Origin of the sequence: Petrocella sp. FN5 (assembly GCF_029210395.1) — a bacterium.
Taxonomy (GTDB): domain Bacteria; phylum Bacillota; class Clostridia; order Lachnospirales; family Vallitaleaceae; genus Petrocella.
Genome location: NZ_JARGDP010000011.1, coordinates 1 through 57,671, shown reverse-complemented (window position 1 = coordinate 57,671; position 57,671 = coordinate 1). Strand labels below are relative to the sequence as shown.

General features: G+C 37.9%; 59 protein-coding genes (1 of these 59 running past the window's edge). All 59 read left to right on the top strand.

Going from position 1 to position 57,671, the window contains the following annotated elements; all coding sequences use genetic code 11:
* Positions 1 to 1,028: the end of a type I DNA topoisomerase gene (gene topA / locus P0N36_RS05085; protein ID WP_275841756.1), read on the top strand. It extends 1,036 nt beyond the left edge of the window; 1,028 of the gene's 2,064 nt are visible here — the last part of the coding sequence; its start codon lies off the left edge, out of view; the stop codon is at positions 1,026 to 1,028.
* Between the two features lie 84 nt (positions 1,029 to 1,112).
* On the top strand, positions 1,113 to 1,880 hold the full coding sequence (gene codY, locus P0N36_RS05080; protein ID WP_275841755.1) for a GTP-sensing pleiotropic transcriptional regulator CodY: 768 nt from the start codon (positions 1,113 to 1,115) through the stop codon (positions 1,878 to 1,880).
* Positions 1,881 to 2,041: 161 nt separating this feature from the next.
* The gene (flgB, locus tag P0N36_RS05075) at positions 2,042 to 2,416 is read left to right on the top strand and encodes a flagellar basal body rod protein FlgB (RefSeq protein WP_275841754.1); all 375 of its coding nucleotides are present in this window, start codon (positions 2,042 to 2,044) and stop codon (positions 2,414 to 2,416) included.
* A 23-nt stretch (positions 2,417 to 2,439) separates the two neighbouring features.
* A complete protein-coding gene (gene flgC / locus P0N36_RS05070) occupies positions 2,440 to 2,883 on the top strand; it encodes a flagellar basal body rod protein FlgC (RefSeq protein ID WP_275841753.1) in 444 nt (147 codons plus the stop codon).
* Between the two features lie 10 nt (positions 2,884 to 2,893).
* A complete protein-coding gene (fliE, locus tag P0N36_RS05065) occupies positions 2,894 to 3,196 on the top strand; it encodes a flagellar hook-basal body complex protein FliE (protein WP_275841752.1) in 303 nt (100 codons plus the stop codon).
* 46 nt (positions 3,197 to 3,242) lie between these two features.
* Positions 3,243 to 4,844 carry a flagellar basal-body MS-ring/collar protein FliF gene (gene fliF, locus P0N36_RS05060; RefSeq protein ID WP_275841751.1) on the top strand — a complete coding sequence of 534 codons (1,602 nt, stop codon included), beginning with the start codon at positions 3,243 to 3,245 and terminating at the stop codon, positions 4,842 to 4,844.
* Between the two features lie 4 nt (positions 4,845 to 4,848).
* The gene (fliG, locus tag P0N36_RS05055) at positions 4,849 to 5,856 is read left to right on the top strand and encodes a flagellar motor switch protein FliG (protein WP_275841750.1); all 1,008 of its coding nucleotides are present in this window, start codon (positions 4,849 to 4,851) and stop codon (positions 5,854 to 5,856) included.
* Positions 5,840 to 6,643, top strand: a complete 804-nt coding sequence (locus P0N36_RS05050) for a FliH/SctL family protein (protein WP_275841749.1) — start codon at positions 5,840 to 5,842, stop codon at positions 6,641 to 6,643. Before fliG ends, P0N36_RS05050 begins: the two co-directional genes overlap by 17 nt.
* A gap of 11 nt (positions 6,644 to 6,654) precedes the next feature.
* Positions 6,655 to 7,959, top strand: coding sequence for a flagellar protein export ATPase FliI (fliI, locus tag P0N36_RS05045; protein WP_275841748.1), 1,305 nt, complete (start codon positions 6,655 to 6,657; stop codon positions 7,957 to 7,959).
* Between the two features lie 11 nt (positions 7,960 to 7,970).
* The gene (gene fliJ, locus P0N36_RS05040) at positions 7,971 to 8,423 is read left to right on the top strand and encodes a flagellar export protein FliJ (RefSeq protein WP_275841747.1); all 453 of its coding nucleotides are present in this window, start codon (positions 7,971 to 7,973) and stop codon (positions 8,421 to 8,423) included.
* Positions 8,424 to 8,434: 11 nt separating this feature from the next.
* A complete protein-coding gene (locus P0N36_RS05035) occupies positions 8,435 to 9,166 on the top strand; it encodes a MotE family protein (RefSeq protein ID WP_275841746.1) in 732 nt (243 codons plus the stop codon).
* A 36-nt stretch (positions 9,167 to 9,202) separates the two neighbouring features.
* Positions 9,203 to 10,624: a flagellar hook-length control protein FliK gene (locus P0N36_RS05030; RefSeq protein WP_275841745.1), complete on the top strand. Its 1,422-nt coding sequence runs from the start codon at positions 9,203 to 9,205 to the stop codon at positions 10,622 to 10,624.
* A gap of 12 nt (positions 10,625 to 10,636) precedes the next feature.
* Positions 10,637 to 11,188, top strand: coding sequence for a flagellar hook capping FlgD N-terminal domain-containing protein (locus tag P0N36_RS05025; RefSeq protein ID WP_275841744.1), 552 nt, complete (start codon positions 10,637 to 10,639; stop codon positions 11,186 to 11,188).
* A 15-nt stretch (positions 11,189 to 11,203) separates the two neighbouring features.
* Positions 11,204 to 11,593, top strand: a complete 390-nt coding sequence (locus P0N36_RS05020; RefSeq protein ID WP_275841743.1) for a TIGR02530 family flagellar biosynthesis protein — start codon at positions 11,204 to 11,206, stop codon at positions 11,591 to 11,593.
* An 81-nt stretch (positions 11,594 to 11,674) separates the two neighbouring features.
* Positions 11,675 to 12,976: a flagellar hook protein FlgE gene (locus tag P0N36_RS05015; protein ID WP_275841742.1), complete on the top strand. Its 1,302-nt coding sequence runs from the start codon at positions 11,675 to 11,677 to the stop codon at positions 12,974 to 12,976.
* A gap of 75 nt (positions 12,977 to 13,051) precedes the next feature.
* Entirely contained in the window at positions 13,052 to 13,252 is a 201-nt protein-coding gene (locus P0N36_RS05010) for a flagellar FlbD family protein (protein ID WP_275841741.1), read from the top strand.
* Positions 13,253 to 13,274: 22 nt separating this feature from the next.
* Entirely contained in the window at positions 13,275 to 14,066 is a 792-nt protein-coding gene (locus tag P0N36_RS05005; protein ID WP_275841740.1) for a motility protein A, read from the top strand.
* 2 nt (positions 14,067 to 14,068) lie between these two features.
* A complete protein-coding gene (locus P0N36_RS05000) occupies positions 14,069 to 14,908 on the top strand; it encodes an OmpA/MotB family protein (RefSeq protein WP_275841739.1) in 840 nt (279 codons plus the stop codon).
* 36 nt (positions 14,909 to 14,944) lie between these two features.
* Complete coding sequence (locus tag P0N36_RS04995) at positions 14,945 to 15,511, top strand: flagellar basal body-associated FliL family protein (protein ID WP_275841738.1); 567 nt, start codon at positions 14,945 to 14,947, stop codon at positions 15,509 to 15,511.
* Positions 15,512 to 15,550: 39 nt separating this feature from the next.
* Complete coding sequence (gene fliM, locus P0N36_RS04990) at positions 15,551 to 16,534, top strand: flagellar motor switch protein FliM (RefSeq protein WP_275841737.1); 984 nt, start codon at positions 15,551 to 15,553, stop codon at positions 16,532 to 16,534.
* A 3-nt stretch (positions 16,535 to 16,537) separates the two neighbouring features.
* Positions 16,538 to 17,716, top strand: coding sequence for a flagellar motor switch phosphatase FliY (gene fliY / locus P0N36_RS04985; protein ID WP_275841736.1), 1,179 nt, complete (start codon positions 16,538 to 16,540; stop codon positions 17,714 to 17,716).
* A 68-nt stretch (positions 17,717 to 17,784) separates the two neighbouring features.
* Entirely contained in the window at positions 17,785 to 18,150 is a 366-nt protein-coding gene (locus P0N36_RS04980) for a response regulator (protein ID WP_125135841.1), read from the top strand.
* Positions 18,151 to 18,166: 16 nt separating this feature from the next.
* Positions 18,167 to 18,550 (top strand): flagellar biosynthetic protein FliO, encoded by a 384-nt coding sequence (gene fliO / locus P0N36_RS04975; protein WP_275841735.1) that lies wholly within the window; start codon positions 18,167 to 18,169, stop codon positions 18,548 to 18,550.
* The gene (gene fliP, locus P0N36_RS04970) at positions 18,534 to 19,328 is read left to right on the top strand and encodes a flagellar type III secretion system pore protein FliP (protein ID WP_275841734.1); all 795 of its coding nucleotides are present in this window, start codon (positions 18,534 to 18,536) and stop codon (positions 19,326 to 19,328) included. Before fliO ends, fliP begins: the two co-directional genes overlap by 17 nt.
* Before the next feature lie 11 nt (positions 19,329 to 19,339).
* Positions 19,340 to 19,612: a flagellar biosynthesis protein FliQ gene (gene fliQ, locus P0N36_RS04965; protein WP_275841733.1), complete on the top strand. Its 273-nt coding sequence runs from the start codon at positions 19,340 to 19,342 to the stop codon at positions 19,610 to 19,612.
* A gap of 10 nt (positions 19,613 to 19,622) precedes the next feature.
* Positions 19,623 to 20,411 carry a flagellar biosynthetic protein FliR gene (gene fliR / locus P0N36_RS04960; protein WP_275841732.1) on the top strand — a complete coding sequence of 263 codons (789 nt, stop codon included), beginning with the start codon at positions 19,623 to 19,625 and terminating at the stop codon, positions 20,409 to 20,411.
* Positions 20,408 to 21,544 carry a flagellar biosynthesis protein FlhB gene (gene flhB, locus P0N36_RS04955; RefSeq protein ID WP_275841731.1) on the top strand — a complete coding sequence of 379 codons (1,137 nt, stop codon included), beginning with the start codon at positions 20,408 to 20,410 and terminating at the stop codon, positions 21,542 to 21,544. Before fliR ends, flhB begins: the two co-directional genes overlap by 4 nt.
* 2 nt (positions 21,545 to 21,546) lie before the next feature.
* Positions 21,547 to 23,577, top strand: a complete 2,031-nt coding sequence (flhA, locus tag P0N36_RS04950) for a flagellar biosynthesis protein FlhA (RefSeq protein WP_275841765.1) — start codon at positions 21,547 to 21,549, stop codon at positions 23,575 to 23,577.
* Positions 23,577 to 24,749, top strand: a complete 1,173-nt coding sequence (gene flhF, locus P0N36_RS04945; protein ID WP_275841730.1) for a flagellar biosynthesis protein FlhF — start codon at positions 23,577 to 23,579, stop codon at positions 24,747 to 24,749. Before flhA ends, flhF begins: the two co-directional genes overlap by 1 nt.
* Positions 24,742 to 25,632, top strand: a complete 891-nt coding sequence (locus P0N36_RS04940; RefSeq protein WP_275841729.1) for a MinD/ParA family protein — start codon at positions 24,742 to 24,744, stop codon at positions 25,630 to 25,632. The genes flhF and P0N36_RS04940 overlap by 8 nt, the downstream gene beginning before the upstream one ends.
* A gap of 11 nt (positions 25,633 to 25,643) precedes the next feature.
* Positions 25,644 to 26,303 (top strand): flagellar brake protein, encoded by a 660-nt coding sequence (locus P0N36_RS04935; RefSeq protein WP_275841728.1) that lies wholly within the window; start codon positions 25,644 to 25,646, stop codon positions 26,301 to 26,303.
* A gap of 5 nt (positions 26,304 to 26,308) precedes the next feature.
* Complete coding sequence (locus P0N36_RS04930; RefSeq protein ID WP_275841727.1) at positions 26,309 to 27,385, top strand: protein-glutamate methylesterase/protein-glutamine glutaminase; 1,077 nt, start codon at positions 26,309 to 26,311, stop codon at positions 27,383 to 27,385.
* Positions 27,385 to 29,427: a chemotaxis protein CheA gene (locus tag P0N36_RS04925; RefSeq protein WP_275841726.1), complete on the top strand. Its 2,043-nt coding sequence runs from the start codon at positions 27,385 to 27,387 to the stop codon at positions 29,425 to 29,427. Before P0N36_RS04930 ends, P0N36_RS04925 begins: the two co-directional genes overlap by 1 nt.
* A 14-nt stretch (positions 29,428 to 29,441) precedes the next feature.
* A complete protein-coding gene (locus P0N36_RS04920; RefSeq protein ID WP_275841725.1) occupies positions 29,442 to 29,909 on the top strand; it encodes a chemotaxis protein CheW in 468 nt (155 codons plus the stop codon).
* Positions 29,910 to 29,922: 13 nt separating this feature from the next.
* Complete coding sequence (locus P0N36_RS04915) at positions 29,923 to 30,543, top strand: chemotaxis protein CheC (RefSeq protein WP_275841724.1); 621 nt, start codon at positions 29,923 to 29,925, stop codon at positions 30,541 to 30,543.
* Positions 30,543 to 31,031, top strand: coding sequence for a chemotaxis protein CheD (locus P0N36_RS04910; protein ID WP_275841723.1), 489 nt, complete (start codon positions 30,543 to 30,545; stop codon positions 31,029 to 31,031). The genes P0N36_RS04915 and P0N36_RS04910 overlap by 1 nt, the downstream gene beginning before the upstream one ends.
* A gap of 10 nt (positions 31,032 to 31,041) precedes the next feature.
* A complete protein-coding gene (locus P0N36_RS04905) occupies positions 31,042 to 31,326 on the top strand; it encodes a hypothetical protein (RefSeq protein WP_275841722.1) in 285 nt (94 codons plus the stop codon).
* Positions 31,327 to 31,409: 83 nt separating this feature from the next.
* A complete protein-coding gene (locus P0N36_RS04900; protein ID WP_275841721.1) occupies positions 31,410 to 32,177 on the top strand; it encodes a FliA/WhiG family RNA polymerase sigma factor in 768 nt (255 codons plus the stop codon).
* A 12-nt stretch (positions 32,178 to 32,189) separates the two neighbouring features.
* Complete coding sequence (locus P0N36_RS04895) at positions 32,190 to 33,797, top strand: DUF342 domain-containing protein (RefSeq protein ID WP_275841720.1); 1,608 nt, start codon at positions 32,190 to 32,192, stop codon at positions 33,795 to 33,797.
* A gap of 58 nt (positions 33,798 to 33,855) precedes the next feature.
* A complete protein-coding gene (locus tag P0N36_RS04890) occupies positions 33,856 to 34,167 on the top strand; it encodes a hypothetical protein (protein ID WP_275841719.1) in 312 nt (103 codons plus the stop codon).
* Positions 34,168 to 34,176: 9 nt separating this feature from the next.
* Positions 34,177 to 34,692: a DUF6115 domain-containing protein gene (locus P0N36_RS04885; RefSeq protein ID WP_275841718.1), complete on the top strand. Its 516-nt coding sequence runs from the start codon at positions 34,177 to 34,179 to the stop codon at positions 34,690 to 34,692.
* A gap of 7 nt (positions 34,693 to 34,699) precedes the next feature.
* Complete coding sequence (locus tag P0N36_RS04880) at positions 34,700 to 34,966, top strand: hypothetical protein (RefSeq protein ID WP_275841717.1); 267 nt, start codon at positions 34,700 to 34,702, stop codon at positions 34,964 to 34,966.
* 167 nt (positions 34,967 to 35,133) lie between these two features.
* The gene (gene rpsB, locus P0N36_RS04875; RefSeq protein ID WP_275841764.1) at positions 35,134 to 35,853 is read left to right on the top strand and encodes a 30S ribosomal protein S2; all 720 of its coding nucleotides are present in this window, start codon (positions 35,134 to 35,136) and stop codon (positions 35,851 to 35,853) included.
* Between the two features lie 83 nt (positions 35,854 to 35,936).
* Positions 35,937 to 36,857, top strand: a complete 921-nt coding sequence (gene tsf / locus P0N36_RS04870; RefSeq protein ID WP_275841716.1) for a translation elongation factor Ts — start codon at positions 35,937 to 35,939, stop codon at positions 36,855 to 36,857.
* A gap of 91 nt (positions 36,858 to 36,948) precedes the next feature.
* The gene (gene pyrH / locus P0N36_RS04865) at positions 36,949 to 37,653 is read left to right on the top strand and encodes a UMP kinase (RefSeq protein WP_275841715.1); all 705 of its coding nucleotides are present in this window, start codon (positions 36,949 to 36,951) and stop codon (positions 37,651 to 37,653) included.
* 11 nt (positions 37,654 to 37,664) lie between these two features.
* Positions 37,665 to 38,219, top strand: a complete 555-nt coding sequence (frr, locus tag P0N36_RS04860) for a ribosome recycling factor (protein ID WP_275841714.1) — start codon at positions 37,665 to 37,667, stop codon at positions 38,217 to 38,219.
* A gap of 100 nt (positions 38,220 to 38,319) precedes the next feature.
* Complete coding sequence (locus P0N36_RS04855; protein WP_275841713.1) at positions 38,320 to 39,042, top strand: isoprenyl transferase; 723 nt, start codon at positions 38,320 to 38,322, stop codon at positions 39,040 to 39,042.
* Positions 39,032 to 39,835, top strand: a complete 804-nt coding sequence (locus tag P0N36_RS04850; RefSeq protein ID WP_275841712.1) for a phosphatidate cytidylyltransferase — start codon at positions 39,032 to 39,034, stop codon at positions 39,833 to 39,835. Before P0N36_RS04855 ends, P0N36_RS04850 begins: the two co-directional genes overlap by 11 nt.
* Before the next feature lie 19 nt (positions 39,836 to 39,854).
* Positions 39,855 to 40,991 carry a 1-deoxy-D-xylulose-5-phosphate reductoisomerase gene (locus P0N36_RS04845; protein WP_275841711.1) on the top strand — a complete coding sequence of 379 codons (1,137 nt, stop codon included), beginning with the start codon at positions 39,855 to 39,857 and terminating at the stop codon, positions 40,989 to 40,991.
* 5 nt (positions 40,992 to 40,996) lie between these two features.
* On the top strand, positions 40,997 to 42,031 hold the full coding sequence (locus P0N36_RS04840; RefSeq protein WP_275841710.1) for a M50 family metallopeptidase: 1,035 nt from the start codon (positions 40,997 to 40,999) through the stop codon (positions 42,029 to 42,031).
* A 37-nt stretch (positions 42,032 to 42,068) separates the two neighbouring features.
* Entirely contained in the window at positions 42,069 to 43,238 is a 1,170-nt protein-coding gene (locus P0N36_RS04835) for an iron-containing alcohol dehydrogenase (protein WP_275841709.1), read from the top strand.
* A 160-nt stretch (positions 43,239 to 43,398) separates the two neighbouring features.
* On the top strand, positions 43,399 to 43,854 hold the full coding sequence (locus tag P0N36_RS04830; protein ID WP_275841708.1) for a ferritin-like domain-containing protein: 456 nt from the start codon (positions 43,399 to 43,401) through the stop codon (positions 43,852 to 43,854).
* Positions 43,855 to 44,136: 282 nt separating this feature from the next.
* A complete protein-coding gene (gene ispG / locus P0N36_RS04825; RefSeq protein WP_275841707.1) occupies positions 44,137 to 45,204 on the top strand; it encodes a flavodoxin-dependent (E)-4-hydroxy-3-methylbut-2-enyl-diphosphate synthase in 1,068 nt (355 codons plus the stop codon).
* Positions 45,201 to 49,589, top strand: coding sequence for a PolC-type DNA polymerase III (locus P0N36_RS04820; RefSeq protein WP_275841706.1), 4,389 nt, complete (start codon positions 45,201 to 45,203; stop codon positions 49,587 to 49,589). Before ispG ends, P0N36_RS04820 begins: the two co-directional genes overlap by 4 nt.
* A 413-nt stretch (positions 49,590 to 50,002) precedes the next feature.
* Complete coding sequence (gene nifJ / locus P0N36_RS04815; protein WP_275841705.1) at positions 50,003 to 53,536, top strand: pyruvate:ferredoxin (flavodoxin) oxidoreductase; 3,534 nt, start codon at positions 50,003 to 50,005, stop codon at positions 53,534 to 53,536.
* Between the two features lie 748 nt (positions 53,537 to 54,284).
* Positions 54,285 to 55,157 (top strand): leucyl/phenylalanyl-tRNA--protein transferase, encoded by an 873-nt coding sequence (locus P0N36_RS04810; protein ID WP_275841704.1) that lies wholly within the window; start codon positions 54,285 to 54,287, stop codon positions 55,155 to 55,157.
* A gap of 366 nt (positions 55,158 to 55,523) precedes the next feature.
* Positions 55,524 to 56,027 carry a CPBP family intramembrane glutamic endopeptidase gene (locus P0N36_RS04805; protein WP_275841703.1) on the top strand — a complete coding sequence of 168 codons (504 nt, stop codon included), beginning with the start codon at positions 55,524 to 55,526 and terminating at the stop codon, positions 56,025 to 56,027.
* A 24-nt stretch (positions 56,028 to 56,051) separates the two neighbouring features.
* A complete protein-coding gene (locus tag P0N36_RS04800) occupies positions 56,052 to 56,204 on the top strand; it encodes a hypothetical protein (protein ID WP_275841702.1) in 153 nt (50 codons plus the stop codon).
* 281 nt (positions 56,205 to 56,485) lie between these two features.
* Positions 56,486 to 56,992, top strand: coding sequence for a CPBP family intramembrane glutamic endopeptidase (locus P0N36_RS04795; protein WP_275841701.1), 507 nt, complete (start codon positions 56,486 to 56,488; stop codon positions 56,990 to 56,992).
* The last annotated feature ends 679 nt before the right edge of the window (positions 56,993 to 57,671 follow it).

Genomic DNA, 57,671 nt, shown 5'->3' with positions numbered 1-57,671 from the left:
ATGAAGCCATCAGACCTTCCTATGTACACCTTAGCCCGGACGAGATAAAAGGATCATTAAGCCGTGATCAGTATAAGTTGTATAATCTCATTTGGAGACGATTTGTGTCCAGTAGAATGATGCCGGCCATCAATATTGTCAAGTCTGTAAAAATTGATGCAGGCAATTACAGATTTACAACAGCATTGACAACTCAATTATTTGACGGATTCTTGAAAGTATACAAAGAAGATGAAGAAAAAGAAGATAAGCAGTCCATATCTAAATTAAATGATACATCCAAATTGAAAAAAATGGAGATGTTAGACGAGCAACACTTTACTCAACATCCGCCTAGATATACAGAAGCAAGTCTTGTTAAAACCTTGGAGGAAAATGGTGTTGGAAGACCCAGTACATATGCACCGACAATAGCGACAGTTATGGCAAGAGGTTATGTTTCAAAAGAGAACAAACAGCTATTTCCAACAGAATTAGGTGAGATTGTTAATGAAATGATCAGCAGTTACTTTGATGGTGTTATAGATGTGACCTTTACAGCAAGTATGGAAAAACAGCTGGACGATGTAGAAATTGGGGCTATGGAATGGAAAGACGTACTTAGAAACTTTTTCCCTAATTTTGAAAAAAAGGTAAAAATTGCAGAAGAAGAAATTGAGAAAATTGAACTGAAAGATGAAGAAACAGATATAATATGTGAAAAATGTGGACGCAATATGGTCATAAAAATGGGTCGCTATGGCAAGTTTTTAGCCTGCCCCGGATTTCCCGACTGTAGAAACGCCAAACCAATCCTTGAAAAAGTTGAAGGTGTAGAATGCCACAAGTGCGGTGGTGAAGTCCTGGTCAAAAAGACCAAAAAAGGTCGACGTTATTATGGCTGTGAACATAATCCGGAGTGTGACTTTATGACATGGAACCTTCCAACGTCAGTTAAATGTGATAAATGTAATGCAATAATGGTTGATAAAGGCAAAAAATTAATGTGTAGCAACGATGAATGTAAGAATGTTGTGTCAAAGGAATAAAGTGTTGAAATAGTTAAATAAGACCTTGAATTTGTGTGCAATTTGTACTATAATTTATACAGGCTATAATCAGGAGGTAGAACTTTGAGCGTTCAATTGTTAGATAAAACAAGAAAGATTAACAAGCTACTGCAGAAAACTGGGACACAAAGGGTCATATTCACAGATATTTGTGAAGTGATGAGCGATATACTAAATGCAAACGGTCTAGTTCTTAGTAAGAAAGGTAAGTTATTGGCATCTTATTCCAAAGATGGTATCCATGATATAGAAGAGCTTCTTACAGACGAACTTGGAGAACTGGTGGATGAACAGTTAAACGAACGTTTGTTGAATATTTTGTCTACCAAAGAAAATGTAAACATGGCAACCCTTGGATTCAGTGAACGCATTAGTGCATCCAAATTTGTTGGCATGATTGTACCTATTGATATTGCTGGGGAACGGCTTGGCACATTTTTTATCTATAGGAATGAAGAAATGTTTGACATCGAAGACATAATACTAGGTGAATATGGTGCTACAGTAGTAGGGCTGGAAATAATGCGGTCTGTCAATGATGAAAACTCTGAAGCCATTCGAAAAACCAGTATTGTCAAATCGGCTATAGGTACCTTATCCTTTTCAGAACAAGAAGCCATCAAACATATATTTAATGAGCTTGAAGGCAATGAAGGCATTCTGGTGGCAAGTAAAATAGCAGATCGCGTTGGAATTACCAGATCAGTCATCGTAAACGCACTAAGAAAGTTTGAAAGTGCCGGTGTGATTGAATCCAGATCCCTTGGAATGAAGGGTACATATATAAAAGTATTAAACGACTTATTATTAGACGAAATCGGAAAAATATAAGCGATAACGAGTGGGAGGTTGCGTGCAGCCTCCTTTTTTGAGGAATCAGATAACTATGGATTGTATATTTGACTATAAACTGATACAATATATTGTGTGTGCCGATAATATATATGACATTAAAACCAATCATAGATTAAAATGGATTTGGAGATGAAACGATGATTAATAATCGACTTTTTCAAACAACCGATATTATTAATAAAGCGATGCAAGGCACTTGGGCTAGAAATGAAACAATATCAGCCAATATTGCCAATGTGGATACACCAGGCTATAAAAGGCAGGATGTGGTTTTTGAGACGTACTTAAGAGATGCTATGCGAGGAAACAGAAAAATCAGTCAAGAAGATTTATCGAGAATAACACCGAAAAAAATTCAAGATATGAGTGCTGCAAGTTTTAGACTTGATGGCAACACAGTCGATATTGACACAGAGATGGGGTATCTCGCGGAAAATCAACTGCGTTATAATGCCCTTATAAGTCAAGTTAACTATAACTTCAGTCGAATAAAAAGCGTTTTGAATAGCTAGGCAAATATTAAGGAGGAGATTACATGTCATTTTTTGGTTCAATGAATGTTAGCGCTTCAGGGATGACCGCTCAAAGACTTCGTATGGATACGATTTCACAGAATATTGCCAATGTAAACACAACCAGAGGTGAAGATGGTCAGCCTTATCGTCGTAAAACCGTTGTATTTGAAGAAATCCAAAGTCGAAACAACTTTAAAGGCATGTTAAATGAATACTTAAATGAATACTCGGTTAACGGAGGCGTAAAAGTCACAAGGATCATAGAAGACAATAAACCCCCAATTAGAGCCTATGATCCATCTCATCCAGATGCAGATGAAGAAGGTTATGTTTCTATGCCAAATGTCAATACCATAGAGGAAATGACCAACTTGATATCAGCCAATCGGTCATATGAAGCGAATATAACAGCATTTAATGCATCTAAGTCCATGATATCCAGTGCCCTTAATATTGGAAGGTAAGGTGAGATAGATGAATATCCAGCCGGTAAATCAAATTCAATCCTTGTTAGCATCAGGCAAAGAAGAAGTAGACTTTAAGGAGCAATCGCCATTTAAAGCATTATTTCAAGCAGCTATGAATAATATTGAAGGTACAAACAACTTAACCAAAAAAGCGGATCAGATGAGTCTGGATTTTGCAGTTGGCAAGATAGATAATATAGCAGATGTTATGGTTGCCCAAGAAAAAGCAAGTATAGCACTTCAATATACGGTTCAATTGCGAAACAAGCTTTTAGATGCCTATAATGAAATTATGAGGATTCAAATATAAGTTTACAGTGTAAAGTTAAAGATGTTTTAAGATAAGGAGTGGCACGATGCCTGAATTTATAACAAATTTTTCCAATCAGATTACAGAGTATTGGAATAAATTTACACGGACTCAAAAATTACAGATTATCGGTATTTTTTTAGCAAGTGTAGCTGCTTTAGTCGTTTTAACAGTTATTTTAAGTCGACCGAACATGATAATTTATGCTGAAAACGTGACACCGGATCAAATGACGGCAATGGTGGAAATACTAAAAGCCAATAACATTGACCATAGATATGAAGATAATGCATCGACCTTATATGTGGATAGTCGTAAGTTCCAAGATGCCAAGTTATTATTATTTGAGCAAGGCATATTGTCAGCTACGACCTTTCGGTGGAAGGAAGCTTTCGATACTTCTTTGACCACAAGCAGTGACGATCGAGCCATGATGCAACAACTAGCCTTCGAAAATGAGCTTGGTGGTTTAATTGAGCTGATTGACAAAGTTAAATCGGCAAGGGTTAAGATTGTTTTGCCGGATACCCAACGTTTTGTGCTTCAACAAGAAAAAGAAGCATCAGCATCGGTTATATTAACAACCAACGGGGAACTAACTGAAGATCAGGTTTTTGGGATAGCTTCTTTTGTAGAAACCGCTGTTGACAATTTATCCATTAATAAAATAAAAATATTGGATTCCAATGCGAAGCTACTATTTAACGGCAGCAATGATAGCAGTATATTTGGAAGTCTGAATTCACATATGGATTACAGAAATGCATATGAAGCCAAGTATGAAAGCACCATAGAAAGTCTATTGCTGGCCCGTGGCGAATACGATGACGCGGTTGTAGGGGTGAATCTAAAGATAGACTTTGATAGTGTCAGTAGTCAATCAGAAGTGTATACGATTGCTGAAGGGGCTACAGAGCCTTACCCAACAAGAGTATATATATATGAATCGACAGGTACCTCAACGGATGCAGGGGGCATACCGGGGACAGATACCAATGCGGACACCCCAGCGTATCCTATTGACGGTGGAGGTGGTTCTGAAAGTGAAGTCTTTATCTCGGATAAAGACCTTGTACCGAACTCAACTGTGACCAATACGGTAAGAAGCATTGGTAATATTATACCGGAGGATTCGACGGTAACGGTAACATTAAACAAATATATTTATCATAGGCAGGCATTATTGGAAGAACAAGGCTTGTTAGAAGACACCACTTGGGAACAGTACCAAGAAGATAATAGTATTAGAAATGCAGTAGAAGTAGACCCCAACATTGTACAGTTGATTGCCAATGCTTCTAATATTGACGAAGTATTTGTAATGGCTTATGAAGTACCTGTATTCGTTGATACACCTATTGAAGAAAGTAGGGTGGCAGATTATATACCGGTTATCATAATTATACTTATGATTGCATTACTAGGCTATGCGGTCTATAAAGGAACAGAACCGGTGGAGATTACGGAAGTGGAACCGGAATTGTCGGTTGAAGATATGTTAACGACAACAAAAGTAGGTGACGAGTTAGAAGCCATAGAATATGATGGAAAATCAGAAGCAAGGGTTCAAATCGAAAAATTCGTAGATGAAAATCCGGATGCAGTGGCTCAGCTTTTAAGAAATTGGCTAAATGAGGATTGGGAGTGATAAGATGGCAAGTCAACAGCAACGTGGCATTGAAAAAGCAGCAATTTTGCTCATAGCTCTTGGTCCTGAAAAATCATCTATGATTTTCAAGCATTTAAAAGAAGAAGAAATCGAAGAACTAACCTTACAGATTGCAAATACAAGAGCAATATCACCTAAGGACAAAGAAAATATTATTAATGAGTTTTATCAGATTTGTTTAGCACAGTCCTATATTGCAGAAGGTGGTATCGGTTATGCAAAAGAACTTCTTGAAAAAGCTCTTGGATCAGATCGGGCGATGGAAGTTATTGGAAGACTTACTTCATCTCTTCAAGTCAGACCATTTGAGTTTGTCAGAAAAACAGACCCGGGACAATTGCTTAACTACATTCAAGATGAGCATAATCAGACAATAGCATTGATTCTATCCTATCTGAATCCTCAGCAGGCATCCATGGTTTTGGCAGCATTACCACAGGAAAAACAGGCTGATGTAGCTAGGAGAATTGCACAGATGGATAGAACATCACCGGATGTTATCAAAGATGTGGAAGATGTACTAGAGAGAAAACTATCCTCACTGATGACACAAGACTTTACAATCGTTGGTGGCGTAGATGCCATCGTACAGATATTAAACTCCGTGGATCGAAGTACTGAAAAGCATATCATGGAAACCCTTGAGATTGAAGACACAGAGTTGGCAGAAGAGATTCGTAAAAAGATGTTTGTCTTTGAAGACATCCTCTCCTTGGATGACCGTTCGATTCAAAGAATCTTACGTGAAGTCGACAATAATGAACTTGGCATAGCCTTAAAAGGTTCAGGAGAAGAAGTACAAAAAGTTATATTCAATAATCTATCCAAGCGTTTAGCAGCGATGATTAAAGAAGAAATGGAATTTATGGGACCCATTCGTTTAAAAGATGTTGAGGAAGCCCAACAGAAGATTGTTAATATTATTCGTAAACTAGAAGATGCAGGCGAAATCGTAATATCACGTGGTGGAGGGGATGAGATCATTGTCTAAGATTATTAAAGCACCCTTTGTATCCATGTCGGAAATACGTAAGGAAATTCAAACCATAGATCCCCATAATCCTAAAATCATACATCCGGTCAATATGGAAGTAGGAGAGCATGAATATGGGGTGGAAGATGAATCACAACATAGCGAATATGAAGGAGAAGCCATTGATGACGAAGTGATTGATGGCTCTCATACTATTGCTGTAGAGGAAACAGAGGTTCTGATACAAGAAATGTTGGATGAAGCGCAAAGTATGGGGGAACAAATTAAAGAACAAGCAAGAGAAGAAGGTTTTGAAGCGGGTTATGAAGAAGGCATCCTAGCAGCCAAGTCAGCCATAGATCAAAAAATGGATCAACTTGACCAAGAACGAGAGGCCATGTTGGCTCAGAATAAGGCTTATATTCGAGATCTAGAACCCAAAGTGGCGGAAGTTATCAGCCACCTGCTTCACAAAATGATTGGACGTTATGCAGATGATCCAGATATTATTCTATATTTGGTGCGGCTAGCATTTGAAGAAATCAACATTTACGGCAGCATTGTCATAAAATGCTCTCCAGAGGATTTTGATCATTTAGTGGCTCATAAAGATGCTTTAAGTGAGAATTTAAGTGAAAAAGTGAACCTTGAAATACTTAAAGAAATCACTTTAGAGAAAAACCAGTGTTTTATAGAAACAGATATGGGAAACATTGATTGCAGCTTACAAGTTAGGCTTGATAGTTTGCAAAAAGAGCTAAAATTAATTAAAGAAAGTCTGGGAATTATGACTTCAGGCCATTAGAGAGGGTACATATGATCAACATGGACAAGTATAAGGCCTTGGTCGAAAAATCATATATTAAACACTTGGGTAGAGTCAGTAAGATTATTGGATTAACCATTGAATCTTTGGGTCCCAGTGTTAATTTAGGGGAGCTATGTACCATAAGCTCTCCTACGAGTGGTGCAAAAGTTCTTGCGGAGGTCGTCGGTTTTAAAGAAAACAAAATACTACTAATGCCTTTAGATGACTTAGCAGGAATTGGTCCCGGATGTATTGTGGAAGCCATTGGTCATGAACTCAGAATATCCGTAGGTAGTCGATTATTGGGCCGTATTGTAGATGGCCTTGGCAAACCCATTGATGAATTGGAACCGGTCTACTCAAAAGAAATGTACCCAATAGAACAAGGTGCACCGGACCCATTGAAGAGAACCAGAATAACCGAGGTCTTGCCCATGGGTGTCAAAGCAATAGATGGCATATTAACCATAGGAAAAGGTCAGAGAGTGGGTATATTTGCAGGTAGTGGGGTTGGAAAAAGTACGCTATTAGGTATGATAGCAAGAAATACCCACGCAGATGTAAACGTCATAGCTCTAATTGGAGAGCGTGGGCGTGAGGTGCGTGAGTTCATAGAAAAAGACCTGGGAGAAGAAGGCTTGAAACGTTCGGTTGTTGTTGTCGCAACATCAGACAAACCGGCACTCATTAGACAGAAGGCTGCAAAAACAGCAACTGCAATAGCAGAGTATTTTAGAGATCAAGGCAAAGACGTGATGTTGATGATGGATTCCTTAACCCGGTTCTCAATGGCCCAGCGAGAAATTGGGCTGGCCATAGGTGAACCACCTGTTAGTAGAGGTTATACGCCGTCGGTTTTTGCAGTCATGCCAAAATTATTGGAACGCGCAGGTAATTCAGATATAGGCTCAATAACAGCCCTCTATACTGTGCTGGTAGATGGAGACGATATGAATGAGCCCATTACAGATGCAGCAAGGGGGATACTGGATGGTCATATCGTATTATCTAGAAAAATGGCCAATAGAAACCATTATCCGGCAATTGACATATTACAAAGTATTTCAAGGGTTATGACGGACATTGCAACGAATGAACATCTTGAGTTGGCCAATAAACTCAAATCCAGCTTGTCCGTCTACAACGACGCAGAGGACTTAATTAACATAGGTGCCTATGCCAAAGGCAGCAATCCGGAGATAGACGATGCCATAAAAAAATACCAGCAAATAAAAGCATTTTTAACACAATATACCCATGAAAACTATGATTTTGATGAAGTGGTTGACAAATTAGGAAAAATATATGAATAAGGTTGATGCATATGGCGAAGTTTCATTATTCCATGGAAAACATATTGAATGTAAAAACAAAAATTGAAGAACAAAAAAAAATGGAACTGGCAAAAGCCATGATGGCTCATAAGGTGGAGATTAAGAAGCAAGAAGCAATCAAGGCAGAGCTTGATACCACCATAGAGGATTTTAGGGAACGTCAAAAGCAGTCTCATTCGGTTTCTGAGTTTAAACGTCTTAGTCATAACGTCAATTATTATGAAAAAGCCTATAAAGCTCAAAAGGAAGTGGTTGTAAAAGCTAAAGAAAAAGTAGAAGCAAAAAGAAAGGCCTTACAAAATGCTTTAGAAGAGAAAAAGATACAAGAAAAATTAAAAGAAAAGGCTCTAGACGTTTTCATAGAAGAAGAAAAATATAAAGAAATAAAGATGTTGGACGAAATCGTAGGCTTTCGTTATTCAACTAAAACCGATGAAGAATAAAGGAGGCAAAAATGGCAAGAGATCACTCGGAAAATAAGCAAAACAATATAATAAAAATAGTGGGAGGCATTCTAGTAGGGTTATTGATATTGGCCATAGCATTTGCCGCTTTGATAAAATTTGATGTCGGAGGGTTAGGAACGACGGTCATAGGACCGCTCATTATTGACGTACCTGTACTTAACATGATTCTACCTGAAATGCCGGAAGAAACAATAAGTGAGGAAGACAGAGAAGCTTATAATTTTGCGACGGTGGATGAAGCTGTAGAAATATTGAGAATAACAGAAAAAATGCTAATGGAAAAGAGCGAAGAAGCCGAAAATATAGGTGAGCAATTAACTGCTTTGACAGCCGAAGTAGAACGTCTAAGGATATTCGAAGCCAACCAGGTTCAGTTTCAAGAAGACAAAGCCCAGTTTGACGAATTACTAGCGACGACACCGGAAGCCATTGTCTATACAGAGTGGTTCGAGAAAATGTATCCGGAAAATGCTGTAGCACTTTACGAAAGCATGATTGGTTCAGTTATTTTCGACGAAACGCTTAAAGAAACAGTGGACATCTATCAAAACATGAAACCAGCTCAAGCAGCACCGGTTTTAGAGAGCATGAGTATTACCCAGATGGATCAGGTGGCTGCCATCATTACAGGTGTATCACCGGATCAAGCAGCAAAGATTATGGGGCTGATGGAACCTAGAACCGCAGCAAGAATCACATCTTATATTTATCCAGAATAAGGAACAAAACTTTCCCGAAGTAGAAAGGAGACAACTATGAATTCAGTTGCAAATCAAAACGTTGCAACATTGATGAATTCGAATTTTGGAACTCACAAAAGTAACACCAACTTAAACCATTTCTCAAAAAAAGAGTTCTCAAAGGTTTATAACCATGAAAAAAACATTCAGCAACTTGATAAAAAGCAATTTGAAGCACTTAGGAATGAAAAAATGGGAAAACCTTCAAATGCCCAGGCTGATAAAGGTGCCGTCAATAAAGACCGCGACCTATCTGTCGATCAAAGAGAAAAAATCAAGCCAATGAATGAAACGGTTAAGAAAGCAAGCAATTCGACAACCAAAGAGGAATCAATTGAGGAAACTTCAGAACTTGAGACTGTTACAAAAGACATGATTATGGTGGATTATAGTGCACTAGAGCAGATGGCTTTAACCATCGTTAGTGAATTATTAGGTATACCGGAGGCATCTTTGCAGATGAATCTGGAGACCATGGATATGAATGTTTTTGATTTATTAAACATGAACAGTCTGTCAGAACTTCTTGGCAATGTATTTCAGTTAGAAGAAACCACCTTATTAACCCATGGAGAGGCTTTTGAAAGTTTTAAGGCTATACAGACGGAACTCAAAGCATTACTTGAATCCGTTAACATGAGTGAAGAAGAGGTTTTGGATGCAATGAATCATCTAATGGAAGGCAAAACACTTGTAGCAGAAAACCAAGTGGTAGCAGATAACCAATTGGTAGCCGCAAACGGAGAAATACCTTCAAGCACGATTGCCAAAGAATTAGATGATGGCCAAGGCGACAAACAAGAGGTTAAGTTGGAAGTCCATGATTTGAGAAGCCAAAAAGTCACAACACAATACGATCAAAAGGAAACAAGTAAGCAAAAAGGTGATCAATCTTTTAGTACATTGTTTTCTCAGAACACAACAGATCTAAAAGAAGTGGTTGTGGTGAATAAGGCCGGTGAAGTCAAGTATCAACAAGTGAGTACAAACGATATCATCAATCAGATTGTAACAAAAGCCATTGTTAACCTATCGGATACAAGAACATCCATGAATCTGCAATTAAACCCTGGAAACTTAGGAAAAATAGCTATTTCGGTAGTAGCCGAGCAAGGCTTGGTAAAAGGGCAGTTTGTGGCAGAAAATGAAGTGGTAAAACAAATGATTGAGAGTAACATTGGACAGCTAAAAAGTCAGCTAGAGCAACAAGGTATCAAAGTAGACAAGATTGAAGTGACGCTTGGCAATGCCAATTTGCATTATCATCAAAAAGAACAAAGCGATCAGCGTCAGTCATACAATAAAACCAGACAAGACAGAATCAACCGTTTGAATAGACTTCATAATATTGAAGTGGTCCAACCGGAAATCAAGTCAACAGAGATCTCCAAAGATATGGATGGCAATATGGAACATACAGTGGAGTACTCAGCGTAAGGTGGTGACAAAATGTCAACAGTGGATTCAATACAAGATATTATGGCCAAATATGGTATGGATGCAACTAAGGATAAAGGCAAGTCAGATAATCTAAATAAAGATGCTTTTCTTCAGTTACTCGTAACACAAATGCGTTATCAAGATCCTTTGGAACCGGCAAAAAATGAAGATTTTCTAGCACAGATGGCACAATTTTCATCCTTAGAACAGATGCAAAACTTAAACACAAGTTCGACCATGCAACAAGCGTACAGCTTAATTGGGAAAACCGTATTGGGTTTGTCATACAATGAAGTTTCAGGTGAAAGTAAGTATGTAGAAGGCGTTGTACAGAGTGTAACACTAAAAGGCGGAGAAGCATTTTTAAATGTGGATGGTGTAGATGTAGCACTAGCAAAAGTAGAAGCCGTACTTAATGATCACGCAACAAGTAACGAAGCGATGATCGGTGCAATCAATCAGATTAATGAAGCTTTGGTAGCCATCAATGAAAAAATTGACCGTATAGCAGCAGGTGAAACAGTAGAAGAACCGGTTGAAAATGTAGACGAAGGACAGTAAGGAGGCGGACTAAAAATGATCATACAAAATAGACCTATACCGCCGATCAGACAAGTTCAAGGAGAACAACAAAGAACCAAATCCATAGAAAAAAAGAACATCGACACCAATAAGTTTGCTAATATTTTGCAGCAGCAGATTCAAAGTCAAGACAAGCTGAAATTCTCAAAACATGCCAGCATGCGTTTGGATGTTAGACAGATTGAATTATCAGATGACCAAATAACCAGACTTGAGGCAGGTGTTAGCAAAGCAGAAGCAAAAGGGATTAAAGAATCACTCGTCTTAATGGACAACGTAGCGTTAGTGGTCAACATTGAGAATAAAACAGTTGTAACCGCTCTAGATCAATCAGAAGCTAGAGAACATGTATTTACAAACATAGATGGTGCTGTATTGATATAGCCGGACCTCATGAAGGAAGCTATGAAACTTTAAATGACAGAGAAGTTTCGATACAGTATAGACATAAGGAGGTTGTACATTATGATGCGTTCAATGTACTCAGGTGTTTCAGGTCTTAGGATACACCAAACAAAAATGGATGTTATAGGTAATAACATCGCAAACGTTAACACAGTTGGTTTTAAAAGCAGCCGTGTTACCTTTAGTGAAGTATTTAGTCAAACCATACAAGGTGCCAGTGGTGCCAGTGAAAATACCGGTGGTAGAAACCCGATGCAAATAGGACTGGGTTCATCCATATCTTCAGTAGATATTGATATGGGAGAAGGTGCGGCACAACGTACGGATAATCCCCTAGACCTTAAAATCGAAGGCGATGGCTTCTTTGTGGTCAGTGATATCACAGGTAATAAATTCACAAGAGCCGGTGCATTTAGAATCGATGAAGCAGGCAATCTGGTTAACCCTGAAGGCCTCAACGTGATGGGCTGGAAAGCCGATCCTGCTACAGGCGAGGTGCAAAAAGGTCAGGTTCAACCGATACAGATCCTAAACCCGGTCAATCTTTATTCCGAGCCAACAGCAACCAGCAACATAACTTTATCAGGAAATATCAACATTAATGATACCCAGTTATCAGACCCTAATGGTGTGCCTTTTACAGCCAACTTTTATGACAGCTTAGGTTATAGATATACTGCAGAGTATCGTATTACTAATTTACCAGTTGCAAATGCAAACCAGTTTACAATCACCTTAACAGATGCCGGCATCACTGATGCTAACGGCAATGTGGGTGTTGCTACAGGCTTGGCACCCATAGCTCAAATTATAGAATTTGACCCCGCTACAGGTAAGATTATTGCGGGTCCTGATACATTTGACATGACCAACTTGGTAACACCATTTTCAACTTTTAATAACATGGAGGTTGATTTTGGAGACTTAACCTTGTTTGCCGGTAACACAACCCTTGAAGCAATCTCAGGTGATATCAACGGGATTGGCTCAGGTAATCAAGCCGGTAGTATATCCGGATTTGAAGTGGGCGGCGACGGAAAAGTTATAGGTAGATATACCAATGGACAGACGAAGCTACTCGGACAGATTGTGGTTGCAGCCTTCCAAAACCCTGCCGGACTTCAAAAAGTAGGTAGCAATCTTTTCATAGCAACAACCAACTCAGGAGACTTTGATGGCTTAGGTCAAGACATCACATCAAGAGGCGGTAGCTTCAATTCTGGTGTTCTTGAGATGTCCAATGTAGACTTATCAAGAGAGTTCACCGAAATGATTACAACCCAAAGAGGTTTCCAAGCGAACTCTAGAATTATAACTTCTTCAGATGAACTCTTACAAGAACTTGTAAATCTTAAGAGATAATGGTAAAATTTAATAAATTGTGGCGCTTGTTCGGTTGCAGATAGCAACCGAACAACCGCTTAGAGGTGTGATGATATGATTTTTGTGACAAGATTGAACGGTCAAAGCTATTTGTTAAACAGTCGACTCATTGAATCGGCTGAAGAAAAGCCGGATACAACTTTGGTTCTAACCAATGGCAAAATAATTATTATCAGTGAAAGTCTTGAAGAGCTTCAAAGGAGAATCATTGATTTTGAAGCAAAAATACTCAATTATAAGACCGACAAGAGTTAAGGAATAAGATAGAGGTGGACATATGGATATTGCAACGATTATAGGTTTGGTGGCAGGTGTTTTCTTTTTTGCCATGTCAATAATACTGGATAAAGGACTTACAGGTCTGTTGGCATTTTGGAATGCACCTTCTGTTATGATTACCTTTGGTGGCGCTTTTTCCTCTGTTTTAATTATCCATCCCTTAGACAAATTCATCAATGCAATAAAATCAGTAAGTAAAGCATTTAAAAATACAATCATGGATGAAGCCGGCGTTATTAGAAACATCATTGAATTGTCAAATGTTGCGCGTAAAGAAGGGCTTCTGGCTCTTGAAGAGGCGGCTGATAATATTGATGATGATTTTTTGAAAAAAGGCATCATGTTGGTCGTTGACGGAACAGATCCAGAACTTGTAAGGAATATTCTAGAAACAGAGTTAATTTTTATCGGAGGTCGGCATAAAGAAGTCGCCACATTTTGGGAAAAAGTAGCAGAAATGGGACCGGCTTGGGGTATGATTGGTACCCTTATCGGACTGATCAATATGCTTGGAAGTTTGGACGATCCATCAGCAATTGGCCCTGCAATGGCCGTAGCCTTGTTAACGACGATGTATGGTTCTCTTCTGGCCAATCTGGTAGCAACCCCTTTTTCAGAAAAACTCAAAATCAAAAGCGGACAAGAAATGTTATTGAAAGAGGTTATGATTGAAGGATTATTATCCATTCAAGCTGGAGAAAATCCAAGGGTTATTGAAGAAAAGTTAAAAGCTTTCTTAGCACCGGTACTTAGAGCTTCACTCAATCCTAACGAAAAAGAGGGTGAGTAAAGATGAAGAAAAGAGAAGAAGAAGCAAAAAAAGGGGCGCCAGCATGGATGGCAACATATGGTGATATGGTAACGCTCTTACTTTGCTTTTTTGTACTATTGTTTTCCATGTCCAGTGTGGATATTCGTAAATTCAAGGAAGCCATAGCCTCCTTTAATGATCAGATTGATATTATGCCCGGCGGGGAGGCCCTTGTTGAGGCAGATTTAATTACCAATGGTGTAGATCAGCTCAGTGACATTCAGATTATTGTTGAAAATAACCTTTCTCAAGGGTCAGAAGGTACAACACAGTCGGATGAAGAACTGTCCGATGAACAAAAAAGGGCTATTGCCTTAGACGAAGCAAGGGAAGTCTATGAACGGGTCAACGAGTACCTAACAGACCAAGGTGTAAGAGAAGAAGTGGATGTAAGTTATGCCCTTAATTTCGTTAAAATCACCATACCGGGTGAAGCCTTATTTGACAGTGGCCAAGCGGTTATAAAACCAGAGGCGTTAAATGTAATATCGATACTTGGAGAAATGATACAAGGACAAAACTTCGAAACCTATAACGTTCAAATTGAAGGTCATACAGATAATGTACCAATAAGTACCGTTTTTTTTCCCAGCAATTGGGAACTGTCAGCGAGTAGAGCCATAGCGGTTGGCAAATATTTAATTGACAATATGGGCTTTAGTGAAGAGAAAATTGCATGTACCGGTTATGGTGAATATCGACCGATTGTGAGCAATGACAGCAGTGCAAATCGAGCTAAAAACAGAAGGGTCGAGATGAAGATTGTACTTCAAAGCGAAGAAGTAAGGGTTGAAGAATATAATACAATCAATGCAGAGTAAAAAGTCCAAAGACATTGATGGAATAAAGGAGTAATTATGGCTAAGAAGAAACAAGTAGAAGTTGACGAGGATGGCGTTGAAAAGGTAGCAAAAAAACCACAAGATAAGAGCAAGATTGTCATGATGATTGGTGTCGTATTGATAATTGTATCCCTAATCTTTTCAATGATATCTTTGATTACGATTATAGGTATTAGTAAGGCACTAAGAGGAGAAGAAGAAGCAGCTATATTAGAGGAAAACGGTCCTCCGCAGATATCGGTCAATGATATTGAACCCTTCACTTTTTCAGAGAAGTTCATTTTTATCTATAACGATACGGGGAACTCAGGTAGAACCCATAATGTGGTTGTGGAAATAGGTGTTGGTATCTTAAAAACAGAAAGAGATGCAGGCAAAGTCCTAGAAAGCATGACAACAAGGGAGACCATTTTGAGAGACGGCATCGAAACCCTGATGAAATCCAAAAGCCATGAGGATTTTGTTAGTGTAGAATCGACAAATGCTTTAAAAAATGAGATTCTTCTATATTTACAAAGTCGTCTGGAATCAGAGTCCATCGTAGATGTTTACTTCAACAATTTATTAACATCATCAAAATAATGGTATTTATGATGACATAACAAAAAAGGTGGTGAAGTGATGGGTGAGGTATTATCTCAAAATGAAATAGATGATCTGTTGAATGCACTAAATACTGGCGAACTGGATGTTGAAGAGTACAAGCATAGCGCATCTGCCAAGCATGTCAAGGAGTACGATTTTGCAAGGCCCTCCAAATTTGCCAAAGAGCATCTCAGAACACTGGAGATTATATTTGAGCATTATGCAAGACTTGTGTCAACAGCTTTACCAGCCTATATGCGAACTTCCTGTCAAGTAGAAGTTATCAATTCAGAAGCCGTAGCATTTTCTGAATTTTCAAACGCTTTATCGAACCCTATCCTTCTAGGAATTATGGATTTATATCCACTAAAGGGCAATGTATTGATGGATTTGTCCGTAAAAATAGGGTTTTCCATTATTGATCGACTCTTAGGCGGCAAAGGAGAGACTTTAGATAAGGAAAGGGACTTTTCAGAAATCGAGCTGGCCATCATTGAAAAAATTATGGTCATTTGTGTAGATCTTTTGGTAGAACCGTGGGAGAACGTGGTTGGTTTGGAACCCAGACTTGAGAAAATCGAAACCAACTCTCAGTTTGCCCAAGTTATATCGCCAACAGAAATCATTGCCCTATTAACCTTGAACCTAAGAATTGGTAATGTGGAGGGCTTGGTCAATATTTGTATTCCTTATACCTGCGTAGAACCCATTATTGACAAGCTTAATACAAAGTTCTGGTTTTCATCTATGACAGAGTCCAATGAAGAGGTTTATAGAGACATCATAGAAAAAAGAATTGCCCAAGCACAAATCCCTGTAAAAGCCATCTTAGGAAAAAGCATTATAACAGTTAATGATTTTATTAATCTTCAGATTGGTGATATCATTAAGTTAGACAAGAAAATAACCGAAGACATAGAAGTCAAGGTTGGAGACATAGAAAAATTTACAGCTAAAGCAGGATTGTTTGAAAAGAAAAATGCGGTTCAAATCGTTTCGATTTTACGGAAGGAGGAATAGTTTATGGGAGAAATGCTATCTCAAGAAGAAATAAATGCTCTACTAAAAGGTTTAGATGAAGATGAAGATACAAGCAAGACAGAATCCTCAAGTAGTGCGCTTACAGATGTGGATAAAGATGCCATCGGTGAGGTTTCTAACATTAGCATGGGAACAGCTGCCACCACTTTATTTAGTTTGGTCAATCAAAAGGTGGTTATAACAACACCAACCGTCTCTCTTGTACATTGGGATGATATCGTTAAGGAATATGCAAGTCCTTGCGTCTCTATACAAATCGTATATAAAGAAGGACTAGAAGGAACCAATCTGCTCATTTTAAAAGAAGAAGATGTTAGAGTTATTACTGACTTAATGATGGGTGGAGACGGAAGTAATCCGGATGAAGAATTATCGGACCTACATCTAAGTGCGATTAGTGAAGCTATGAATCAGATGATTGGATCTGCGGCGACTTCCATGTCATCTATGTTTAATAAGAGAATTGACATAGCCCCACCCATATCGAATCATCTTGATTTAACAGAATCCTTTGACCAAACGGAGGTAGCTGAGTTCTTAGGTGGAGAATTTATTCGTGTTTCCTTTAGATTACAGATTGGCGATTTGGTTGATAGTGAGATGATGCAGTTATATCCTATTGAGTTTGCTCAAAAGATTAGCGACAATTTCTCGAATACAAAAGAGAAAGAAGAACAGAAAAAACAACCATCAGCAAAACAAGAACAACAAAATCAACAAGCAAGTATGCCTCCACCACAAGCCCAAGCTCAAAATCAACAACCGGACATGAATCAGGGCATGAATCAAGGCATGAATCAAGGCATGATGCCACCGGGTTATAATCAAAATGGTATGAACCATCAAAGGAACGTTGAAGTTCAACAGGCACAATTTCAAAGCTTTGATATGGGTTCTTTTGTACAACAAAAAGAGAACATAGATTTGATTATGGACGTGCCCCTTGAGGTGACCGTAGAACTCGGCAGAACCCATAAGTCGATTCACGATATACTGGAATTTGCTCCAGGTACCATTATTGAGCTCAATAAGTTGGCAGGTGAACCTATTGATGTACTGGTCAATGGTAAAATCGTAGCAAAAGGGGAAGTCGTTGTTATTGATGAAAACTTTAGCATACGTATAACAGATATCATTAAGCAAGCCGGACAAATTTTGTGATATACATTTTAATGAAGTATGTTATAATGAAATAGATGCATTTGTAATATATCGAAGGAGAGAAAAAAATGGCTGGAAAAAATATATTAATAGTGGACGATGCAGCATTTATGAGAATGATGATAAAAGACATTCTATCTAAGAATGGTTATAACGTAGTTGGTGAAGCCGAAAATGGTTTAAAAGCAGTTGAAAAGTTTACAGAGTTGAATCCGGACCTTGTAATTATGGATATTACCATGCCTGAAATGGATGGTATTGAGGCAGTTAAAGCCATAAGAGGCATAAAAGGTGACGCTAACATCATCATGTGTTCAGCTATGGGTCAACAAGCTATGGTTATTGAATCTATTCAAGCAGGCGCAAAAGATTTCATTGTTAAGCCTTTTCAAGCCGAACGTGTTATTGAGGCGGTTTCAAAAGTTACGGGCTAATGGTTAGGAGCTCTAGATGGATCTAAAGGATTATTTTCAATTTATTACGGTCATCATACTTTTTTTTGTGATTCTATGGGCAGCCTATATTGCTACAAAGTACCTTGGCAATCTTCAAATGAATAAAAGCAATGGCAATCATTTGAAGATTATTGAAGTTATACCTGTAGGACCCCAAAAAACATTGCAGTTAATACGTATCGGTAGTGAATACATGGTCATTGGTGTCTCAAAAGACCATATCACCTTTATTCAGTCAGTAGATGAATCAAAGCTGACATTTTCAGAAAACAATAAAGAGACCGTAATCCCCTTTAGTGCATATATGAAAAAATTTGTTTCTAAACATCATGAAAGCGATAATAAAGTAGGGGAAGATACAGATGAAAGCAAACAATAAAAAACGTGCCCTAACCATAATGTTGGTGACGGTTATGTTCCTTTTGTTTTTTTGTAGCACCACAATGAGGTCTCATGCCACAGAAACAAACAATGCACCAATCCCCTTTTCTTTTGATCTGAGTATTGGTGCTGCAGAAGATGGACAAGATGTAGTGAGTAGTATTCAAATTCTCGTAATTTTGACACTCATATCTCTTGCGCCATCTATTCTTATAATGATGACTTCTTTTACAAGAATCATCGTCGTATTGCATTTCGTTAGAAGTGCATTATCAACACAACAAACACCACCGAATCAACTTTTGGTTGGTTTGGCTTTGTTTTTGACCTTGTTTATCATGAGTCCTGTCATAAGTCAGATTAATGTGGATGCTATGCAGCCTTATGCTGCCGGAGAAATATCACAGGAAATAGCTATTGAACGGGGCCTTGCGCCTATAAGAGAATTTATGTTGGGGGAGGTAAATCCTAAGGATTTAGCTCTTTTTATGGATATTGCTAATATGGAAGCGGTAGAAGCATATGATGATATACCAACAGAAGTCATTATTCCTGCCTTTATAATCAGTGAACTTAGAGCGGCCTTTATTATCGGCTTTTTGATATATATTCCATTTATCGTCATTGACATGGTTGTTGCATCAGTTTTGATGTCTATGGGTATGATGATGTTGCCGCCGGTTATGATATCGATGCCCTTTAAGTTACTGCTTTTTTTATTGGCCGATGGATGGGGACTCATTATTGGAAGATTGGTAGAGACGTTTTATGATTAAGGGGTGGAAGTATGAGTGAAGATCTGATAATTGATTTGATGCAGCAGGCCGTAATGACCGTTATCATTGTGTCAGGCCCCTTACTAATGTTGGCTCTGGTAGTAGGATTGCTCATCAGTGTCTTCCAAACCATAACATCAATTCAAGAGCAGACCCTAGCTTTTGTACCCAAAATTTTTGCCGTTTTTTTAGGTGTTTATTTTTTTGGGCCTTGGATGATGAGGCGAATGGTTGAACTTTTCATTCAGGTTGCTGATAATTTTGGTCAATATATAATAAGATAGGGGATGGGATATGCAGCTATTATTATCTGATCCTTATATGTTTTTAGATGCTTTATTATTGGTATTCGTACGTGCATTAGGCCTTTTGCTGATTGTTCCGGTATTTGGCAATCGAAGCGTACCATATATGGCCAAAATTGCCGTCACTTTTTTTCTTAGCGTAATACTTTTAGCGACCATACCATTTGAGTTGACAGTATCTAGCACAGATGTGGTAAATTTTGCAGCCATTGTTGTCAAAGAATTCTTGATCGGATGGCTCATTGGATTTGGTGCCTATATTGTGTTTTCGATAGTCACCTTATCCGGTCAATTTATTGATGCTCAGATTGGCTTCTCCATGGTAAATGTATTTGATCCAGCCAGTCAGATTCAATTAACCATAACCGGTAACTTATATTATTATTTATTGATTATGATTACCTTAATGACCAATGCCCATCATATGTTTTTAAGAGCTTTGATTAACAGTTATCACCTAATACCATTAGGTGAGATGTCACTTTCTAATCAGCTCTACTCAAGTATTGTTGAATATCTACATATGTACTTTGTACTGGCACTGCAAATAGCCTCTCCCATATTCTTTGTCATGATTATTACCAACGTCGTGCTTGGTGTCCTAGCGAGAGCAGTACCTCAATTGAATATGTTTGTTATCGGATTTCCGATTAAGATACTATTAGGCTTGATTACAATCTATTTGACATTAGCTTTATTCTCAATTATAAGTGACGTACTCATCGGCGATGCAGAAAAGCTGATGCAAGATATTATAGAAGGTTTGATGCCAAGATGATGTATGAGAAAAACAAAATAATAATCTTACCTATGTCCCTTCAGCTTTTTGCAGAGGGTGGTGGTGGAGGAGAAAAGACGGAAAAAGCAACACCAAGGAAAAAGGAAAAAGCAAGAGAAGAAGGTCAGGTTGCAAAAAGTAATGAAATAACGACCACATTCATGTTGGTCATCATGTTTTCATCCATAAAAATCTTAGGGCCGGACATCATTGATCGAACCATCAATCTCATGGAAGAAATCGCCAACCTCTTTGGGACAAGGGAAGTTACACCTGAGTTTGCCAAAGACTTAATGCAATATGTTTTGATCGAAGGTGCATTTATGATTGTGCCTTTGTGCATGATTTCATTTACCGTGGCTTTTTTAGCTAATGTGTTTCAAGTAGGTTGGAAGCCGAACATGAAGCCAATGCAACCAAAATTAAGTAACATCAGCCCAATCAGTGGTTTGAAAAGGATGTTTTCATTAAAAACACTTGTAGAACTGATCAAATCCATTATAAAAATAGGCATCATCTTAATCATTGTATACTTTTCTTTACGCGAATATGAGAACTTGATTTATCTATTTTATGAATTGCCGGTACTTAAGACTTATGCACTGATTATGGACATAGCCCTTGATTTGGGAATACGTATTGGCTCATTTTTTATGATTGTAGCCGTTATTGATTTCATATATCAGAAATTCAGTTTGGCAAAAAAATTAAAAATGTCAAAACAAGAGATTAAAGATGAGTACAAATTATCAGAAGGTAATCCGGAGATTAAGTCCAAAATCAAACAAAGGATGAGAGAAGCCTCCATGCGCCGCATGATGCAAGACTTGCCGAAAGCGGATGTTGTAATAACCAACCCAACACATTTTGCAGTTGCCATTAAGTATGATGAACAAACCTTTGGTGCCCCATATGTACTTGCAAAAGGTGCTGACATCATGGCAGGAAGAATCAAATCAAAGGCAAGTGAGCTTAACATACAGATTGTTGAGAACAAGCCTTTAGCCAGAACACTATATTATACAGTTGAGATTGGGGACGAGGTTCCGCCTGAGCTGTATCAAACAGTTGCCGAAGTATTGGCGTTTGTATACAACTTGAAGAACAGTCAGAAAGAAGGTGCTAGAGTATGAAGATGAAAGCTGGGGATATCATTATTGGTATGTTTCTTATCATGGCCATAATCATCATGATATTACCCATACCTTCAATCTTCTTGGATTTATTTATCACCTTGAATATTGCTTTGGCTTTAATAATATTGTTTAACGCCCTTTTTGCAAAAGAAGCACTTGAAATGTCTTCTTTTCCATCCATACTACTTTTTGTAACCGTCTATCGTTTGTCTCTAAACGTCTCATCGACCAGATTAATCTTAACAACAGGTGAAGCAGGTAATGTCATTGAGACCTTTGGAGGCTTCGTTGGTGGTAGTGATCTGATTGTCGGCATGGTCATCTTTATTATCTTGGTCATTATTAACTTTATGGTTATTACAAAGGGTTCTGAGAGGGTTGCAGAAGTAGCAGCAAGATTTACACTAGATGCGATGCCCGGTAAACAGATGGCCATTGATGCAGACCTAAACTCGGGACTCATTGATGAACTTCAAGCCAGAGAAAGACGGCAGAAGATTCAAGATGAAGCCAGCTTCTACGGCTCCATGGATGGTGCCAGTAAATTCGTAAAAGGCGATGCCATTGCCGGTTTAATTATAACCATGATTAACATAACAGGCGGTATACTAATTGGTATTCTTGGAAGGGGAATGGATGTAAATCAGGCCCTTAGCGTATATACCATACTCACCATTGGTGACGGTCTGGTCAGTCAGATTCCTGCATTGCTCATTTCTCTTGCCACCGGTATATTGGTAACCAAGGTATCTAAGGAAGCCGATGTCAGTGACACATTATTAAAAGAATTAGGTTCATTACCAAAAGTACTCTATTTGGCAGGAGGTGTATTGATATTCCTTGGTATCGTCACCCCCCTTAATCCTATTATTGTAAGTGGTTTTGGTTTGAGCATTGTATTGATTGGCAGAAGGATGCAAAAAGAGATGCAAGTTCAAGCCATTGAAGAAGAGATATCAACAGAAGATGTTGAAGCAGAAGCGGTTAGAAAGCCGGAGAATGTTGTATCCTTGTTACAAGTGGACCCTATTGAACTGGAATTTGGTTATGGTATTATTCCCCTTGCAGATGTCAGCCAAGGAGGTGACCTTCTTGATAGGGTGGTCATGATTCGAAGACAGATTGCCTTAGAATTAGGAACAATTGTACCCATCATAAGGCTAAGGGACAACATACAACTGAATCCAAATCAATATATTATCAAAATAAAAGGTACTCAGATTGCAGAAGGAGAGATTCTGTTTGATCATTATATGGCTATGAATCCCGGTTATGTTGAAGAAGAAATCGATGGTATAGAAACCATTGAACCGGCTTTCAAACTACCTGCATTATGGATAACAGAAGGTCAAAGAGAAAGAGCCGAGACCCTTGGCTATACGGTTGTTGATCCTCCATCTATCATTGCAACCCATCTGACTGAGATTGTAAAGGAACATCTTCATGAACTGCTTACAAGACAAGATGTTAAAGTCTTGATCAACAATGTAAGTGAAAATCACCCAACACTGGTAGAAGAACTGGTACCCAAATTATTGTCGGTAGGTGAGATTCAGAAAGTACTTATGAATATGCTAAAGGAAGGCATTTCTATTAGAGATTTAGTAACAGTTTTTGAAATCCTAGCAGACAATGCAAGTATATCAAGAGACCCGGATTTATTAACAGAATACGTTAGACAAGCATTGAAGCGTTCCATAAGTGCGAAATTTTTCGAAGGTGACACCAACCAAGTCATCACCTTAGATCCCACAATAGAACAGCTGATTATGGATCATGTCAAACAATCTGAACAAGGCACCTATCTAACACTGGATCCGGAGTCTATGGAGAAAGTGTTAAACGCAACAGGATCAGAAGCTGAAAAACTTGTAGCGTCTGGTCGTGTACCAATTATCTTGACGTCACCTATCGTTAGAATATATTATAAAAGAATGATTGAGGAACGTTATCCGGATATAATTGTTATATCCTATAGTGAACTTGATCCAACTATCGAATTACAATCAGTGGGGATGGTGACCATATAATGAAGATCAGAAAATATGAAGGTGTCAATGAAAAGGACGCCATGTTAAAAGTAAAAGAAGAGCTGGGAAAAGAAGCATTAATTGTCAGCGTTAAAAATATTAAGCCGAGAGGTTTCTACAAACTATTTAAAAAACCGTATGTGGAAGTAACAGCAGCGCTAGATGATCATAGTATTTTAGATGATGGTGATAGAGAACCTAATTTTTTAAGGAAAAGACAGACGCAAAACACCAATCAACCATCTGCCAAACAAGAACATATGCAGGAAGAGGAAAATGAAGCAAAAGCTTACCTAGAAAAGTTCAAATCCCTGATGGATAAATTACCGGATGAGAGTAAAAATGATAAGATGGAAACACAAGAAGCCGCAAACAATCATGAAGTTGTGAATGCATCTGTAGTCAAAGTGGTTTATGAACAGCTTATCGATCATGAGGTTCGAGAAGAGATTGTGAATCAACTTACAGCCGGAATTCAACAAATAAGCAATGAAGACCAAGAAGAAGTCACAGATGTCATTGCCGTCGTTTACAAGCGTATCATAAAACTATTATCCGATCATGCGACCATCAACAAGGATAAAAAGAACACAGTATTTTTTGTAGGGCCAACAGGTGTAGGTAAGACAACCACCATAGCCAAAATAGCATCCTTTTTCACACTTAACATGGGTAAGGATGTGGCACTTATCACTTCAGACACATATCGAATTGCCGCTGTAGAACAACTTAGAACCTATGCGAATATCTTAAACATACCCCTTAAAGTTGTTTATACCAAGGAAGAATTAACAGAAGCGGTAAATGATTATAAAGACAAAGACCTAATTTTGATTGATACAGCAGGCCGATCTCATAAGAATAGTGAGCATCAAAATGAGCTAAAAGGGCTATTAGATGCGGTTGATGAAAAAGAAGTTTATCTTGTACTCAGTGTAGCAACAGGCTACAAGGATCTTATAAATATAACCGGTGTTTATGACACCATGACAGATTATAAGATTATATTCACCAAACTAGACGAAACAACTTGTTACGGCAATGTATTGAATGTGAAACTGGCGACAGGTGCTAAGCTATCTTATGTGACATTTGGGCAAAATGTTCCTGATGATATCAGTGACATCAATCCACATGAAATTGCTAGACAAGTATTAGGGGGCAATGAATGATATGGATCAAGCGGCTAATTTAAGAAATATCGTAAAAAAAGCTGATATAAATATGAAGCCTCTTGGCGCCCGTGTCATTACAGTGACAAGCGGTAAAGGCGGCGTTGGGAAATCCAACGTATCTGTAAATCTGGCTATACAGTTTAAAAAACTGGGAAAAAGAGTCATTATTTTTGATGCGGATTTTGGGTTGGCCAATGTAGAAGTCATATTTGGCATTGTTCCCAAATACAACATGTTTGATATGATCTATAATAACAAGGAAATCACGGAGGTTCTGACATCAGGCCCCCTTGGTATAGAATTCATTTCAGGTGGGTCAGGTGTTCAGGAGTTACTGCGTTTAGATAAAAACCAGTTGGCCTTCATGATTGAAAAACTATATGAATTAGACCGCTTAGCTGATATAATAATTATTGATACAGGTGCAGGCATATCCGACTCAGTTCTGGACTTTGTAGCGGCTTCTAGTGAAGTGCTGTTAGTAACAACACCTGAGCCGACATCCATTACGGATGCCTATGCGGTTTTAAAAGCCATTAAACGGCGTCATGACAATGTTGACCAGAAATTAATCAATCTATTGGTGAACAGAACAGACACCACAGCAGAAGGCAAAGAGATTTTTAACAAGTTGAATAAGGTTACCAATAAGTATCTGGACCTAGAGTTGACGAATATAGGGTATTTGCCAAATGACAAACACTTGGTCAAAGCAGTCGTCGAACAAAAACCAGTTTCAATCCTATTCCCAAAAGCCATTATAACAAAAGGCTTTGAAGAATTGGCAGACAGGATGATTAATGGAACAGCGCAGCCGGAACAAGAGCGGGGTTTAGGCAACCTGTTTACTAATATATTAAGATTAAAAAAATTCACATAAGGATGGTGGCTATGTATAAAGGTATTGAGGTAGGAGATAAGATTGAACTTGAGGTTCAACAACTTATGGGAGAAAAGCAAGAGAAGTATTTAAGCAAGATACAGGAAGTCACAGAAACAGGAGAAATCATCATACTCGCACCGATGGAAAGTGGAAGAATCATCACTTTAGAGCTTAATCAAAACTATGGTATGTGTGTTTATACAAGCAAAGGCTTATATAGATGTGAAGTGGCAGTAACAGAACGCATAAGAGATGATAATCTATACCTCATTAAACTAGAGGTTCAAAGTGCTCTTCAAAAATATCAGCGTCGGCAATATTATCGCTTGGATTGTATGCTGACGTTTCACTATAAAGATGATACAAACGGAAATTGGGAGGAAGGTATTATACTTGATATAAGCGGTGGTGGTATTCGCTTTACTTCTCAGAAAAAATTACTAGACAAAAAAGGCGTCATCAATCATTTGCAATTAAACTATGACGAGGAAGAATGCCATCTTTATCTTTCGGGTGTGATTGTTGACTCATCCAATTTGAAAGCACAAGATAACATCTATGAAAATCGTGTTGTCTTTGATGAAATTACTATAGAAGAAAGAGAAATAATCATTAAATTTATCTTTGAAGAGGAAAGACGCCGTAGAAAAAACAAAAAAGGATTGTGATTAGGATGGAAAAAACAAAAAAAGTTCTCATAATTGATGACTCTGCATTCATGAGAAGGGTAATAAGTGATATAATCAGTTCAGACAATAGATTTGAAGTTGTCGGAACAGCATCAAACGGCAAAGAAGGTCTTGAACAGGTAAAAGCACTAAAACCTGATGTCATATCATTAGACGTTCAAATGCCAATCATGGATGGACTAACCATGTTGAAAAAGCTTCAGTCAACAATGCCAACACCGGTTGTTATGATGAGCACCCTTACTAAAGAAGGTGCCAAAGAGACGATAGAAGCATTAGAACTTGGGGCCGTTGATTTTTTAGGCAAGCCAAGTAACATTTTCAAGGTTAATTCAGAAGAGATTAAAGAAGAGTTATTAGAGAAGCTCTTTTTAGCAGCTAATGTTGGAAAACGTGCAGTTGTAGAAATGAAGCCTCCTGTAACCGCTACCCTTCAACCAAGCCAGAAAAAATCCAAAACACCAATAAAACAGGGCTTAAGCAATAAGCTTGTTGCCATTGGGACATCAACAGGTGGGCCAAGAGCACTACAATATGTACTGCCTTATTTACCAGCTAATATTGACGCTGGCATTGTCGTTGTACAACATATGCCACCTGGGTTTACAAAATCTTTGGCCAATAGACTGGATCAACTAAGCAGTATCCGTGTAAAAGAAGCTGAGCATGGTGATGTTATTAAAAACGGTTGGGCTTATATAGCACCTGGCGATCGTCATTTGAATGTGTGTGAGAAAAACGATGGCTCATTATATATAGAGTTATCCAATGAAGCACCGGTTGGTGGCCACAAGCCAGCGGTTAATGTTATGATGCGCTCCATAGCCAATCTACAACAAAGGCAGTATATTGGTGTAATCATGACAGGTATGGGAGCAGATGGTATGTTAGGACTAAAAGAACTAAGTGGAAAAAGAAACATTCATATTGTTGCTCAAGATGAAGCATCATGTGTGGTATACGGCATGCCGAAATCCGTGGTGGAAGCAGGCCTTGCAAACGAGATTGTGTCACTAAATAAAATATCAGAAACGATTACCAAGAAATTGGGGGTGCTTTAATGGACGTAAGTCAATATCTGGAGATTTTCATTGATGAGTCAAAAGAACATTTACAAAGCCTAAACACATGCTTATTAGCCCTTGAAAATAAGCCAAATGATAAGGATTTAATCAACGAAGTATTTAGATCAGCTCATACTTTAAAAGGTATGGCGGCAACGATGGGCTTTAAGAGAATGAATCAATTAACCCATGACATGGAGAACGTACTATCAGAAATTAGATTGGGGAATATGTCAATAGACCCCGTTTTATTAGATACAATGTTCAAATGTCTAGATGCTTTGGAGCAATATGTAGAATCCATAGTTCAAACCGGTAATGAAGGTGAGAATGAGTATAAAGCTATAATTGAAGCCTTGAATGCGGCTCTAAATGGAGAAAAAAAACCAGCAGAAGTAGCGGTAGAAGCTGAAGCTGTCTTGAGTCAAGATGTAATAACAGGTGAAGCTGTTAACGAACGTAAGCATCAAACACTTGTATTTACAGATTTTGAACGACATGCTGTTGTTCAGGCAAAAAAAGAAAACCTAAAAAGCTTTGGTGTAACCATTTATCTATCAGAAGGCTGTGTGCTCAAATCAGCAAGAGCTTTTATTATATTTAGGACACTTGAAAAGTTAGGATCCATCATAAAATCCAGTCCAGCCGTTCAAGATATTGAAGATGAAAAATTTGAATATGATTTTTCAGTAGTGGTCGTATCCTCAGAAGGGGAAGACAAGTTTTTAAAAGAACTAGGCAATATAGCTGAAGTGGAAAAAGTGCTCATTGATGAAGTTGATCTAGAAACAGCCATAACAGCACCTATAAGTGATGAAGATGACCAAAGAGATGAAGATGAAGAAGAGCAAAAAGGACGAACAAAAGATTCGGATTCTAAGTCAACAAATAAACCGGTAACCAATAGAACCGTTAGGGTTGATATTGAAAGACTAGATACCTTAATGAATTTAGTGAGTGAACTTATCATCATTAAGAATGGTTTGTTAACCGTTGAGAATACGAACACCAATTTCTCTGAACAAATAGAATACTTAGAAAGAATTACAACTAATTTGCATGATGCCGTCATGAAAGTTAGAATGGTACCGATTGAAAGAGTATTTAACAGATTCCCAAGACTCATAAGGGATCTATCAAGAAAGCTCAATAAGCAAATGGTCTTGCATATGTCAGGTGAAGAAACAGAACTTGATAGAACTGTTATTGACGAAATAGGGGATCCATTAGTGCACCTTATCCGTAATGCAGGAGATCATGGTCTTGAAACACCGGATACACGTGTAAGAAGCGGAAAAGATGCAACAGGCAACGTATATCTTAAAGCTTATCAAGATGGCAATAATGTTGTTATTGAGGTTGGTGAAGATGGCGCAGGCATAGATGTGACCAAAGTTAAAAACAAAGCCATCAACAGTGGTGCAATCAGCTATGATCAAGCCAGTACCATGAACGATCAAGAGATTATTGAACTCTTATTTAGACCAAGTTTTTCAACGGCTGATAAGATTTCTGATGTATCCGGTCGTGGTGTCGGTCTGGATGTCGTAAAGACTAAGATAGAAGCCCTTGGTGGTGATATCGAGGTTAAGACAACACTGGGTAAAGGCAGTACTTTCATCATTAGATTGCCATTAACCCTAGCAATCATACAAGCTTTAATGGTACAGTTGAATGAAGAGAAGTATGCAATACCACTTAACTCCATTCAAAACATTGAAGATGTCAAAATCTCAGATATTAAGTATATTCAGGGATCAGAAGTCATTAACCTTAGAGGACGCGTCATTCCAATCATCAGATTACATGACAAATTGGATTTACAGGTAGCAGATGAGAACAAGACATCCATAACAGTGGTTATAGTAAACAAAGGTGACAAGTTGGCTGGTTTTGTCGTAGATTCACTTATCGGACAACAAGAGATCGTAATCAAGACACTTGGAAAATACTTAACGAACTTGAAGATGATAGCCGGTGCAACCATACTAGGTGACGGTGAAGTAGCTCTGATACTTGACGTTAATTCACTGGTATAATGGAGGGTTTTTAGATGGAAAACAATGAAAATGCACAAAAAATAGAATTATCTCAATTTATCGTGGTAAAATTAGGTGTCGAGCAATATGGCATTAATATTCAATATGTTCAGAACATCGTTAGGATGATTAACATTACCCGTGTACCCAAAGCACCTTATTATATTAAAGGTGTCGTTAATCTACGCGGTGATATCATACCGGTCATGAGCATAAGACTAAAATTTGACATGGAAGAAGACATTCAGACAGACAGTACGCGTATCATATTTGTCAAATTAGAAGGTAATGAGATTGGCCTAATCGTAGATGAGGTCAAAGAAGTCATCCAACTATCCGAAGCCGACATCGATAACATCAGCAGAGAATCACATGAAGAAAAAGACGCCTATGTTTTTGGTGTAGGAAAAATCGGTGAATCACTTGTAACACTATTAAACATTGAAGAGCTCATCAAGGTTAATGACCCTTTAAAAGTGTAGAGAGGATTATGTGATGATGGAAAATTTTGATAATATTGATAGTGTTCATTTAGATATTTTAAAAGAAATTGGTAATATCGGCGCCGGTAATGCGACAACAGCTTTATCACAACTGATTAACAGACGTATTGATATGGGCATACCGGTTGTTAAGGTATTGGAGTTTAAGGAATTATCAGAAGTATTAGGTGGCGCAGAAAATCCAATCGTTGGTATATTGCTGGGTCTTGAAGGTGATATTAGTGGCATGATTATGTTTGTTCTTGAACAGTCTGCAGCCCATATATTGATTAATATGCTTATGGGTAAGAGTATTGACAACTTTGATGATTTTGATGAAATGGATTTGTCAGCATTAAAAGAAATCGGTAATATTATTTCGGGTGCTTACTTATCATCATTATCCTCATTGACCAACCTGAAAATCCTTGCAACTGTACCATATATGGCTATCGATATGGCTGGAGCCATACTCAGTGTACCTGCAATCGAGTTTGGAAAAGTAGGTGACAAAGCGCTCCTGATTCAAACAGATTTCGGTGGTGACCGTGAAAATGTTTTTGGATATTTCATTCTAATACCGGACATGCCTTCATATGGCATAATATTAAGAAGTTTGGGGATTGATATTTAATGGCTGCAAATATGATTAAAGTGGGGATGGCAGATTTAAACATATGTAAATCGCCAGATGTCCTGACAACGCTTGGTTTGGGTTCTTGTGTCGGTATCATATTATATGATCCAATTACAAAAGTCAGTGGTTTAGCCCATGTTATGCTACCAGATAGCACGCAAATAAGAAACAACAGCAACGTAGCAAAATTTGCAGACACAGCGATTGATCAGCTCATCAAAGATATGGAAGTTTTAGGTGCCAAAAGAAATAGACTTGTATCCAAGATAGCCGGAGGTGCTCAAATGTTTTCCTTTGGTAGCACCAATGACTTAATGAGAATCGGAGAGAGAAACGCAATTGCTTCTAAAAAGAAGCTCGAGGCATTAAGAATTAGGCTATTAGCAGAAGATATAGGTGAAAACTATGGTAGAACCATAGAGTTCTATTCAGAAACAGGAGAACTGCTTATCAAAACAATTGGTAAACCGCCAAAAACAATTTAGTGAGGTCATTATGCCATTTAAGAATCTGAACATTATTATAATGCTAATAGCTGGCATTATTGTTACAGTTATAAGCATGATTTCCAAATACGCCTTGAATCATCTTGTGTATACGTTGATGATTGTTATGATTATCTTTTTTATCTTGGGTACGGTGATACAAACGATGCTAAATAAGATAGCAGAAAAAGCAGATCAAACGGCCAGAGAAAAGGAAAAACAATTATTAGACAAGGAAGTCAAAAGCCTTGAAGAAGGAAAAGAAGCGTCTAAAGACATAGATGATGAATCCTAACTATGGTTAAAGTGTCAAAATTAAGTTACATTAAGTATATCAGTATGCTTTTGGCAACTTAACCAATTATATGGAGGCACAAAATGGAAAAGCAAAGCACAGATAAGCTATGGGAGATATACAGTCGCACCAAAGACAAAAAAATAAAAGAGCAGCTCATCATAGAATACTCCCAAGTGGTCAAGTATGTAGCCGGAAGATTAAGTATGTACTTAGGGAACAACGTCGAATTTGATGACTTGGTAGGCTATGGGGTTTTTGGATTAATTGATGCCATTGACAAATTCGATTATGATAAAGGCATTAAGTTTGAGACCTATGCATCCCTTCGAATAAGGGGCGCCATTCTGGATAACATAAGAAAAATGGACTGGATTCCCAGATCTGTTAGAAAAAAACAGAAGGACATCGAACGCACCTATCAGAAGTTAGAGTCAGAACTTAATCGACCGGTATCCGATTTGGATATGGCGGAGGAGATGAATATCTCAGTCGATGAATATTTAAAATGGCAAGATCAAACCAAGGCATTAAAGCTCACTTCTTTGGAAGACTATGTTGAAAAGGGAGGAGAAAGTAATGTTGAGCCTCTCAACAAATCAAGATTCATGCTTCCGGAGGCCAACTTAGAGAAAAAAGAGTTAAAAAAAATGCTGGTAGAAGCCATACAGAATCTATCTGAAAAAGAATGTAAGGTGATTACCTTATACTATTATGAAGAATTAACACTAAAAGAAATCAGTCAAATCATGGAAGTATCAGAATCACGAATCAGTCAATTGCATACAAAAGCACTTGGAAAAATGAAGCAATTATTGGGGAATAATATTGAATTGCTATCATCACTATAAAGGATGGTGTTTATGGGAGCGAATATTAACGACGGCTATTTTGAGATTAAAACAGGTAGTGATGGTATATATTTAGAAGTTTTAGAAGCAAAAAAAGGCGGAAAGAACGTAGAAATTCAAGAAATAACGAATGAATTAAAAAATATGAATATAGAAACGTATGACCTTGCATCTTTAGAAGAACTTTTAAAGATGGAGGGATTTGAGAGTATAGAGATGAAAATAGCTGAACCCATTGAAGATTCGAATGAAGACGATGATTATTTCAGAATCGAGATTTCAGAGAATAAGATGTCGGCTTACATAACCTTCTATAAGTCAAGTAGACCTTTTAACAAGGAAGAAATTATCAAAGACCTTGGCTCTAGAGGGGTTAAGCATGGTGTTGACATGGAGCTTTTAGAAGCACTAGTAGCAGAAAGAGAGTTAAACAATGCCTATTTAATTGCAAAAGGTACACCACCAACCCATGAAACAGAAGCAGTTATTGAGCATTATTTCAAGACTGAAAATGATGTACGCCCCACAATGGATGAGGACGGGAATGTCAATTATCATAAGTTAAATGTCATAGCCCATGTAAAGGAAGGCCAACTTTTATCCAGGTTGATTCCGGGTACGCAAGGTATAGACGGTATTGACCTTCATGGCAATTTACTAACACCCAAAAAAGCCAAGGTGGTTAAACTAAAATACGGTAAGAACATTAGTCTTAATGAAGACAAGACTGAAATCACGGCTGCATGTGATGGCTTAGTTAAGATCATAGAAGATAAGGTTGTGGTCAATGATGCCTATGACGTGCCTAATAATGTTGGTAACTCTACAGGTGATATTGATTTTGACGGCACTGTCATCGTACATGGTAATGTCATTACCGGTTTCAAGGTAAAAGCCAGAGGTGACATTGAGGTATTAGGTGTCGTAGAAGGTGCGGAGATCATCTCGGGTGGTAGCATCATACTTCATAAGGGCATACAAGGCATGGGAAAAAGCAATATACAGGCAGCCAATAACATAAAAGCCAAATATATTGAAAATGCCAATGTAACTGCCGGAGGCGATGTTCATAGTGAAGCCATTTTACATAGCATGGTGACCTGCAAGGGCACCATAACCGTAGAAGGTAAAAAAGGTATGATTTCAGGTGGTACAGTACGTGCAGGACAAGGTGTGACCACAAGAATTTTAGGTTCTCATATGGGTACTGTAACCAACGTGGAAGTTGGTATCGATCCAATTATGCTGTCGGAATATGGAGAACTAAAACGGGAAATACCAAAAATGGAAAGTGAACTCTCAAAGTTAGAACAAGTCATTCAACTGCTTAACAAGAGAAAAGAAATAGCTGGAAAACTAGATGATGACAAACAGGAAATGTATATGTCAGCCGTACGCAATAAGATTTTCCTAACCAACAAGCTCAATCAAGGCAAAAAGAAATTTGAAACCATGCAAACAGAAGTTGAGAATAAAAATGCCGGCGTAGTAAAAGTAAGCCATGAACTCTATACCGGCGTGAAGATTTCCATCGGCAATATTAGCACGCATATCAGGGATGAAATCAAAGGTGTTATTATTACGAAAAAAGGTGCCGATATAAAAGTATCATCATTATAGGCGTTTATGCATGACATTTGCATCGAACCAGACGGATCTGGATTAAGGAGGTGTGCTTATGCCTATTAGACCAATCGATTTACAAGTTGCCATACCAAAGATGTCAGAAGTATCTAGAATTAGTCATTTAGACCAACAAAAATCAGGATTGTTACAAGATCAGGGTTCTTTAGCTGCGGATAGAGGTCGGCACAAAGAAGGCCAAACAGTTAATGCATCACAAAAAGATGCAAAAGCAGGCACCGATGCGGATGCTCGTAAAAAAGGGCGTAATGACTATCAAAACAATCGAAAAAAGACAGGCGAAAAGGGCATCCAGGAACCCGTACAACCACCAAAATCAGACCATAAAATAGATATAAGAATTTAGGAGCATGATGTGACAATATATGATGGATTAACAATAGGTTTTATAGCAATAGGTATATTGTTTATCGTTTTAAGTTTCCTATATGATGGGACTAAAAAAACAATGAATCAAGATGAAGTAGCCCTTGATGATGAAAGCTTTCGGAAACAGATCAGCATCATCAATGAAAAAATAGTGGAAATGAACGAATACCATGATTATGTTCAAAAAGAAATGGAAAAGAAGCATAAAGAACTTCTATTCCTTTATCAAATGATATCAGAAAAAGAGAAGAAGGTGCGTCAGATTCAGACGACCCGTTACGAAGAAGAGGCGACAAAAAATAGCCTTCAGGTATCGACAGAAGTAAATGAAGAACTAAAAACAGAACTAAAAACAGAACTAAAAACAATAAATACAGCCACCATCAATACCAATATGAAGATTTTGGAACTAAAACGTCAAGGCTATCCGGCGTCTGAAATAGCCAAAGTCTTAAACATTGGTCAAGGTGAAGTACAGTTGGTCATCAACTTATTTGAATGAGGCTCCTATGGAAAAAATTGAAATAAAAGGCTTCTTAAAAGGTGTTGGGACAACATTGATTATCATGTCCATGATTTTTTACGGTCTCATTGTTCATCTACAAACGACTCAGACAAAACAGACACATACCAATGAAGAAATCGTAGAAATGGCCAGAGACTTAGGCATGATCTATATAACAGAAATCAAAGATGTTGACCTATTAACAAAGGATTATATTATAAAAATGGCGAAAAGCTATGGTATGGAATATAAGGAAGCACCTTCGGAATAATAGAAGATGCTTCCTTTATAATAATGCTTGCTAATGTGACCTTGATATGATACAATAGCAGACGTGAAAATAGCACGCATTTGGATTTTTGACAAGGTGCCACCAAAGGGTGGTCTGTGAAAAAGATGAAGGATGCGGAAGAAATCAACCAAAACGGAGGTACTAAAATGGGCGTTATTTCAATGAAACAATTATTAGAAGCAGGGGTTCACTTCGGACATCAAACAAGAAGATGGAATCCAAAAATGAAAGAGTATATCTACACTGAAAGAAATGGGATATACATCATTGACTTACAGAAGACAACAGGACTTGTAGACAAAGCATACTACGCAATCAAAGATGTTGTAGCAGACGGCGGTACAGTATTGTTTGTCGGAACCAAAAAGCAAGCACAAGAATCCATCAAAGCAGAAGCAGAGCGTTGTGGCATGTTCTACATCAATCAAAGATGGTTGGGTGGTATGTTAACAAACTTCAAGACCATTCAAGGCCGTGTAAGACGATTGAAAGAGCTTGAAAGAATGCAAGAAGATGGTTCATTTGATTTATACACGAAAAAAGAAGTCATCGGTATGAAACATGAAATGGAAAAACTTGAGAGAAACCTTGGTGGTATCAAGGAAATGAAGAAGATTCCTGATATTATTTTTATCGTAGACCCAAGAAAAGAAAGAATTGCAATACAAGAAGCACATATTTTAAATATTCCTCTTGTATCCATCGTAGATACAAACTGTGATCCGGACGAAATCGATTATGTTATACCAGGTAACGATGATGCCATCAGAGCAGTAAAACTATTAACAGGAAAAATGGCAGATGCGGTTATTGAAGCGAATCAAGGATTACAAAACCATCCAGCAGAAGAAGTAGCAGCTGAATAAAACCATTGATGCTTCAACCCCTAATGGTTGAAGCATTTTTTCCGTTAAGTAAAAAAATAAGATAACATTATGGAGGTAAGATCATGGCAATAACAGCAGCAATGGTAAAAGAATTAAGAGAGAGCACCGGCGCAGGCATGATGGATTGTAAAAACGCATTGACCGAAGCAGGCGGCGACATGGAAAAAGCAGTAGAAGTACTAAGAGAAAAAGGTCTTGCAAAGGCAGCAAAAAAAGCAGGAAGAATTGCAGCCGAAGGACTAGTAGATACATTTGTTGATGGGAATACAGCATCTATAGTTGAAGTTAATTCAGAGACAGACTTTGTTGCAAAGAATGACATATTCAAGAATTATGTACAAGAAGTGGCTAAGCAAGCAGCTAAGACTTCGTCAGAAGATATTGACGCTTTTTTGGCTGAAGAAAGTCTTTTTGAAGCAGGTTCTACAGTGAATGATGTATTAACCGGTAAGATATCTGTTATTGGTGAGAACTTAAAAATCAGACGCTTCAAAAAAGTAGTAGTTGAAAATGGTGTTGTTGCTTCATATATCCATATGGGTGGTAAAATAGGTGTACTTGTAGAATTAGAGTCGGATGTTGTAAACGATGCCGTTGTTGAATGCGGACGTAACCTTGCTATGCAAATTGCAGCGGTAAGCCCACTTCATGTTGATCGTTCAGAAGTATCAGAAGCCTACGTTGAAAAAGAGCGTGCAATATTAAAAGAGCAAGCAAAAAATGAAAACCCTGACAAACCGGACAGCATCATTGATAAAATGATTATAGGTCGTTTGAATAAGCAACTTAAAGAAATCTGTTTATTAGATCAAGCCTATGTAAAAGACGGTGACCTTACAGTAGCCAAGTATGTTGAGCAAGTAGCTAAAGAGCAAGGTGCAAACATCAAAGTCAAGGCATTTACACGTTTTGAAACAGGCGAAGGCATTGAGAAGAAATCAGAGAACTTTGCTGAAGAAGTTGCAAGACAAATGCAAGGCTAAGAGATATAATGAAGAAGCACGGTTGTGCTTCTTTTTTTTAGACTGGTAAATAATCCAAACATATGTTAAATTAATTATTAGAGGTGTTGAAATGTCCAATTATAAAAGAGTGTTGTTAAAACTTAGTGGTGAAGCACTGGCAGGTGACAAATCCGTAGGATTTGATGAAACCAACGTGATGATTGTAGCAAGCCAGGTAAAAAAACTGATTGAAAAAGGTGTAGAAATCGGTGTGGTAATTGGTGGTGGTAATTTCTGGCGTGGCAGAAGCTGTAACTTCATGGATCGAACCAAAGCGGATGAGATTGGCATGATGGCGACCATAATGAATGCTCTATATACATCAGCTATGTTTAGAACCATTGGTATAGATACCGTTGTACAAACCCCATTTGAGGTAGGTATGATGACAGAACGCTTCTCCAAGGATTCTGCACTCAAGCATTTGAAAAAAGGATGTGTTGTTTTTTTTGCAGGTGGTACAGGCCATCCCTATTTTTCAACCGATACCGGTGCAGCACTTAGAGCAATTGAGATTGAAGCTGAGATTATACTCCTTGCAAAAAACATCGATGGTGTCTATGACTCAGATCCAAAAGCCAATGAAGAAGCTGTTAAGTTTGACACAATCAGTTTATCAGAAGTGATTAATAAAAACCTCAAGGTTATGGACCATACGGCAGCAATTATGTGTTTAGAGCATAAGATGCCTATGTCCGTGTTCTACTTGAATGATGAGGACAGTATTGTCAATGCCGTCAGTGACAAAATAAATGGAACCGTTGTAACGGTATAGGAGGATCTAGTATGTATGATGAGTTAAAAAAGTATGAGGAAAAAATGGAAAAAACAGTTCATGTACTTGAAGGTGAGTTTATTAGTATTCGAGCAGGAAGAGCCAATCCTCATGTTCTTGACAAAGTGACTGTTGATTATTATGGACAAGCGACCCCTCTTAACCAAGTCGGTAATATAACAGTACCGGAAGCGCGTGTGCTAATGATCCAACCTTGGGATGTTAAGATTGTAAAAGATATAGAGAGAGCTTTACATGCCTCCGACATCGGCATAACACCAAACAGTGATGGTAAGATTATTCGCTTAATTTTCCCAGAGTTAACAGAAGAACGACGTATGGAACTTACAAAAGATATTAAGAAAAAAGGCGAAGAGTCAAAAATAGCCATAAGAAATATACGACGTGATGCTATAGACCATTTTAAAAAAGCTGAAAAAGCCCGTGAAATCACAGAAGATGACTTGAAAGATTTGGAAGATCAGACTCAAAAACTGACAGATCGATTTATTCTAGACATCGATAACCATGTTGAAAACAAGACAAAAGAAATCATGACTGTATAAATAAAACCAATAGATTCAGAGAGTGCCCCTCCTTGGAGGGGCGTTTTAGTAGATTGACACTTTAACCAAAATATCTAATATTGAGGTGGCGATGGCCGATATGACAACAACAAACCAATTAAACATACCAAAGCACGTTGCAATTATTATGGATGGTAACGGCAGATGGGCGAAGAATCAAGGAAAGAATAGAACCTATGGACACAAAAGCGGGAGTGATAACCTGAAGGTCATTGCACGAGCAGCCAGTGACATGGGCATTAAGTACCTTACTGTATATGCTTTTTCAACAGAAAACTGGAAGCGACCAACTTCAGAAGTTTCCTTTTTGATGGGGCTATTGCGTCAGTATCTAAAAGACAGTATCAAGAATGCCCAAAAAGACAATATGCGGGTCATTGTAATAGGAAGAAGGTCGGATTTGGAACCGGACATACGGGAAGCCATAGAAAGCTTAGAAGCCGCTTCAAAGGACCATACAGGATTGACCTTGCAGATTGCCATTAATTATGGTGGTAGAGATGAGATTATAAGAGCGATTAAAGCTTATGAAATAGAAAAAGAAAATAACCCTAAGATTGAACTGGATGAAAGTCTATTTGCAGAGTTCTTAGATACCAAAGACATTCCAGACCCAGAACTTATGATAAGAACCAGTGGTGAGTTAAGATCCAGCAACTTCTTAATTTGGCAATTGGCTTATAGTGAATTTTTCTTTGTAAAAAAACATTGGCCGGATTTCACCAGTGAAGATTTGATGGAGGCGATAATCGCCTATAACAAAGTGAGCAGAAGATTTGGAGGCCTAAAAGATGAAAGCTAGAATAATAACTGCGGTCTTATTATTGCCGTTAATCATTTTTTTATTATGGTATGGTAGACTACCATTAATCATAGTTCTTTGCGGTGTAACCATTATCGGCCTCTATGAATTTTTTGCAGCCGTAAAGCTAGAAGATCGATTGCTAAGAGGTATGGCCTTTTTGTTGGTCATCATTACCTACAGTTTCTTTTGGACAGGAGATTACACCTATATGAATCTATCAGTTTTGATGTTCATAGCCCTGTCACTAGGTATCTACGTCTTCAAATACCCTAAGATATCCTTAGATCAATTAGGTTTTTTAACTTTTGGTATGGTCTATATACTCTATCTACTGCTACATATTGCATTAGTAAGAGAGACTACACCGGAAGGCATATGGTCCGTATGGCTTATATTTATAATAGCTTTTGGTAGTGACAGTGCGGCATACTTTGTTGGGGTTAATTTTGGCAAAAACAAACTGGTACCAAAGTTAAGTCCCAAAAAAACCATAGAAGGAGCCTTAGGTGGCGTTTTAGGTGCAGGGATTTTATGTACAATCTTTGGTATATTGATGTTACAGTATGGACTGGTAGATACCTGGGTAACATTGCCAATGTTTTTTGTCATCGGTATATTCGGATCGGTGGTATCTCAGATAGGCGACTTAGTCGGATCAGCCATGAAGCGACAAACACAAATAAAAGACTTCGGAAAAATCATACCGGGACATGGTGGCATACTAGACCGTTTGGACAGTATACTTCTAACAGCACCATATGTCTATATCATCGTAACTATGCTATACTAAGATTAAAAAGAGGGTACATATGCGTAAAATAACCATACTAGGATCAACAGGATCCATTGGAAAACAGACACTGGAAGTCATAAGAGAGCAAAAAAACATTGAAATAGTCGCCTTAACGGCCAATCAGAACATAGAGTTACTCGAACAACAGATTCATGAGTTTAACCCCAAATGCGTTGTGGTTATGGATGAAAAAAAGGCCATGACCCTACAGAAGAAGATGGGTCATAAGACGGAAGTTTTATGGGGTATGGATGGACTAATAACGGTATCAACACTAAGCGAGATTGATCTGGTTGTAACAGCCATTGTAGGTATGATAGGACTAAGACCAACCATTGCAGCCATTAAGTCTGGCAAAGACATTGCACTGGCTAACAAAGAAACCTTGGTAACAGCCGGTGCGATCATCATGGACCTGGTAAAGAAACATAATGTAAGACTATTGCCAGTAGACAGCGAACATTCAGCTATCTTTCAGTGCTTAAACGGTGAACAGACGTCAGCGGTTGAGTCCATTATCCTAACAGCATCAGGTGGACCTTTTCGTGGGTATACCAAAAAGCGCTTAGAAGAAGTCACTTTGGAGCAGGCATTAAAACATCCCAACTGGTCTATGGGTGCTAAGATAACCATAGATTCATCTACATTAGTAAATAAAGGACTTGAAGTAATAGAAGCCAAATGGTTGTTTGATTTAAGAAGAGAACAGATTCAGGTGGTTGTTCATCCTCAAAGCATTGTACATTCCATGGTAGAATTTATAGACGGGTCCATCATCGCTCAAATGGGACTGCCGGACATGAAGCTGCCCATACAATATGCATTGGCATATCCGGAGCGGGTCATTAACCCATATCCAAGATTAAAGCTGGGAGACATAGGGACTTTAACCTTTGAAGAACCGGATTTACAAGTCTTTAGAGGATTGGCTTTGGCCTTTGACGCATTAAGAGAAGGCGGTTCCATGCCAATCGTTTACAATGCGGCCAATGAATCAGCAGTAGACATGTTTTTGAAACAAGAAATAAAATACAAGGATATTGTCACAATCATAGATCAAGCTATGACAAAACATAATGTGACAATATGTAAAGATGAAACCGACGTTATAGAAATAGAGAGCTGGACAAGGAATATTGTCAGAAATAGGTGATGAAAATGAGCATTTTAGTATCCATATTAATATTTGGACTTATTATATTAATCCATGAATTAGGACATTTTTTATTTGCTAGAAAAGCAGGTATATTGGTAGAAGAATTTGCCATCGGCATGGGTCCGAAGATCGTAGGCAAAAAAGTAGGAGATACCCTGTATTCCATAAGAGCTATCCCATTTGGTGGTTTTTGCAGAATGCTTGGTGAAGATCAAGAAGTTGAAAATGACCCCAGAGCGTATTCAAGTAAGTCAACATGGGCTAGGTTTCAAGTTATTTTTGCAGGCCCCTTATTTAACTTTTTATTGGCTTTTTTCTTTGCTATTGTTTACATCAGTTTGGTTGGCGGTACGACATCTACCATCAGTGAAGTTGTAGAAGGCTATCCGGCATATGAGTCCGGCGTACAAGTAGGGGATCGAATTGTCGGTTATAATGACAGAACCGTCTTAACATCCAAAGAACTAAGAATATACTTAAACACAGAAAAACCAAGTCAGATGGAATTAACCGTCAAACGTGACAGCGAAAAAATAAGCTACATAATTGAACCCAATGTTGGAGAAGACGGCATTTATCGTTTAGGCGTCAACTTCACCTTCATTGACATCAAAAACCCTATAGAAATCCTAAAAAATGCAGCTATAGAAATCGTATTTTGGATAAAGATCGTCATCTATTCATTAGGTCAATTGATTACCGGTGGTATATCCGGCAATGATATTGCAGGTCCTGTAGGAATTGTTGGCGAAATCAGTAGCGGCTATCAAGAAAGTATCCAATATGGCATAAAATCAGTCATAGCCACTGTAGCTTTTTATATTGTGCTCCTTAGTGCAAACCTAGGGGTTATGAACTTATTACCTATTCCGGCGCTTGATGGTGGCCGAATCGTTTTCATTGCGATAGAAGCTTTACGCGGTAAACCCGTCGACCCAAACAAAGAAGGCTTTATTCACTTTGTAGGTTATGTATTGCTCATGATTTTGATGGTACTCATTTTATTCAATGATATTGTCAAAGCCGCTTTTTCGTAAAAAGTGAAATCCAAGTAAAGAAGGTAGGAAATAAATTATGTTGAATTTTGAATTTGATAATAAAACAAAAATTATATTTGGCAAAAAAGTAGAAGAACAAGTGGGTGAACTGGTAAGTGCCAATGCAAAAAAAGTATTGCTTCACTATGGTGGTGGCAGCATCAAAAAAAGTGGTCTGTATGACCGTGTAATCGACAGTCTACAAGAAGCAAAAGTAGAGTATGTGGAACTGGGTGGCGTTGTTGCCAACCCAAGAGTGAGTCTGGTACGAGAAGGCATAAAATTATGTCGTGAGGAACAAGTTGACTTTATCTTGGCGGTCGGTGGGGGAAGTGTTATTGACTCTGCCAAAGGCATTGCAGCCGGCTTCTACTACCAAGGGGACGTTTGGGACCTGTATATGAGAAAAGACACTTTTGATGTCTGTCTACCAATCGGTGTTGTATTAACCATCCCGGCTGCCGGTAGTGAATCCAGTGGTGGGTCAGTGGTTACCAATGAAGACGGTTTATGGAAAAGAGACATTGGAAGCTTGAATCTAAGACCGGTCTTTGCCCTTCTTAATCCTGAACTAACCTTTACTTTGCCGGCATATCAAACAGCATGTGGTATTTCTGATATGTTAGCCCATGTTATGGAACGGTATTTCACCAGAGTTATTAAAGTGGATTTAACAGACCGATTGGCTGAAGCCATAATGAAAAGTGTCATCAAACAGGCTCAGATTCTAAATCAAGTTCCGGACGACTATGATGCCAGAGCAGAGATTATGTGGGCCGGCACATTAGCCCATAATGACTTAGTTGGTACAGGACGACAAGGGGATTGGTCATCTCATGGGATTGAACACGAACTCAGCGGTATTTACGATATTGCCCATGGTGCAGGCCTAAGTATTATTTTCCCGGCATGGATGAAGCATGTCTATAAAACGGATATACCAAGATTTGCCCAATTTGCTAACCGGGTGTTTGACATTGAGATCAATACCATGAATTTAGAAGAAACAGCTATGAATGGTATTGAGGCAATGGAAAACTTCTATAATCTAATAGGCATGCCAACAAGATTATCACAAGTCAAAATAGATGACTTACGATTTGAAGAAATGGCCAATAAAGCAACCAATAACGGCACCACCACCATGGGTTCTTTTGTCCAGCTTACCAAGTCAGATATTTTGGCTATCTTTGAACTGGCAAAATAAGGACTATTGTAAGCCGCGAAATTATTTTATTACCTTGAATAGAGACGCCATCATATTGACGATGGGCCTGTTTTATGATAAAGTAACAAGTGTGTTAAATACATAACAACTTCAACGAATATTTATTAACTAATATTTATTATGGAAAAGAGGGATTAAGATGAAACCATCATTTTCAAATCTAGAAGTCATTAAATTTGCAATCGGTATGGAAGATATGGGTATTAAGTTTTATGAAGACTATGCGAAAAAGTCCGAAGGCGAGATTAGGTCATTATTCTTAAGACTGGCTGACGATGAGCGCCGCCACAAAGCATTTTTTCAAAACCTATTAGATGAGACCAGCAAAGAAGCAGGCGCCTTTGATTATATGTTTGATGAGTCTGTAACCAGTTTTTTTGAAGCATTTGCTCAAAGTGCTGGATTTTCTAGAGAAATCAAAGACATTGAAACCAATAGAGAAGCCATACTAGAAGGCATCACAACAGAAACATTAACCCTTCAGTATTACAAAGATATATATGAATATTCCAAAGAAAAAACAAAAGAAACACTTGAGATCATCATCAAAGAAGAAGAAGGACATTTGGAATTGCTCAAAGGATTATTAAAATAAAGATAAAGGTTAAAATGTAAAACAACATTGACCATGAAGTTCCTTTAGTCATACATACAAAAATATTAGAACCTAGCAAAATTAAAATAAAGCTGACTCAGATTGTATCCTGAGACAGCTTTATTTTAATATATGGGTAAAGTCTTAATGACGGGTATAAAATATTTTTTATGCGAATTCACCATTGATTAATACCCTTCATACCTTTACAATAAAGATTGTACAATAGGACAAATAAAGTCGAATAAGAAGTCCCAAAGACAATAACATATAGGAGTGCGTATGAACAGAACACAGACAAGAACCATTCAAATAGGCAACGTCACAATAGGTGGGGGTCATAAGATTGCCATACAATCCATGACCAACACCAAAACAGAAAACATAGAAGCCACGGTAGGTCAGATTCTTGAATTGGAGCAAGGCGGATGTGATATCATTCGCGTGGCCGTGCCCACCATGGAAGCAGCACTGGCCATAAAAGCAATCAAGAAACAGATTCATATCCCACTTGTGGCAGACATACATTTTGACTATAGACTGGCATTGGCCTCCATTGAAAACGGTGCCGACAAGATTCGAATCAACCCAGGTAATATTGGTTCAAGTGATCGTCTCAAAAAAGTGGTAGATGCTTGCAAGGCAAGAAATATACCCATACGTGTAGGTGTTAACAGTGGTTCCTTGGAGAAGGAGATTCTGGCTAAATATGGACACCCTACGGCAGAAGCCTTAGTAGAGAGTGCCCTTAATCAATGTAGAGCCATAGAAGCACTAGGCTATAATCAATTGGTCGTATCCATCAAATCTTCAGATGTCATCAAATCCATAGAAGCTTATAGACAGATAACAAAAGAAATCGATTACCCTCTTCATCTTGGTATCACAGAATCCGGAACAGCTTGGGCAGGCACCATTAAGTCGGCCGTAGGACTGGGCGCCATGTTGGCAGAAGGCTTTGGAGATACCATACGGGTCTCTCTAACGGATAAGCCAATAGAAGAAATAAAAGTCGGAAAACAAATACTGAAGGCCTTAGGCTATGAGAACCATGGCATAGAGATTATATCCTGTCCGACGTGCGGACGAACAGACATTGATCTGATTGGTATCGCCAATGAAGTAGAAAAAAGATGTGCAGACTTAGACCTGAACATCAAGGTCGCTGTCATGGGTTGTATCGTCAATGGTCCAGGCGAAGCCAGAGAAGCAGACATTGGTTTAGCCGGCGGCAAAGGTCTTGGCATTATCTTCAAAAAAGGTGTCATCATCAAAAAAGTTAAAGAAGAAGAACTGGTAGAAGCCTTGATGACAGAAATAATGACGACAAGTAAGGTGATAAATCCGTGAGTAAAAAATTAGACGAAGTATTTCGAGGTATCCCCTTAACCGGTCAGTTGAACCGGGTTTTTGATGATGCCCTTGTAGAAAACGTATATTTTAATAAAGACCAGAATAAACTTTATATACAGATGTTGCTTAAGCAGGTCATTCATCCTCAGATTATCCAATTATTAAGAGACAAGATTGTGGAATTCTTAGATGAAGAAGGCCTATTTGTGCGTATAGAAGAACGTTACGCGACCAACCATGGCTTAGATATAAAAGAGCTCTATGCTTATTACCAACCAAGTCTTATGTATCTCATCAAAGAAGAAAGCCCTTTTGTGGCGGCCAAGCTAGGTTTATTAGAACCACAGTGGGAAGCGGAACAACTGACCTATGCATTGGAAGAATTTGACTATGATTATATGAAACAATACACCATTGATCAGTTTATCCAATTGACATTTAAGATGAAATTCGATGTAGATCTTAAAGTGGCCTTTATAAGAAAAGAAAAACACCATAGTGTATTTGAAGAATTTGTAGAGAACCGAAAAAGAGAAGAGAAAAAACTCATCAAAGACATGATGATATCCGGTAGCAACCCGTCTCAATCAGGCGTAAAAGAAGTCAAAGCACCGGATATACCAAAAGGAAAAGGCAAACCATTGCCAGACAATCTGGTAATCGGAAGAAAAGGCATCAGCGGTATTATTACAAAAATCAAAGACTTAAATGGTGACTATGATAGTATCATCATTGAAGGTTTTGTCTTAAGTCAAGAGATAAGAATAACAAAATCAGGCAAAGTATTGCTGATTATGGACGTCACCGACTTTACTAATTCTATCACCTGTAAAGCCTTTTTGAAAAAAGAAGAATTTGATGATCGAATTGCCTCTATGTTGACTAAGAATATGTTTGTGCGACTGGAAGGTCGCGTCGCCTTTGACTCCTTTTCTAATGAACTGGGCATAATGATCAGTACCATGGAAAAAATAGAAGACTTTAGACTTAAGAAGATGGACCATGCCCAGGAAAAAAGAGTGGAATTACATGTCCATACACAGATGAGTGATATGGACGGAATGACCAGTGCCAAAGCACTAATTAAAAGAGCCAAGGAATGGGGACACAAAGCCATGGCTATAACAGATCACGGGGTGGTACAGGCTTTTCCCGAAGCTTTTCACGCCATTAATCCCTCAGATGATTTCAAGATACTCTATGGTGTAGAAGCCTACTTGGTGGATGATCTAAAAGACATCATAAGGCATCCAAGGGGTCAAAACCTAAACAGTGAATACGTGGTTTTTGATATTGAAACAACAGGCTTTTATGCCGGTAAAGACAAGATAACTGAGATTGGAGCCGTCAAGATCAAAGAAGGCAAGATCGTAGAGCGATATGGCACCTTTATTAATCCGGAGCGAAGCATACCCATTAAGGTACAACAGTTAACAGGCATTGATATAACCATGGTCAAAGATGCCCCTACCATAGAAGAAGAACTAAGGAACTTCCTGACATTTTGTGGAGACAGCATTTTAGTTGCCCATAATGCGGATTTCGATCTTGGTTTTATTGAGTGTTTTGCTAAGAAATTGGGCATTGAAGTGAAAAACACCACCCTTGACACCTTAGAACTGGCTAGAATATTTTTGCCGGATTTGCATAACCACAAGCTACAAACCATTGCCAAGCATTATAATGTGCCACTCATAAATGCTCACCGTGCTGTAGACGATGCAGAAGCAACCGCTCATATATTGCTCAAGATGTTTGAACACATGAATCAAATCAATATCCACACCATAGAAGGTATCTTAACCTACGCCAACCAATCCATCAGAGATGTAAAAAGACTCCGTGCGGCCCATGCCATCATATTAGCAAAAAACTTAGTAGGCCTTAGAAATCTATATGAGTTGGTCTCAAAAGCGCATCTGGATTATTTTTACAGACAGCCCAAAATACCTAAAAGTATCTTTAACACATTAAGGGAAGGTCTTTTAATCGGTACAGCCTGTGAAGCCGGTGAACTATACAAAGCGGTGCTTGAAGATAAGCCCAAAGAAGAAATAGACCGACTTTGCGATTTTTATGATTATTATGAGATTCAGCCCCTAGCTAACAATGAATTTTTAATTCGAAACGAAGCCGTAGATGACTGGGATGCCTTAAAAGAGATTAATAAGAAAATCGTTGCACTGGGTGAAGAACATCAGAAAATGGTGGTCGCAACTTGTGATGTTCATTTTATTGATCCGGAAGATGAAGTCTATAGACGAATTCTAATGGCGGGCAAAGGATTTGGAGATGCAGACCAGCAAGCGCCTCTTTATTTTAGAACCACAGAAGAGATGCTAGAAGAATTTTCATATTTGGGTCAAGAAAAAGCCTTTGAAGTGGTGGTAACCAATACCAACAAAATCATGGACAGTATAGAAAAGATTGACCCCGTACCACCGGAAAAATACCCACCGGTCATAGAAGGCTCAGATGAGACACTGACCAACATATGTTATGAAAAAGCCATATCCATTTATGGAAAAGAATTACCAACACAGGTCAAAGAAAGACTGGACAGGGAGCTTAACTCCATTATTACCAATGGTTTTGCCGTGATGTATATCATCGCTCAAAAACTGGTATGGAAATCCATGGAAGATGGCTATCTGGTTGGTTCAAGAGGGTCGGTCGGATCCTCCTTTGCAGCGACCATGGCCGGTATTACAGAAGTAAACCCGCTACCGGCGCACTACATATGCCCGAATTGCCATTATACTGATTTTGAGTCAGACATCATCAAGGATCATTCCGGTAACTCTGGCTGTGACTTGCCGGACGCCAACTGTCCTAAGTGTGATACCCTATTAATAAAAGAAGGACATGACATACCATTTGAGACTTTCTTAGGTTTCTATGGCGACAAAGAACCAGATATAGACCTTAATTTCTCAGGAGAATATCAAGCCATAGCCCATCAATATACAGAGGAGCTCTTTGGTGTCGGCCATGTGTTTAGAGCAGGTACCATTGGTACATTAGCAGAAAAAACAGCATTTGGCTTTGTGAAGAAATACTTTGACGAGCACCATCAAACAGCCAGAACAGCAGAAATCAATCGACTGGTACAAGGTTGTACCGGCGTAAGAAGAACCACGGGACAACATCCCGGCGGTATTATTGTTGTACCCAAAGATCAGTCCATATATAAGTTTACCCCTGTACAACGTCCGGCCAATGATCAGAAGACCTCCATCATCACCACCCACTTTGATTATCATTCCATTGATCATAATCTATTGAAGCTGGACATCCTCGGTCATGATGACCCTACTATGATCCGTATGTTGGAAGATCTGACCGGTATTGATGCCACAAAGATACCACTAGATGAACCCAAAGTCATGTCACTTTTTCAAGGTTTAGATGCACTTGGGATTACAGCAGATCAGATCGGCGGAACCAATCTGGGTTGCCTTGGCATACCGGAGTTTGGAACTGATTTTGTTATTCAGATGCTCCAAGACACAAAGCCAAAAAGCTTTTCGGATTTGTGCAGAATATCCGGACTCTCTCATGGTGAGAACGTATGGCTTAACAACGCTCAAGAACTGATAAGAGATAAAAAAGCCAATATTAAAGAAATCATATCTACGCGCGATGACATTATGACCTATCTGATTCATATGGGTGTGGACAAAGGCCTCTCTTTTAAGATAATGGAAGACGTTAGAAAAGGCAAAGGCCTAGTACCGGATATGGAAACAGCTATGAAAGCGGCAGATGTCCCGGAATGGTACATCTGGTCTTGTAAGCAAATTCGGTACATGTTCCCCAAAGCCCATGCCGTAGCCTATGTCATGATGGCTTACCGTATCGCCTATTATAAAGTCTATTATAAGGAAGCTTATTACGCTACGTATTTTAGTATCAGAGCAACGGATTTTGATTATGGCACCATGTGTCATGGCAAGCATCATCTAGAACAACATATGCAACTGTTAAAAGCCAAAGAATCACGGGCAAAAAGCCGAGAGATGGATCCGGATGAAGGTGGCATACAAAAATTTACCAAAAAAGAAAAAGATACAATAAAAGATATGAAAATCGTTCAGGAAATGTACGCCAGAGGCATTGAGTTTCTGCCTATGAATCTATACAAAGTGGATGCTAAGAAGTTTCAGATCATAGACGGAAAGATCATGCCGGCCCTAAGTGCCCTTCAAGGGCTGGGGGAGAAGGCCGCAGAGAACATTGTACTTGAGCGGGAGAAAGGACCTTTTATTTCCATAGAAGACCTAAGAATCAGAACCAAGATTAGCAAGACGGTTATTGAGATTATGAAAGACAATGGTATTCTAGAAGGCATGCAAGAATCCAATCAATTAAGCTTATTCTAAACCTTAATTGTAGAATTAATTTGTATAAAATAAAAACATTAAAATTATTCGATTGTGTAAGATTAAGGATGTTTTTTTTACAAGGGATGTGTTATAATATCAAAGTACATTGTATACAATGTATGTTACAAAAATAACTAACTCAAAGCATCAAAGAAAGTCAAGGCATATTAATTGTACTAATAAAATACATGACTAATTCATTAGTGTATGGTGTTTTTATGTATGATATAATATAAAGTAGCGTGGATTATATTGCTTATACTAATTATTAAACAATAAGGCATAGAAACATTGTTATTTGTTCGTCAAATAATACTGATTCGTGTTGTCTTGTGGTTTTGATGGTTGGTGTAAACACTATGAAAAGGCTAACCATCAATCTTTAAAAAATATATGGAGGTAATCAAAACATGGCTAACAAAGTATTTAAGTCAATGGATGGAAACATGGCTGCAGCATATGTTGCATATGCATTTACAGATGTAGCAGCAATCTATCCAATTACCCCATCGTCAAACATGGCAGAATATACTGACGAATGGGCAGCAAGTGGAAAGAAAAACATTTTTGGTCAAAGCGTTTCTGTAACAGAGTTACAATCAGAAGGTGGCGCATCAGGTGCCGTACATGGTTCACTTCAAGCAGGAGCATTAACAACGACCTATACAGCATCACAAGGTTTATTGCTTATGATTCCGAATATGTACAAGATGGCAGGTGAACTTTTACCGGCTGTATTCCATGTAAGTGCTCGTGCTGTAGCTGCTCACGCGCTTTCAATTTATGGAGACCATTCAGATATTATGGCAGCTAGACAAACCGGTTTTGCAATGTTGGCATCCGGCTCCGTTCAAGAAGTTATGGACTTAGGCGGTATAGCACATTTAGCAGCGATTAAGTCAAGAGTACCATTTGTACATTTCTTTGATGGTTTCAGAACATCTCATGAAGTACAAAAAATCGAAACTATTGATTACAGTGTATTCAGTGATTTGGTTGATATGGATGCAGTTGATGCCTTTAGAAATAGAGCTCTTAACCCTGAGCACCCAGTTACAAGAGGTACAGCACAGAACCCTGATATCTTCTTCCAAGCCAAAGAAGCATCCAACAACTTCTATACAGCGGTTCCGGATGTGGTAAATGATTATATGGCTAAGATTTCTGCGATTGTTGGTAGAGAATACAAGCCTTTTAACTACTATGGCGCTCCAGACGCAGAGAACATTGTTATTGCAATGGGATCTGTAACAGAAGCACTTGAAGAACTCGTAGATTACTTAAACGCTGAAGGCAAAAAAGTAGGTCTTTTAAAGATTCACTTATACAGACCATTTTCAGCAAAATACTTCTTCGACGTATTCCCAACAAGCGTCAAGAAGATTGCAGTACTAGATAGATCCAAAGAGCCAGGTTCACTTGGCGAAGCACTATATGAAGAAATCAGAACATTATTCTATGACGTAGAAAACAGACCTGTTATCGTGGGTGGTCGTTATGGTCTTGGATCAAAAGACGTAACACCTACAGTATTAAAAGCTGTATATGACAACCTTGAATTAGATCAACCAAGAAACGGATTCACCATCGGTATCGTTGATGATGTAACCGGATTATCCTTACCAATCGGTGAAGATATCGTTACAGAAAACGAATCTGCAATTCGTTGTAAGTTCTGGGGACTTGGTTCAGACGGTACAGTTGGTGCTAACAAGTCAGCCATCAAGATCATTGGTGACAAAACGGATATGTACGCTCAAGGTTACTTCTCCTATGACTCCAAAAAATCAGGTGGTATTACAGTTTCTCACTTAAGATTCGGTAAAGAGAAGATCCGTTCAACCTACTTAATCAATGAAGCAGACTATATCGCTTGTCATAATCAATCCTATGTGGACAAATACGACTTACTCAAAGGCCTTAAAAAGGGCGGAAGATTCGTACTTAACACACATTGGACAACTGAAGAATTAGATACACATTTACCAGCATCTCTAAAAAGAGATATTGCAAATAAAAACGCTGAATTCTATACAGTAAACGCGACTGATCTTGCAGAAGAAATCGGTCTAGGCAACAGAATCAACATGATCATGCAAGCCGCTTTCTTCAAGTTAGCAGATGTACTTCCAATAGAAAAAGCTGTTGAATACCTTAAAGAAGCCGTTGTCAAATCATACGGTTCAAAAGGTGAGAAGATCGTTAGCATGAATAACGCTGCAATTGACAAAGGTATTAATGCCCTTGTTAAGATTGATGTACCAGCTGCATGGGCTGATGCTAAAGATGTAGCTGAGGAAGAAACAACAGTTCCGGACTTCATCAAGAATGTAGCCTTTGTTATGAACGCTCAAAACGGTGATTCATTACCAGTAAGTGCTTTTGAAGGCAGAGAAGACGGTACCTTCCCAATGGGTATCTCAGCATATGAAAAACGTGGTATCGCAGTGAACGTGCCTGAGTGGCAAGTAGACAACTGTATCCAATGTAATCAATGCTCTTTCGTATGTCCTCACTCAGTTATTCGTCCATTCTTATTAGACGAGAACGAAGTAGCAAATGCACCAGAAGGCTTTACAACTAAGAAAGCTGTTGGAAAGCAATTTGAAGGTCTTGAGTACAAGATTCAAATAAGCCCACTTGACTGTACAGGTTGTGGTAACTGTGCGGATATCTGCCCATCCAAAGAAAAATCATTAATCATGAAGCCTCTTGAAGAGCAAATGGCAGAAGTAGCCAACTGGGATTATGCACACAATGAAGTAACTTACAAGTCAGACCTTATGGATGTGAGCACATTAAAAGGTAGCCAATTTGCACAACCATTGTTTGAATTCTCAGGCGCTTGTGCAGGATGTGGTGAAACACCATACCTAAAAGTAATCACACAACTTTATGGCGAAAGAATGATTATTGCTAATGCTACCGGATGTTCTTCAATCTGGGGTGGTTCAGCACCAGCAACCGTATTCACACAAAATGCAGAAGGCAACGGACCTGCATGGGCGAACTCCTTATTTGAGGACAACGCTGAGTATGGTTATGGTATGACCATGGGTATCAAGCAAATCAGAAACTCTTTAGAAATGAACTTAAACACATTAATTGGATCAGATGTACCTGCAGAAGCTAAAGCAGCATTCCAAACATGGATTGAAGCAAAAGAAGATGCAAAAGCTTCAAAAGAAGCAGCAAAAGCAGTTAAAGATGCGCTTGCAACCATTACATCTGAAGACGCAGCAACTAAGAAAATCGTTGCAGACGTATTATCCAAAAAAGACTACTTGGCGAAAAAATCCATGTGGATCGTTGGTGGTGACGGATGGGCTTATGACATCGGTTACGGCGGACTTGACCATGTACTTGCATCTGGTGAGAACGTAAACGTACTTGTATTTGATACAGAAGTTTACTCAAACACAGGTGGACAAGCGTCCAAATCAACACCAACAGCAGCGGTTGCCAAATTCGCAGCAAGTGGTAAAGAAGTTAAGAAAAAAGACCTAGGTATGATATCAGCAACTTACGGTTACGTATATGTTGCACAAGTAGCTATGGGATCTAATAAGAACCAATTCATGAAAGCCTTAACAGAAGCAGAAGCTTATGATGGACCATCACTGATCATTGCATACTCACCTTGTATCGCTCATGGCATCAAAAACGGCATGGGTAAAACACAACTTAGAGAGCAAGAAGCAGTGGATGCAGGTTACTGGCACTTATGGAGATATAATCCTGAGCTTGTAAAAGAAGGAAAGAACCCATTCACATTGGATTCAAAAGAGCCTTCAACAGACTTCCAAGAGTTCTTACTCGGAGAAGTACGTTATACATCCTTACAAAAAACTTTCCCAGATCAAGCAGAAAGATTGTTTGTAAAAGCTGAGAAAGACGCTAAAGAAAGATATGACTCATATCTAAGAATGGCAAGAAACGACTAACCAGAGGTAACCAGAGGGACAGTTCTTCCGGTTCGCTTCTTAGCAACAAAAGTAAATAATCAAGTAGAAGAGGGTACAGACATATTGATGTTTGTACCCTCTTTTTAAGTATCCGTTTTTCTACAAGAAATATCATAGACAGAACATATCAAAACACTAACCTTATCATATGTATTTACAATAACTCCCATTTATGTAAATAGTTACAATAATAAAATGCAAAATACAAAATAAAACAAAAAACACTTTACTTTCTGAGGCAACATTGCTATGCTATGATAAACAAATAAATAGACAATTTTTTGTAGAAGAAGAAAAGCAGTAAAAATAAAGAGGTTATGAATCCTAATACAGTATAATACTTATACTATTCCCAAAGTAAAATAAGTAGTAAATCTTTTTATGGGAGAAAAGATATCTGGATTAGGATTATAATAAATAAATTAAACGTAGATATAGGAGGAAATAGAAATGGAATTACTACCTAACCAGAGGGACAGTTCTTCCGGTTCACTTCTTAGCAACAAAAGTAAATAATCAAGTAGAAGAGGGTACAGACATATTGATGTTTGTACCCTCTTTTTATCATCATTATTTCAAGGAACCATATAGTAACCAGTGGGACAGTTCACCATTTGATAATCCTTTAGAAAATATGACAAAGGACTTAGTAGAAAACATAAAAAGACTATGTTATAATTTTATGAAAGACACAAACATAGATAATTTATCGGGGGAGGCAAAAGTTATGAATACAGTAAAAAACAACAGGATTGTAGCAGGGGTTAAATATGTACTTCCGGATCCAATATGTAAAAAACTAGGCAAGATTCGTGAAAAATCCAACAAAGTCATGTGTAAGCATTTTCCGGAATTATATAAGTACAAAGGAAGAGTGGCAAAACTTAATAAAGACATTGAATTTCCATCTATCCAAAAAGGAAATAAAAAAATCAGATTCGGACCAATCGCCTACTTACTGGCCTATGGTGGAGATTTATCTGTTGAGAGAATAGTTGAAGCTACCAAACAAGGGATACTACCTTTTTCTACAAACGGTGAACCCTACTTATGGTGGGTTGCAGATCAAAGATGTGTCATTTTTTTAGATTCTATTCATATAGAAAGACCGATAAAATCTTTGCTTAAGAAAGATATGTTTACGATTACAGTGGACAAGGCATTTCTAGATGTCATTTATGGATGTAGAGGTTCCCATGAAGGGTTTTTATGGTTAACAGATGATAGAATCCAATCCTTATGCGATTTACATCAAGCAGGGTATTCTCATTCAATAGAATTGTGGCTAGATGATGAACTTGTCGGTGGCATTCTTGGTTTTCACATTGGTGGATACTTTCATATTGAATCTAAGTTTGGAGCAATTAATAACGGGTCCAAATATCTATTTATTGTTTTATGTTTACGTATGAAAGAACTTGGATTTAAGTTCTGTGATTGTGGTCTTTGGCCTACAGATCACCTTAAGCGCTTAGGTGCTTCAGTCATCAAATATGATGAGTTTATAGCATTGTTGGATGAGGCAATATTGCAAGAAAGTCCGGTTCGTGATTGGGAAAAGGTATTTTATGATTGCAATGTCCATGAAATATCAAAATAAATGAATAAAAAAGTAGAAGAAGGTATAGACATATTTAAGTATGTACCTTCTTTTTTATTATCTGTTTTCCTATTAATAGCTTTGTGGAGCTGAATATACGAGAACACTAAGCCTGACTTATGTATTTACAATATTTCCCATTAATGTAAATAGTTTTAATATAAAATTGAATAATACAAAATATAACAAAATATGCTTTACTTATATATAAGTAATGGTTATAATATGAAAAGTAGGTAAAAATATGAAAACCAATATAAAAAATGGGTAAAAAGTAGGCTCGAAAATTGATGAGCCACTAAAGATAATTCAAGTTAAAGAAGAATACATGTATAACTTCTCGCAACTGTATAGGAGATTAAGCAAATGAGATATATCAATAAATTGGACATTTATCTAAGAAGCCTTCCAACCGCTAAGTTTATACTTATGATGACATTGATTTCTTATATAGTAGTTATCCCGGTTGTTTTAATTGGATTTTTTATGAATACACACGTGGGTGGACCAGAATTTGAAGATATTCCTTTAGTTTTAATGATATTAATTGTAGTTGTAATAGGACCTATTTGGGAGACGTTAGTATATCAATTATTGATAATTAGACAATTGAAAAACCGCATTTTCTTTAAGCGTAGAAGTTCTTTAACCATACTTATTTCAGCCTTAGTTTTTGGTGCAGTACATATATATAGTATCTATTATATGATCTATGCATTTATTATTGGCTTCCTATTTGCATATGCTTTTGTAATATATGAAGACAAGAAGGCATCTGCATTTTGGGTGACGATGGCTATTCATGGATTAAGAAATGGCGTATCAGTGATCATAACAGATATAGAGTTACTATATCAGCATTTTTTCTAGGGTTGATAGGAGGGGGATTGTGTTGTGAAAAAAGCATTTATTAATGGTCTAATAATACTAATTTTCATTATTATTGGTGAAATGGTGATGTATAATACTGTTTCCATGAAAAGCATTGTATTAGCAATTTCATTAGGTGTGGTAGGTTTTCTGATTAATATTTATAGCATAAAATAGTATCAAATTATGACTTCACTGCACCAGCATTGCCATTAAGAAGTGTTAATCTCATATAAAAGCAATAGATAAATAAAGCCACATTCAATTGATTGGAATTAGTAACTATGCGCAATGGCTTACCAATCCAATAAATAATCAAAAAAGTTAGCGATAAGTATAGGAACCAAGAAGGTTTCTGATATTACAAGGGATAGTTTGACAAAATAATATAAAGGCACTGATGAGTGGTGCCTGACCTACAAGGTTGTAAGAAGTCAATGAATAAGGAGATCAAACAAATGAAATATATCAATAAATTGGACATATATTTAAGAAGCCTTCCAACCGCTAAGTTTATACTAATAATGACATTAATTTCTTTTATCGTGGATAATATTCTGCTTATTTTGTTAGAACTATTGATGAAGAAAGATGTGGGTGGGCCTGAACTCGAAGAAATTCCTATAGTTTTATTATTCCTATTTGTCGTTATAATAGTACCGATTATTGAAACGTTTATATTTCAATACATAATAATTAGAATACTGAAAAAAATTAATTTCCTTAAGAATCGAATGGTTTTAGTGATGTTTATTTCAGCAGTAGTTTTTGGTGCATCTCATACATATAGTATCTATTATATGTTTATTACATTTATTACGGGCATATTACTAGCGTATACTTTTGTAGTATATGAAGATAAGAAGGTATCTGCATTTTGGGTGACGACGGCCATTCATGGACTGATAAATGGTGTATCAGTGGTTATAGTAACTTTAGAGGTTTTATATCAGAAATTTTTTTAGTGTTGCCAGTATTTGACCGTGTAAACCATAATAGTAAATAATGGAATTGAAGAGGGTGCCAAAGGATATTGTGTGTTTGGACCCTTTTTTTAGTATCTATTTTTCATAAATAACTCAGTGGACCGGATATTTCAAAACTTAAGCTTTACTATACTGTATTTCCAGTAATTCCCATATATGTATAAAAGTTGCAATAATAAATTATAAAATATAAAATATAACAAAAAATGCTTTACTTTCATAAAAATTATTGTTATGCTATGATAAGTAAAAATTAAGGCTGAACTGGAATCTCGGATTCCATTTCAGTTGCATTTGGATTAATCTGTGCAGCAATAGGCGCATATACGCCAGTGTGAGTATATCTTATACTTTATAGTTAATAATATTTTTAGAAAAAGCTTTTAAAGCATAGATAGGAGATTATATATAATGAGTTCTTTTGTGAAATATTTTATTCATTTCAGCGTTATATGTCTTGTAATTACACTTTTAATCGGAATATTATGTCTTTTTGAACTAACTGTAAGCAAAAACATTGTGATTACTTATCTTGTAGGTATACTTTTTTTTAGTGGATCGATGGCTTTGATCTTCAGTAACTTTATAGCTAAACAAGAGGTTATGGATATAAGTATGAATACAGAATTTAATAAAGAAATATTTATTAATGAAATAA

Coding starts and splice junctions, on each gene's coding strand:
- P0N36_RS04890 (WP_275841719.1), top strand. CDS start 33,856: ATGCCTATTAGACCAATCGATTTACAAGTTGCCATACCAAAGATGTCA.
- P0N36_RS05050 (WP_275841749.1), top strand. CDS start 5,840: ATGAGATCATTGTCTAAGATTATTAAAGCACCCTTTGTATCCATGTCG.
- P0N36_RS04925 (WP_275841726.1), top strand. CDS start 27,385: ATGGACGTAAGTCAATATCTGGAGATTTTCATTGATGAGTCAAAAGAA.
- P0N36_RS05020 (WP_275841743.1), top strand. CDS start 11,204: ATGATCATACAAAATAGACCTATACCGCCGATCAGACAAGTTCAAGGA.
- fliR (WP_275841732.1), top strand. CDS start 19,623: ATGCAGCTATTATTATCTGATCCTTATATGTTTTTAGATGCTTTATTA.
- P0N36_RS04855 (WP_275841713.1), top strand. CDS start 38,320: ATGACAACAACAAACCAATTAAACATACCAAAGCACGTTGCAATTATT.
- fliO (WP_275841735.1), top strand. CDS start 18,167: ATGGATCTAAAGGATTATTTTCAATTTATTACGGTCATCATACTTTTT.
- P0N36_RS04905 (WP_275841722.1), top strand. CDS start 31,042: ATGCCATTTAAGAATCTGAACATTATTATAATGCTAATAGCTGGCATT.
- P0N36_RS04895 (WP_275841720.1), top strand. CDS start 32,190: ATGGGAGCGAATATTAACGACGGCTATTTTGAGATTAAAACAGGTAGT.
- P0N36_RS04920 (WP_275841725.1), top strand. CDS start 29,442: ATGGAAAACAATGAAAATGCACAAAAAATAGAATTATCTCAATTTATC.
- flhF (WP_275841730.1), top strand. CDS start 23,577: ATGAAGATCAGAAAATATGAAGGTGTCAATGAAAAGGACGCCATGTTA.
- P0N36_RS05025 (WP_275841744.1), top strand. CDS start 10,637: ATGTCAACAGTGGATTCAATACAAGATATTATGGCCAAATATGGTATG.
- P0N36_RS04880 (WP_275841717.1), top strand. CDS start 34,700: ATGGAAAAAATTGAAATAAAAGGCTTCTTAAAAGGTGTTGGGACAACA.
- rpsB (WP_275841764.1), top strand. CDS start 35,134: ATGGGCGTTATTTCAATGAAACAATTATTAGAAGCAGGGGTTCACTTC.
- fliY (WP_275841736.1), top strand. CDS start 16,538: ATGGGAGAAATGCTATCTCAAGAAGAAATAAATGCTCTACTAAAAGGT.
- flgC (WP_275841753.1), top strand. CDS start 2,440: ATGTCATTTTTTGGTTCAATGAATGTTAGCGCTTCAGGGATGACCGCT.
- fliI (WP_275841748.1), top strand. CDS start 6,655: ATGATCAACATGGACAAGTATAAGGCCTTGGTCGAAAAATCATATATT.
- P0N36_RS05015 (WP_275841742.1), top strand. CDS start 11,675: ATGATGCGTTCAATGTACTCAGGTGTTTCAGGTCTTAGGATACACCAA.
- fliF (WP_275841751.1), top strand. CDS start 3,243: ATGCCTGAATTTATAACAAATTTTTCCAATCAGATTACAGAGTATTGG.
- fliJ (WP_275841747.1), top strand. CDS start 7,971: ATGGCGAAGTTTCATTATTCCATGGAAAACATATTGAATGTAAAAACA.
- P0N36_RS04900 (WP_275841721.1), top strand. CDS start 31,410: ATGGAAAAGCAAAGCACAGATAAGCTATGGGAGATATACAGTCGCACC.
- ispG (WP_275841707.1), top strand. CDS start 44,137: ATGAACAGAACACAGACAAGAACCATTCAAATAGGCAACGTCACAATA.
- P0N36_RS05000 (WP_275841739.1), top strand. CDS start 14,069: ATGAAGAAAAGAGAAGAAGAAGCAAAAAAAGGGGCGCCAGCATGGATG.
- P0N36_RS04830 (WP_275841708.1), top strand. CDS start 43,399: ATGAAACCATCATTTTCAAATCTAGAAGTCATTAAATTTGCAATCGGT.
- fliM (WP_275841737.1), top strand. CDS start 15,551: ATGGGTGAGGTATTATCTCAAAATGAAATAGATGATCTGTTGAATGCA.
- flhA (WP_275841765.1), top strand. CDS start 21,547: ATGAAAGCTGGGGATATCATTATTGGTATGTTTCTTATCATGGCCATA.
- P0N36_RS04935 (WP_275841728.1), top strand. CDS start 25,644: ATGTATAAAGGTATTGAGGTAGGAGATAAGATTGAACTTGAGGTTCAA.
- P0N36_RS05035 (WP_275841746.1), top strand. CDS start 8,435: ATGGCAAGAGATCACTCGGAAAATAAGCAAAACAATATAATAAAAATA.
- P0N36_RS05005 (WP_275841740.1), top strand. CDS start 13,275: ATGGATATTGCAACGATTATAGGTTTGGTGGCAGGTGTTTTCTTTTTT.
- P0N36_RS04940 (WP_275841729.1), top strand. CDS start 24,742: ATGAATGATATGGATCAAGCGGCTAATTTAAGAAATATCGTAAAAAAA.
- P0N36_RS04850 (WP_275841712.1), top strand. CDS start 39,032: ATGAAAGCTAGAATAATAACTGCGGTCTTATTATTGCCGTTAATCATT.
- tsf (WP_275841716.1), top strand. CDS start 35,937: ATGGCAATAACAGCAGCAATGGTAAAAGAATTAAGAGAGAGCACCGGC.
- fliE (WP_275841752.1), top strand. CDS start 2,894: ATGAATATCCAGCCGGTAAATCAAATTCAATCCTTGTTAGCATCAGGC.
- fliG (WP_275841750.1), top strand. CDS start 4,849: ATGGCAAGTCAACAGCAACGTGGCATTGAAAAAGCAGCAATTTTGCTC.
- P0N36_RS04930 (WP_275841727.1), top strand. CDS start 26,309: ATGGAAAAAACAAAAAAAGTTCTCATAATTGATGACTCTGCATTCATG.
- P0N36_RS04835 (WP_275841709.1), top strand. CDS start 42,069: ATGTTGAATTTTGAATTTGATAATAAAACAAAAATTATATTTGGCAAA.
- P0N36_RS05010 (WP_275841741.1), top strand. CDS start 13,052: ATGATTTTTGTGACAAGATTGAACGGTCAAAGCTATTTGTTAAACAGT.
- P0N36_RS04915 (WP_275841724.1), top strand. CDS start 29,923: ATGATGGAAAATTTTGATAATATTGATAGTGTTCATTTAGATATTTTA.
- P0N36_RS04805 (WP_275841703.1), top strand. CDS start 55,524: ATGAGATATATCAATAAATTGGACATTTATCTAAGAAGCCTTCCAACC.
- P0N36_RS04995 (WP_275841738.1), top strand. CDS start 14,945: ATGGCTAAGAAGAAACAAGTAGAAGTTGACGAGGATGGCGTTGAAAAG.
- P0N36_RS04845 (WP_275841711.1), top strand. CDS start 39,855: ATGCGTAAAATAACCATACTAGGATCAACAGGATCCATTGGAAAACAG.
- P0N36_RS04910 (WP_275841723.1), top strand. CDS start 30,543: ATGGCTGCAAATATGATTAAAGTGGGGATGGCAGATTTAAACATATGT.
- flgB (WP_275841754.1), top strand. CDS start 2,042: ATGATTAATAATCGACTTTTTCAAACAACCGATATTATTAATAAAGCG.
- P0N36_RS04980 (WP_125135841.1), top strand. CDS start 17,785: ATGGCTGGAAAAAATATATTAATAGTGGACGATGCAGCATTTATGAGA.
- P0N36_RS04810 (WP_275841704.1), top strand. CDS start 54,285: ATGAATACAGTAAAAAACAACAGGATTGTAGCAGGGGTTAAATATGTA.
- nifJ (WP_275841705.1), top strand. CDS start 50,003: ATGGCTAACAAAGTATTTAAGTCAATGGATGGAAACATGGCTGCAGCA.
- frr (WP_275841714.1), top strand. CDS start 37,665: ATGTATGATGAGTTAAAAAAGTATGAGGAAAAAATGGAAAAAACAGTT.
- fliP (WP_275841734.1), top strand. CDS start 18,534: ATGAAAGCAAACAATAAAAAACGTGCCCTAACCATAATGTTGGTGACG.
- P0N36_RS05030 (WP_275841745.1), top strand. CDS start 9,203: ATGAATTCAGTTGCAAATCAAAACGTTGCAACATTGATGAATTCGAAT.
- P0N36_RS04795 (WP_275841701.1), top strand. CDS start 56,486: ATGAAATATATCAATAAATTGGACATATATTTAAGAAGCCTTCCAACC.
- flhB (WP_275841731.1), top strand. CDS start 20,408: ATGATGTATGAGAAAAACAAAATAATAATCTTACCTATGTCCCTTCAG.
- pyrH (WP_275841715.1), top strand. CDS start 36,949: ATGTCCAATTATAAAAGAGTGTTGTTAAAACTTAGTGGTGAAGCACTG.
- fliQ (WP_275841733.1), top strand. CDS start 19,340: ATGAGTGAAGATCTGATAATTGATTTGATGCAGCAGGCCGTAATGACC.
- P0N36_RS04840 (WP_275841710.1), top strand. CDS start 40,997: ATGAGCATTTTAGTATCCATATTAATATTTGGACTTATTATATTAATC.